Origin of the sequence: Thalassotalea psychrophila, from assembly GCF_031583595.1 — a bacterium.
GTDB classification, from domain to species: domain Bacteria; phylum Pseudomonadota; class Gammaproteobacteria; order Enterobacterales; family Alteromonadaceae; genus Thalassotalea_A; species Thalassotalea_A psychrophila.
Genome location: NZ_CP134145.1, coordinates 2,248,788 through 2,306,458 on the forward strand (window position 1 = coordinate 2,248,788; position 57,671 = coordinate 2,306,458).

The following is a 57,671-nucleotide window of genomic DNA, read 5'->3' on the forward strand; positions in this document are numbered from 1 at the left end:
GCTGTTCACTGTGTCATAAGCTCTTTTTTCCATACTTTCAGCTTGTTCGAAAGCTTTAGTAATAATTGAGTTTGCTTGTTGACGACCTTCAACAATTGAATAAATACCTGATTGCATAACTGAGCGATTACATTCAATGCTTTTTTGTAATACGTTTTGGCTAGAGCTTAATAAAGTATCTACTAAGCCTTTATTGGTTTTTAGTAATTGTTGTGCAATTGCTGATAACTCTTTTGTGTTTAATAAATCTAAAATCATTTTCTACCTCTATGACAGTTAGCGTTTAATAGTTTAAATAACTATTTTTTAATGTTGATATAGAGATGTTATTGGATAAAAATAGAGTAAAGTAACTAGAAATGTGTTTAAGTTAAAATTATGAATGTCATTGTTGAATGTTAATTTAAGCAGTTAGATAAAATGGCGGCTGTACTGCAAACAAGGGAAAGGTTTAAATGCATCAACCGTGACAATATCGTGATGAACTACTAAAGTTAGGACTTAAAGAGTCTAAAGTTAGTTCTTATCTAATGAAAAACAAAGCGGCCAGTTACAGTTTTGAAATACTATTTGTCAGCCTAATCTTTATGATTGTTATTCCTCCTTCTTTGCATTTTTCAAGTGCCTTCTGGGTGAAAATATGCCTCACTTGTATATTGTTAGCCAGCCTTTATATGCTCAAATTTAATATGACTTTACTGGTCATCGGATCCGTAGTTTCTGGCTTGGCGCTAATGCTTAGTTGGGGACAAACATTCGTCGAGTTATCAAATAGCGTTTTTTATTTAAGTGTTGTTTATATAAGCTTTTTTGGTTTTATATGTTTTAACTTAATGCGCTTTCTAATTAGATGTAAACGAGCGGATGAAAATGTTATTTTTGCTGCGATGTGTTTATATATTTTTATTTCTAATTTGTGGATGTTTATCTATACATTAATATATACCATTAACCCTGAAGCGTTCACATTTTCTCAACAGTTAACAATAAACCAACAGGGCAATTTTTTTGACATGTTAGGCGTGTTTTCTTACTACAGTTTTGTCACTCTAACGACTCTGGGCTATGGCGATATTTCACCTGTCGGCGAAGCTGCCCGAGCATGGGTATCGGTTGAATCCATGATAGGACAATTTTACATTGCCATTATATTAGCTAAATTAGTGGCGATCAGTGTCGATACTGATCAAAGCCATTAAACTTAGTGTAGATCTAAAAAGTAAGGGATAATCAACGCATTTGCTAAATCTATAAAGAAAGCACACACCAAGGGAACCACAATAAAGGCTAAATTAGACATGCCATAGCGTTGTGAAACCGCAGACATATTTGCCATAGCCGTAGGTGTTGACCCCAGTGATATACCACCAAAGCCTGAACAAATTACCGCCGCATCATAATTCTTACCCATAACTCTAAATACAACAAATATATTTACGACAACGGCAACAACAAACTGAGCGGCTAAAATAGTAAATATAGGCCCAGCTAAATCTACTAAAGCCCAAAGTTGCATGCTCATTAGCGACATGGCTAAAAATGTACCTAAAGAAATATCTGCAATCAATGAAATTGCCGGTGTTCTCGATGGCCATTTAGTGCCACTTAAGCGAGGGAAGTTTTCTGGTAGGATATTGGTTAAAATTATTCCTGCAAATAAACAAGTAACGAAAATAGGTAATTCGAGACCTGCCTGTGAAAGGGCTTGATTAATTAAAACTCCTAGAAAAACACTAATATGAATCGCTAACACAGCATCTAAAAACTCATAAGCGTTAATTTTTATGTTGTCTGTATCCTCTGCAGTTACGTTGTTTGCAGCAGTACTTTCTTCTGGTTTTAAATCATACTTGGTGATTAAGTATTTGGCGATTGGCCCCCCCATTAAACTTGCTAAAATTAAACCAAAAGTTGCGCAGGCAATACCAATTTCCATCGCGTTGGTAATACCGTAATCTTGAGCAATTTTCGGGGACCAAGCGATAGCGGTACCATGGCCACCAATAAGAGAAACTGAGCCGCCAAGTACGCCAACGGCATTGTCCATGTCAAATAATCTGGCAACTCCTATCCCTGTTAGGTTTTGAATGATCATATAGCCAATAGTTACTACCAGTAAAATAACCAAGGGTAGACCACCTTTTAACAGATCGCTTAAGTTTGCATTAATGCCAATGGTGGTGAAAAAATAAACTAATAATAAATCTCTACCGGCTAAGTCGAACTCTATCGAAATATTGGTTAATAGGTATACAAGCGTGAATAAAATTGAAAAGCAAATGCCACCAGTTACAGGCTCAGGGATACTGTACTCTTTTAAAAAATCAATTTTTTGATTTAAACGTCGTCCAAAGAATAAAACGATAATGCCAAAACTTATTGCGTGAAATCCGTTTAGCCTTAAAACACCATCGATAAGTTCAATGCCAACCATCTATTTTCTCCTGCGCTATCTTTTGTTATTGTAGTTTGATTATTTTTTGCTTACGCAAATATTTATACATTGCGATTGTTCAAACATAGCAATGTATAAATAAACCAATTCAAGGCGGATCTAAAATCCGCCTAAATAATTGGTGAAGTATATTTAGGGTTAATTCGTTTTAACCCTATACATGGTGACATATAAAACTGGAACTAATAGCATAGTAACGGCCGTACCAGCGGTTAAACCAGACATAATTGTCATTGCCATTGATATCCAAAATGCGTCTTGCAACAAGGGTAAAACACCTAAAACTGTTGTTAGTGCGGCAAGAATAACTGGGCGAAGCCTTGATACCGCGGCGAGAATGACCGACTCATAGTCGTCTATGCCTTTTGAGATATTTAAGTTTATTTCATCAAGTAAAACGATTGAGTTTTTGATCATCATCCCAACCAAACTCATCAATCCAAGTAGTGCCATAAAGCCGAACGGAACTTGTGTTGACCAAAATACGGCGGTTATGCCTATGAGTGCAAAGGGCAGGGCTGCAAACATGATAAAGATAGGTCTATAGGCATTAAACAAGGCAACAATTATAATGAGGATAATCACCAGAGTCGGTGCCATTCCCGGGATTAATGACGTCATCGCATCTAGAGTACTTTTTCTTTCACCGTCCCAAGCAAATTCATAGCCCGCTGGTAGGTCAATGGCATCTATGCGTTCAATGACTTCAGCTCGAAGTGCCGGATAGGTTACGCCATCTGGTTGAGCCTGTATCGCAATTTGTCGGCGTCTATTCCAACGAGTAATAATAGGGTCTTCCCAAGCCAATTCAATCCTTTCAGTGACTTCCGAAATTGGTATGGTAGATACCGATAGTGATGGTTTAACCTGTACAACATCAAGCGAGCCAGCGGCCCTTGATCGTTCTTCATGTACATTACGCGCCACTATAGGGTAGGTATCGTTACCTTTTCTGTATACTCCAATAGGTAAGCCGTCGTAAGCTCTTGCGGTAGCAGAAGCAATATTGCCACGAGTGACAGCTACCCATCTTGCTCGTTCTTGTGCATAATCAATCGATATTTTTTGCACCCGTTGGCGCATATCCGTGCGAATTTGCTTAACATTTGGGCTGGTCTGTAAAATGTCAGTTACTTGTTTACCCAAAGATCTAAGCGTCACTAAATCGGCATCTACAGGACCGGTGATGCGTAATTCAAATGGCCATGTATCACCTGGTCCGACTGTATATTTACGCACACGAGTTAAAATATTCGGGTAGTGTTCATTTAACCAGGGTTCAATATCTTTAACTAAAGTATCTACTTCAGCAAACGATGGAGTATTAACGACTATTTGCGCGAAAGACTGATAAGGAAATTCTGGGTCTACCGGCAGGTAAAAACGAGGTCCACCGGAGCCAATAAACGTGCCAACATCGGCAGATCTAGGATCTTCTATAATTTTCTTTTCAATCTGTTTTAAATCTTCTGATACACTTTCAATCGGAGTGCCTTCAGGCGCCCAGTAATCAACCACAAACTGAGCTCGGGTCGAATCAGGGAAAAACTGTTGTGGCACTTTTGTAAAGCCCCAAACTGATATTACCAACAATACACATACCGTAATTAAGGTGAAGCCGCTGTTTCGGGTCATTTTAACTAAAAGACCTTTAAAGCCGATAAAAAATTTACTGCCATAAGGATCAGTATTGTCATCTTGATTTTCTGGAGCTCGTAATATTCGAATACATTGCAAAGGAGTAATGGTGACCGAGATCAGCCAGCTCAACATTAACGAGACACCGACAACAATAAATAGTGTTTGTGCATATTCTCCGGCATCGGCTTTAGCACTAAATACCGGGTAGAATGTCATTGCCGCAATTATGGTTGCACCAAGTAATGGCATTGATGGAATCGCTGCACTTTCTATGGCTGCTTGTTTGGGTTTCATCCCTTGCCCCAGCCTTACTGCCACCCCATCTGCTACAACAATGCTGTTATCTACCATCATACCAAGCGCGACAACTAAAGCGCCAAGCGATACTCTTTGAAGTTCTATGCCCATTATTAGCATAACTATAAAAGTACCTAAAATAGTCAATATTAATCCTGCACCAATAACGACACCCATGCGCCAACCCATCGCAAGAGTAAGTACGACAAGGACAATTAACACGGCTTCGGCTAAATTAATGGCAAAGGCGTCAATTGCTTCTTTTACCAAATCAGATTGCCATTGAAATTTTGTTACTTCAATGCCTGCTGGAAATTCCGCTAATAACTCATCAATTTTTTCATCTAGTTTTTTACCCGTTGCTAAGATATTGCTGTCGGCACTATTGGCAAGGGAAATGGCTAATGCAGGTTCACCGTTAAAACGCATTAAATTGAATGCCGGCTCTAAATAGCCTAATCGAATTGTCGCAATATCCTTTAATCGGATCATGTCGGTATTTTGTTCTTTACTTATATCGACATTGCTTATGTCTCTAATTGACTTTGTGCCAATATCCAAAAGTGAGCGACGAATTAATATGTCACCAATGTCTTCAACGGTGTCGTATTCACCTTTTACTTCAATACGTAATCGTTTTTCAGGTAAGTTCACCGAGCCTGCATTGACAACAAAGTTTTGGCTGGCCAGGGTAGCTAGTATTGTTTCTTCGGTAACACCTAAACCAGCGAGTTGTGAATCAGAAATATCAACATAAACAACTTTTGGTTGTACGCCCCATAATTCTGATCTTGATACACCTCTGAGCAAACCAAGTTCCTTTTTCAGTATGTCAGCATAATCTTCAAGTTCTTCGTAGCTATAACCATCGCCGGTTATCGACAAAACAAAACCGTAAACAAAACTGAAATCATCAATAATTTCTGAAGAACCTGCCCGCAGAGGCAGTTGATATTTTATATCTCGAATTTTTTTGCGCATTTCATCCCAAACTTGCGGCAAGCGGTCGGCCCAATAAGTTTGTTTCATGTCGACTTTTATAATCGAAATTCCTGCGCGGGATAGAGAATATAAATTGTCTAGTTGCGGCATTTCTTGAATGGCTTTTTCTATTTTGTTGGTAACTTCAAATTCAACTTCTTCAGGGCTTGCTCCAGGGTATAGGGTTATAATAACCCCTGTTTTAACGGTGAAGTTGGGATCTTCAAGGCGGCCTAAGTTTTGATAGCTATACAAGCCACCTATAAAAAGCAGGAAAGAGAAAAACATGGTGAGTTTTTTTCGCTCAATAGCGAATTCAGGTAAGTTCATGATCTATTCCTTCCCTGAAGTTGCGTCCAGTATTCTCACTTGTTGGCCTTCAACTAATGAGTGCACTCCAGCGACAATTAACCATTCCCCTTGTTCTAACCCTTCGCTAACTTTAATACCATAATCTGTCGGCCGTAATACTTCTACAGCACGTTTAACTACTTTATTATCGACGACTACCCAAACAAAACTGTTCGTCAGTTCACCGTCAGAAAATAATGCCGATGCAGGTATGTCAAAACCACTGAATTCTTTATTTCCAGGCAATGATGCTTTTAAGTAAGCTTTACCAGCCATACCAGGTAGCACTTTAAATGCCTCAGTATTTTCGATAAATAATGTTACTGGATAGGTGCGAGTACTTTGCGATGCTTCACGGCTAATTTCTTTTATTTTAGCGGGTAAGGAAACATCAGGCTGAATATCTAATATAACAACGGCATCGATCACTTGATTAGCGTAACTGATTAAACTTTCAGGCACATCGAAGGTAAACTCCATTGCGTCGCTATTGATAATTTTTACGATCTTTTGTTTTGCGATAATTGTTTCATGGGCCTCAACGTAGGTTGCAACAACTTCACCTGAAAATGGTGCTTTTATGTGTGAATATGATAAACGGTCTTCTGCTAATTTTAGAGCGGCTTTCGCACTGGCATTGGCTGCGCGAGTTATCGAATCGTGCGCTTGAGCATTATCAATCATCACTTGACTGATAATTTCAGGGTCTGTTTTTTTTATATCAAGTAGGCGTTGATAATTACGAGAGGCATCAAGGTATGCAGCTTCTGTTTCAGCTACCACTCCTTCGGCAATCGCCACTGAATTTTTAAAATCGGTGTCGTCTAAACTCGCTAGCACATCACCCATTTCGATAATATCGCCATTATTGACATTACGAGCAATCATTTGGCCGGAGATTCGAAATGATAAAATCGCTTCCTCTATTGCTTGCGCCTTTCCCGGAAAGGAGCGCTGCTCAATACCGCTTAATTCTCCCACTTTAACGGCTTTCACTTTTTTAATGACCGTTTCTTTTTTAGGCGCTTCAGTACAGGCGATTAATAAAGTTATCAAACATACGACTAGTAGTTGGGCTGAATTAGCCGGTAGGATATTTTTCAAAGGATATGACTCCAATTATTAAGAAATAAAATCAACAAGATTTTAGATTCAATAATTAAGTCTAACTTACTTTTCTGATTGTACAAATTTCATAAAGAATACGTTTTGATACCTTTGAAGTTTTGCTGTATCGCTTAATTGAATCGATAAATTAAATTAATCAAACTAATCTATAAAGAGGAACTTTGTATTGAAGTCAATATCTAGCTTAAATATAAAATCTAAACTAAGCTAAATTAAATCAGTTTGTTACAAAGTATTTGTGCTTCTTTCATTGGCTTTATTGAGTTAATTAATGTCAATGATGTAGTCAGTTAACAACACATTAAATCAATTACAAATTCATATCGATAGGCATTATAAACATGGCAGTTGAACAACTACAAAGCAGCATGATTGCGTGTCACCAATGTGACACCTTGTTTAATAGTCCTAAAATTGTCGATGGCCAAGAAGCAATATGTACCTGTTGTGGTACGACTTTATTTGTTCGAAAAAAAAATCATATTAACCGTACGATAGCCGTGTCATCTGCTGGTTTACTGTTTTTCCCCCCTGCAATGATACTACCCATAATCGGTGTAGGGGTGTCGTCGGCAGGCATATACAACGACGCCTCTTTAATCGATTGCATTACTTTGATGATAAACAGTGGTTATTATATTATTGCGTTTGCGGTATTTATCTTCACTCTAGCAGTACCTTTAGTTCGATTAAGTGCAGCGCTTTATATCTCTATTTGCATAAAATATAATTGGTTGAAACCTTCATTATTCACCTTTTTCCGTTCTTACCATATGTTAGATACTTGGTCGATGATCCATGTGTTTTTTATGGGACTCATTGTTTCAATGTATAAGCTCACTTCATTGGCAGAGCTTTCAGTTGATCAAGGGTTAGTCAGTCTTGTGTTGTTATTACTGTGTTCGACTCTTGTATCAATTACCATGGATCCACACAGCATTTGGGATAAATTGGAGTCTGAATTTGGCTAATAAAGCAATGACTTCAAGCTTAGGTAATTGCCCAAGGTGTCATAAACTTAATGTGATGGACTCAGATAAACAGAAATGCTCGCGTTGTCATTTTCATTTTTATCTGCGCAAACCTAACAGCATACAGTTTACTATGGCTTGGACTATTGCTGCGTTGATCATGTTCATACCTGCGAATACATATCCAATGATGGTTTTTTATTCCTTTGGCAATCCAGATGCTTCAACAATATTGCAAGGTATCGCCATATTTATTCAGCTGGGTATGTTGCCGGTTGCGGTGATCATTTTTATTGCAAGTTTTATCGTACCTTTGGGTAAGATTATTGGCTTGTTTGTGTTGATGTATAACGTGAAAAGAAAAGACAAAGTTAACCTAAAACAGCAAGGTAAACTTTACCATCTGGTTGAATTCCTGGGACCATGGTCAATGCTAGATGTTTTTGTCGTTTCAATTATGGCTGCCGTGGTGAATTTAGGTTTTATTACCAGTATTGAGGCCGATAGCGGCATTACTTATTTTAGCCTTATGGTGATCTTTACCATGTTTGCGGCGGAGAGTTTTGACCCTCGTTTATTATGGGATAATGCAAAAGTGGATAATAACAAATGACAAATGACAAAACTGAAGAAGAATTTGAAGCTAAAGTAAGGGATCGGAAGGGGATTTCTGCAGTTTGGCTAGTCCCTGTTATTGCCTTGCTATTTGGCCTTTGGCTAATTATTAGTGCGGTAGCTGACCGCGGGGTATTCGTCACTGTCGAATTTGATAATGCCAGCGGTATTGTTGTCGGAAAAACCGAAGTCAGATACAAGGGGTTAACCGCCGGTATTGTTAAAAACATCGAAGTATCCCCAAATCTGAATAGTGTCATAGCGACAATAGAAATGGTCTCAAGTACACAAGATATGCTTACCGAGCAAGCATTGTTTTGGTACGTAACTGCTGATGTTTCATTTCAGGGGGTGACTGGCTTAGATACCTTGCTATCTGGAAGTTATATTAACTTTCAGCCAGATTTTGACCAAAAAGGTGCTACTCAGAGTCACTTTATCGGCTTAAGCGAGGAGCCTCCATTAGATAAAACCACGCCAGGCTTGCATCTTACCTTGGAAACTCGGTCACTTGGCTCTATTGCTAAAAATTCGCCAGTCACGTTCAAACAGATCAAAGTTGGTTACGTAACCGCGTTTAAATATGATGAAGACTCTGAACTTGTTAAAATTAATGTTTTCATTGAACCGGAATATAAGCACTTAGTGAAAGAAAACTCTCGGTTTTGGAACGCAAGCGGCTTAAATATTTCCGGTTCTTTAACATCAGGTGTAAAAATTAAAACGGAATCACTTGCTTCTATTATTGCTGGAGGAATAGCGTTTGACAACGTAAGTTATGAACAGGAGGAGGCCCCAGCGAAAAATGACAAAAAATACATATTATATGCCGATTATCAAACTGCAGACATGGGCCATGAAATAACACTGTTATTGAATTGGGATTCTGGCATAGACAGTTCAGCAAAAATTATGTACCACGGCTTCACTTTAGGAGGTATTGACAAATTCCTTAGGATTGATGGAGAGTCGAGAACCATAATTGCCACCGCTAAAGTTGATCCAAGAGTGATCCCTTATTTAAATGATGAAACCCAGCTATATGTCGTATCTCCGCGAGTTGAATTAGGTGGAAGTACAAGTATGAGCAATATTATCAGTGGTTCATATATAAGTATTAGAGCATCGAAATCAGGAAATCCACAATCAACCTTTAACGTATTAGCCGAAAAACCGGCTTACAAATATGATGAACCAGGTTTACATTTAGTTTTACAAACAGATGATGTTACTTCGATTAAAAGTGGTACGACTATTTTCCACAAAGAACAAAGTGTTGGTAGTGTACAGGCTATAGAAAATAGCGGACCGGGTAAATTTTTGGTTCATATTCATATTAAACCTGAATTTCAAAATTATGTTTCAAAAGACAGTCGCTTCTGGAATTCAAGCGGCTTTCGAATCAGTGGTGGCTTACAAAGTTTTGAAGTACAGGCTGAATCTGTACAATCTATATTAGCAGGGGGGATTGCCTTTGATACTGGAATTAGCGAAGCGTATGAATCGCCTGAAAACGGTAATAAATTTAGGCTTTATCGCAACATAGATGTAGCACAACAGCGTCAGCAATTTAAGCTGTTTACCGCGTACGTTAATGGGGTGAGTAATAAAACTAAAGTTATTTTTAGAGGAGAAACTATCGGTTCAGTACATCAAGTTACAAAAGACAAAAATGGCGCGATTTTAACCGTTGGAATCTTTCCCGAGCATAATTACATTTTAAAGGAACATTCTAAGTTTTGGCTGGTTAAACCCGAATTAAGTTTGTCTGGGTTTACTGATATTCAAGCGTTATTTGGCGGTCCGTACATCAGTCTTATTGTTGGTGATGGCAACCCCGAGGATCAATTTGTTTTATCAACTCAATCTCCTGCAAAGCATCATAGCTCATCTGGATTGCAGTTAACTCTTACCACTAAGGAAAACGCCGTAGTAATACCTGGTAGCGCGATTAGTTATCGTGGTATTAATGTCGGACAAGTGGATAACGTAACACTCAATAAAAAGCACCTAAATAAAGATGTTAATATTACCATTGCTGAAGAATACAGTTCTTTAATCAGTAATTTTACTCGTTTTTATAATGTTAGTGGTGTGACGGCAAGTGGTGGTATTGGTAACTTTAGTATAAAAACAGAATCGGTTGATACTATCCTTCGTGGTGGAATTAGTTTTTATAATTCTGAACAGCACACTGAAAGTGTACGGGCAAATGAAGGACAGATATTTACCTTATTTAACCACATAGATCATGCCAAATCAGCAGGTTTAGCCATATCAATTTATTTTGATGATATTGACGGAGTTCACGATAATTTAAAAATAAAATACAAAAGCCAAGATGTAGGCATTGTTGAACATCTCATATTTGATGAAGATAAAGAAGGCGTAACGGTTGTTGCCTATTTAAATGATTTAGGTAAAAGGTTTGCTGTTACCGATACCCAGTTTTGGTTGGCCAGAAGTGAATTTGGTTTAGTTGGTAATAAAGATATAAGCACACTCGTAACCGGTGGTTTTATTGGGATATTACCAAGTGAAAGCGAGCAAGTTCAAAGTGAATTTGTTGCCAACCATATCGCCCCTGCTACAGAGCAACTTTCTTACGGTTTAAACATTAAATTAACGGCGAATCGTTTAGGCTCAGTTCGTGTTGGCAACCCCATTTTATATCGCCAAATTCAAGTAGGGAAAGTTATTGGTGTTGATTTGGCACCTCTTGCTAATAAAGTAAACATATTTATCAATATTGCCCCTCGATACGCCCCTTTGATAACAACGCAAAGTAAATTTTGGAATACAAGTGGAATAAACATAGATGCGGGTATGTTTTCTGGCGTGACCATTGAATCAGAGTCAATTGAAACCTTGGTTGCTGGCGGTATCGCATTTGCTACTCCTGAAATACCTGAAAATGAGAGTCTTCCAGCAGATTTTGTCTTTGCATTACATGACCGATTGGAAGAAAACTGGTTGGATTGGCAGCCTGAGATAAACTTAAATAATTAATATAGTTCATTATTTTATTGTCTTTGTTTCATTGTTATTTACGATATTTTTACTATATTTTTATAGGTGCAACACAATAATTAACACATTCAAATAAAAAGACTAAAAATATTTATGAAGAACCTATGTTTGTTAACCTTGTTTACCGGTGTTTTATCATCAACGGTACATGCCAGTAGTTTGTATCTAACTGAATTAAATACAACAGACGTTTCCTTAGCTGGAGCAGGAATATCTGCTCGTGCTGCGGATGCTTCTACCGCTTTTACCAATCCCGCAGGTATGACTCGGCTAACTGAAGATCAGTACGAGGCGATGCTAATGCCGATCTATGTCTCTCTTGATTTTGATTTAAATGAAGATGCAACATCCCAAGGCCATACAAATAATTCAGAAGCAGTGCTTCCCAGTGGTGGTGCTTACTACGCTAACAAAGTAAACGATGATTTTTCATGGGGGCTGGCTCTGGTCGGTTATTTTGGTCTAGGCCTTGAATATGGAATTGAGTGGGCCGGACGATATTATATTGATGAATCAATATTACAAACCTTGGGTCTGCAGCCATCGGTGGCATACAAGGTAAACGATAAATGGTCTGTAGGTGCTGGGGTGGTGGTTGGGTATTCCACCTTAAGGCAAACCTTAGCGGTTAATAACCTAGACCCGCAACTTGGTGATGGAAAGATTACCCTTGAGGACAGTGAAGTATCTTATCAATTTAATTTTGGGGTTTTGTACGAGCTAAGTCAATCAACCCGTTTTGGCATGCAATATTTAACCGAAACAGATTTAGACTTTGATGATGTAGCTTCGGTAAAAAATATTGGCCCGTTTTACCAAGGAATATTCAACCGCAGTGGCTTAACGGGCAGTTCTGTTGATATCACCATGACTCTTCCGCAATCGATAAACCTTAGTGCATTTCATCAAATAAATAGCCATTGGAATATGCTTGCCAGTGCATCTTGGCAGGAGTGGTCTAAATTTGGCACATTAAATATCTATATTGATGCCAATGAAGGGATTCAATCAACGTTAGAAAAAAACTTTGATGATGTTGTTGCAGCTTCAATTGGTGGCCAATATCAATGGAGTGACACCTTACAGCTCAGCTTTGGAACAACCTATCAAAGCTCTATGGTTGAAGACAAATATCGCACACCAGATTTACCTTTATCTGACAGTGTCCGTTTAGGTTTTGGTACTAAGCTTGACCTTGACGAACAGTCATCATTAAAAATTGGTTATGAATTATTATGGTTAGGTGATATTAAGCTAGACCAAGAGCGAGGCCCTCTTACTGGACGGTTAGCGGGTGAATACAAAGATTCAGCCATGCATTTTTTCAGCATAGGGTACAGTTCTAATTTTTAACAACCAACATTTTATGTAAATTTACTAGAAGTAAATACTTATATTTGAGGAAATAAAATGAATATCATTCGAAGTCGCAATACTTTACCGCTTGTCATTATTTGTTTTTTTACAATGCAAGTCTTCGCGCAGGATATAGAAGACATATCGTCATTTCAGTTCAAACATGATGAAATTGTTCCTTCTGTTTTTAATTCACCTTCCTATAACTTTAGTGAACTTAAAAACAATCAGTTTTATTTATACGCCAGTGATAGTGACAGCTCAGGTAATGGCCTAACACCTGAACAACAAGCGAAGCGTTTAGAGATTATCGCAAAAATGACGGCGAATCCTATTGGTAACGCTTGGATGATTTGGCTACAAAATGACTGGTCTCATTTAGAGGGTGATTTTCTTGATGATAATGACCTGGGTGGTCAAATGGTCAATTCAACAAAGTTCCAACCGGTAATGCCATTTCCATTTAAAATAGGTGATGATGATTGGAATTTTCTTGTTCGTCCGGTATTACAATATCAATCGGTCCCTTTAAGTGAACAAGGGGGATTAACACCTAGTGATAGAACATCCAGTATGGGTGATACGGCACTTTTAACATTAGTCGGTCCAAGTAAACTTGATGGCTTTGTTTGGGCGGTTGGTGCTACGCAAATATTCGATACTGCTGAAGAAGATGTTACTGGCCAAGGTAAATATCAAGTAGGACCAGCGGTTCTCGTCGCTTCTTTAGCAAAAAATGCTGGTGGTTGGAATCGCGGTGCTCTTTTTCAGCATTGGTGGTCACAATCAGGCGATGAAGACCGTGCAGACACCAGCCTTACGGATATTCAATATTTTGTTAATTATCGGTTGAGTACAACTGAGCTTGTCGGTATGAGCCCTAATATCAAATACGATTGGAAAGCCGCGGGTGGACAACGACTAACTTTACCTGTGGGGTTAGGTTATTCAAATGTATATCAACTAGGTCCTTTACCGGTAAGAGTCGCTGTCGAATTACAATATAACGTTGTACGACCTGACGATTTAGGCGTAGATTGGAATTTACGATTTATGTTTATCCCTGTCTTGCCAAATCCATTTGTTGAATTTTAACGGTCGGCATTAGTCGTAGAAGCCTTCATGTCGCCAATATTAATTGTTAATCCGTTTAAAAAAAAGGGATCTAATAGATCCCTTTGTTAATGAATGCGTTATTAGAGCTTATTCTAATGAACCTTCCGCTTCAATATCGGCCAGTGGGCGGTATTTGATTCTATACATAAGCATATAAAATACTGGTACTGCAAATAATATTAAGAACGTAGCAACCGCTAAACCAACCATCATAGATGCTGCCATTGCTTTAAAGAAGGCATCTTGTAATAGTGGGATCATACCTAATATTGCCGCTATCGCTGTTAATGATACTGGACGAACCCTTGATACAGCGCCATCAAAAATAGCTTTGTAATCTTCAGCCCCTTTGCCTTGATAAATACTTATTTGGTCGATCAATACAATACCATTACGACACATCATACCGGTCAAACTTAACGCACCAAGCAAGGCCATAAACGTAAATGGCATATCAAACAATAGTAAACCACCAACAACACCTATGATTGATAACGGCACAACAAACCAAATGACCAAACCTTTTTTAAGCGAGTTAAATAATAAAACAGTTAGGAGAAACATAGCTAGGTAGCCTGCAGGGATTGTTGCTAACACATTCTTTTTAGCATCACTGCTTTTCTCATGCTTTCCACCCCAAGCCATTGAATAACCAACAGGTAATTCTGTTTCAAATTGCTCGAAATCAGCAAGCATGGCATTTCGTACTGTTGCCGCGGTAATATTTTTAGTGACATCATAATCGGCCATTGCAGTAATGGTACGCATCCTATCGCGACGTAAAATATAGGCATCTTCAAAGGTGATATCAAAGCCGTCAACAACTTGTGAAATTTGCACATAGTCTTGTTTAGCAGCGCTGAAAATGTTCAATTGTCCCAGATTTTCTAATGATAAACGTTCATTTTCAGGTGGTCTGCTTACCACTGGCATCATCTTAGTGCCTTCTTTATAAAGTCCTATTGTTCTGCCAGAGAAGTTTTGACGAATCGCTTCATCAAGTTGTTTTTTGCTAATACCTAAACGTCGGCCATTTATTTCATTGTAAAGAGGGCGTATGACTTTCGAGCGAGCCATCCAGTCGTCTCTTACCGCTTCAGTACCAGGCGTAGCACGCATAATAGTTTTAGCTTTTTCTGAAAGTTGACGTAGTACTAGTGGGTCGGCACCAGTAAGACGTACTTCGACTGCACCTTTAGGCTGCGGCCCGACAGAGAAACGTTTCAAGTTAAGCGTTAATTCAGGAAATTTATCAACAGCTTCCTGCTTGATTTTTGCAATTGTTGGTACCACATCATCTGGTGTTTCAACCATAACTAGAATGTTTGCATAGTTATCAAAATGTTTCTCTGGAGCGTAAGACAACATAAAACGTACGTGTCCACCGCCAACGGCTGACGTGGCTTGCGTAACCTTTTCTATTTCTAGTAGGTAGTTTTCAATCGCTTTAACTTTATCTTCCATAGTGCGAATGTCAGTGCCATAACCATCCCATACATCAATTTGAAATTGCTTAACTGTGGATGCTGGAAAGAATTCTGGTTTAACCAATTTAAAACTTTTACCAGCTATAACCAGGGCAAGTATCATTACAATGGTAAAGATCCATGGAAAACGCATGCATACATTCAACATTGACTTAAATGACCTAAATACTATGCCTCCGTATGGGTCATGCTCTTGCTCGCCATGACCATCAAATTCGCCATCTTTGTACAACAAATCACAAAAGAATGGCGTTATTGTTACTGCCGTTACCCAACTTAAGAATAATGAAAAGTTTAATACCCAGAATAATGAACCGACAATCTCACCGGTTGAGTCTGGAGATAAACCAATAGGTGCAAAGGCAAGTACTGCAATAACCGTGGCAATCAATAATGGGTATTGCGTTTGTTTTACAATGGCAATCATCGAGTCCCATTTAGAGTTGCCTTTTTCCATGCCAATAATAAGGCCTTCGACAATAACGATGGCATTATCAATCAACATACCTAAAGCAATAATTAATGCGCCTAGTGAGATCCGTTGCAGCTGAATACCTTTCATTTCCATTAAAATAAACGTACCAGATATTGTAACAACTAAAATAAAGCTAATTAACAACCCAGCTTTTCGGCCCATTGTAAATAACAATACAAAGAAGATAATGACACAGGCTTCAAGTAAGTTTCCTAAAAAGCCTTTAACTGATTTATCCACTTGCGCTGGCTGATTGTAAACAAATTCATAGTCGATACCAATAGGGCGCATTTCTTCAAGTTCTGTTAATCGTTCTTGAACACGCTTGCCAATGGTAACTACATTTACTCCAGGGGCAAATGAAATACCAAAACTTATCGCTTGTTGTCCATTTAAAGAGATAACTTTTGTCGGCTTATCTTTAAATCCTTTGTAAACATTAGCAACATCAGATAAATAAACTAAATTAGACGATCCTATCGGGCTTAACACGGTATTTTTTAAATCGTCAATAGTTTGATATTCACCTGTTGGGCTAAAACGAACTACTTCTTCGCCCATATGAATGTCACCAGCATTAGACACCACATTTTGGTTTGCAAGAGCAAGCGAAATGGTATTAGTTGTTATGCCTTGATTTGCGACCTTAGCGCGGTCAATTTCGATAAATATCTGTTCTTGCGCATCGCCACTTATTGCAACTTTACCTACACCGTCGACAATAAGAATTTCACGTTTTAAATAATCTGCATATTCTTTAACTTTAGCTAAGTTATGACCATCACCTTTGATTTGCAGCATCATACCGTAAACATCACCAAAATCATCGTTGATCATTGGAGTTGAAGCACCTTTAGGTAACAGGTGTTGTACGTCAGAAATCTTTCTGCGCATATCATCCCATACTTGTTGGACGTTTTCAGGCGTTACAGTTTTAGGGATTCTAAAATCAATTTGAGACAAGCCATTACTTGACCATGAGGCAATATAATCTACCTGTTTCATATTCTGCAACGCACTTTCTAACACATGCGTAACTTCTTCTTCTACTTGTTGTGCAGAAGCGCCAGGATATAAGGTAACAATTACTGAATTTTTAATGGTAAAGTTAGGATCTTCTAACTGACCTAATTCAAAGAAATGTAGTATTCCGCCAAACAAAAGAATGATGGTAATCATCCAGCTTACAAGGGAATTCTTCATTGAGAAGCCGGCTATTCCGCCACCTGTCTTGGTTTGTTGTAAATTAGTGGTAGTCATGGCTTAAATACCTCGCTCTTTAATCCATGCTCTTACTTTAGTGTCATCTACTAAAGAGTTTACACCTGCAGCAACAATAACATCACCTGGTTTTAGGCCGGTTGTAACTTGCATGCCTTTACTGCTTAAACCATTTACTGTTATTAATTGTTTGCTTACTCGCATTGTTTCTTGATTCACTTTCCAAACCGCAAATTGTTTATCTTCTGGATTGGTTTCTGCCGGAGAGAATACTGCTTCAATAGGTACTAAAGAGTATTTATCAATGTTTGAAATAACATGATCCAATTCAATTTTTACATTGGCGGTCATGCCTGGAGCCAAGTAAACGCCTTCAGGTTTATCCATATGCAAAACAACAGTGTATGAACGTGAACGAGGGTCTGGTTGGTTATCAATTTCTTTAAAGGTTGCTCTAAACTCTTTGTCTTGCAGTATTTCTGATGATGTAAAAATTACTGCTGGCCTATATGACTTCGACCCTTGCGATATCCGGCTAAGAATCGACTCTGGTAGTTGAAAACTAACATCGATGCCATCTTCATCATGTAATACAAAGGCAGTATTATTCGCTTTTACTGCTTCATGATTTTGCACGTTTTTACTCGAGATTTTGCCATCATATGGAGCACGAAGAATAGTATAGGCTAAGTTGTTTTCAGCATTTTCTAAATTAACTTTTGCTAAAATCTTTTGCGCTTCAGCTTCATCAAATTGTGCTTGCGAGGTCAATTCTAATGACAGCATGCGTTTAAACCGAAGGAATGTTTTTTCGGCTAAATTAAATTGTGCTTTTGCAGTTGCAACGTTAACTTTAAAATCAGTTGGGTCCATTTTAGCAATAACATCACCTTTTTTAACTAATGAACCTGCTACAACATTAACTTCAATTAATTCACCACCAACACGAAATGCTAATTCCGTTTCATTTGATGCTTTAATTAACGCTGGAAAATTCTGATCAAAACTACTTGTATGATCATTCACAGTATAAAGTGTTGCTGGACGAACTACGTCTTTAACTTCTTCAATTACAGGTTTAGAACAACCGACAAGAAGCACGATTGGTAATAGAATGGCTTTATTTAAATAAGCTTTTCTGTTTAATGTTTTCATTTGTATATCCAATAAATTTAATCAAAAAATAAATTCAGTAACAAATTGATCATTGAATTCCCAGAACTTAAGTATAGCTGCGAATTGTTAATCAATATTAAATGCATTGGACAATCACTCTTTGCCCACCTGCATCGCAAAAATTAAAAGTTAAAAATCAGGCCTATGCTAGGTCCATGGGTGACGGTGTCATATTGAAAGTATCCAGGTTGACCTTTCGAACCTTCGTCAAAATCTACCCACGTCGCTTTATAATTTAAATCTAGGGTCATAAGATCATTTATGTTATATAAAACACCTGTTTTCACAGTAGAGGTAAAATCAGCACCGATACCGAAACCGCCAACATCTAGGTGAGCCTGAAACGTCCAGTTTTCAGCAAATTTTTGTTGTACGCGAAGACCTATAACGGGGTCCATCCAGTCAGCTTTCTCTTCTATGGAAATGCTACCAGAGGTGAAACCAGGGTTAAATGATGCTTCAAGATCATTATCCCACCAACGAAAACCAGCAATAATATCAACGTGACCATTGGCAATTTCGGTTCTATTAACTGCTAATCCTTCAAAAACACCTTGGCGAACGTCAGCCTTGATTCGGCTTCCATTGTCATTTTTCTTAGTACCGCCTAAATCCATATAACCATAATCAAATACCATGCCCCAACCGGAGGTGTGATGTGCTTCAAAATGAAGCATTGCACCGCTTTCCAGGTTGTTCAATATCGTGTCAAAGTTAACGCTAAGTTCAGTATTAGGAGCTCGGTTTACGGTGGCATCACCATCGATGGTTGTTGCCATAATATAAGGCTCTATTTGAAAGTCCCAATCGTCGGCTTGTACCGTAGTAGATATGCTTGTCAGTGCTGCTAAACTTAATGCTTTTGTATTTAATTTCATGCTAATTTTCCAAGTGATTTAAGCAATATTGTGAATATTTATGTGCGCATTTTAGTCATTTAGAAAATAGTTAGAACCAAATTAAATATATAGTCCTATAAATAAAAGTAATAGTGCATATATATCAGCAAGTTAATTAAGAATGTCTCTGAATAATGTTGTATCTCATGTTGCCTGAGAGTTGATGGCTTGTAGTGTACTGGTTATGAGGTGGTAAGTGAGATGTAAATATTGCTTTGGCTGTAGTTTTTATTTCGAATAGATAAATAACAACTTGAACCTTTCTTTTAAGAACGAGTCTTGTGTGTATTTAGAGTACAATAATGGTTTATTTTAAGGTTGAATTTTCATTACATTAAATTTGTACTGGCTAATCTTAACAGAGTATAAGCGCTGAAGATAACTATGTACCAAATAGGGTTGCAGTGTAAAGTTTTGCTAATTATGTTCAAGGTCCTATCCTCTGTATAAATTTCAAAAATATCGTAAAAATAAAATTGATTAATAAAGTAGGGCGTTACAGTATTAATCATTCCGCTACATTTGGTTGCATTTTAGATACAAAATAAGCAAAAAAGAAATTAATTATGTTTTTAGCGCTATAATTACAGCTTATAGTAGGTTAATTGTTGTTCCTTTATACTTGTCTACTATTCTTCAATATTATGTTTTAATTAAGGAAAAAATTTGTCACGAAATATGAGAAATATTGATCTAAATTTATTGCCGGTATTTTCAGCGTTAATGCGAGACAAAAATTTAAGTCACACAGCCGAAAACTTAGGAATGACCCAACCTGCTGTTTCACAAGCGTTGAAGAGACTACGCTCCCTTTATAATGATCCCCTGTTTGAACGTAAAGGGGGAAAAATGGAACCTACTTTAAAAGCAGAGTCGATTTATCCAGGGGTTGAAGTTATTTTGAACAATGTGTTACACACTTTACCTGAACAAGATAAGTTTGACCCAAAAACATCGAATAAACATTTTCACGTCAATATTTTAGGCGTAGCACATAAATTATTCATGACCAATGTCATTAAAAAGCTTGCTCAAATTGCACCTAATATCTCTGTCACTGTAACTTCTGATCTTGTTGAAGATATTGAAAAGTCATTGCGCGACAGAGTATACGATTTGCATATCGATTATTTGAAAGGTGAGCAAACAAGTTGCCATCAAGAAGCTATCTTTAGCGACGATCTATACATCATGGCAAGAAAGAATCATCCTAGGTTACAGGGTCTTAAAGAAATAACGGTAGAACAATATATGGCAGAGTTTCATGCCGCTATAACACCAAGATCAGATAATATTTATCCACTGCTTAAAGCAATTAAAGATTTACCAATAGTTAGGGAAATTCGCTACACCAACAGTAGTATCAGAAATATTATTGAGATTGTTGGAGTGACGGATTATCTTTGTATCATGCCCCTTGGAATGCTAGCTTCAATGATAAACTACCAAGACTATATTTGGTTCAAACCGCCATTTTATACCAAAAATATGGATGCTTATATGAGTTGGCATTGGGCAATGGAACATTTTCAGTCACACAAATGGCTTCGAAGTGTCATTATTGAAAGCTGCAAAGAACTAAAACGACTTGATTAAAATAATATCGACAGGTTTATTTATTCAATTTAATTAAATCTTTATAATTTAAATTTTTGGTTTTATTGTTTTTTCTATTGCCAAGTAGTAATTTTTTACCTTGCAAAACCGTAATGGCAAGCTTATTACCTTCACCGGTTCTATAGGCTGTTTGTAATAATTGAGCAATCAATATTTGTTTTTCCTCACTATGCTCAAAGTACTGCTTTAACGTTTCAATATCATCTATGTCAGCATCAATAATCAGGTAAAGGATGGCACAAGCTTGTTGATAATCCTTATTGCTAAGTGCCATTAAAAATAGCTTTTTTTGTTGACGATACTGTTGCCGGGTTATTTTTTTGTAGAAACGTACTAAGGCAACTCTATTGCGGATAGTGGCGACGATAGTTGTTACCAATAAGGTTAAAGTGAGTAACGTTATAAACGTCATCATTAAGGTTTTCAGGCTAAACAGTTTTCCTGAAAAGTCGATGTATTGAGTTAACTTAAAAGAGCTGTCACCAACAACAGACCAAGTCACTTCAGGTAGAATCACTGTTTCTAATTGCTGTTCGACAGTGTTCCACCAATAAAAATGTTGCTCGGCTAAGGTATAATCTCCAACTTGTTCAAAGTAGTAGGTAAACGATTCTATGCGCTTACCTATAAGAACCCCTCGATTGCTTTGATCAGTCAAATTTGCAGGCTTTTGGTAAATACTTACGCCTTCTAATTCTGGTTTAGTCAGTTGTGGCAACATCATTGCAGGTACATTTTCCGCAGAGAATGTTATTGTTCGGGTAATCGCATTACCTATCTCGACTTCCTGTGGTGACTCTGTTCCATTTTCAACATTAATGCTTAAATTTGAAGTGACCACGTAATCTGCATATGGCTCGAGCTCTGGCGGTAGATGGGCATTAAAGCTTAACTTTTCAGTATATAATTTTCCCGAGGCATTTGGACCTGATGCCTGGTTTACTGAGATGTTTACCTCGATACTTGGTAATGTATACGTACCGGCTTTCATTGGGTACAAGGTTATTTCCCTAAGCTGGGTGGCCCATGTTTCACCGTCTATTCGCTTGCTGCCATTAATAACCACTTCATTGTTGGCAAGCATAACTACTTCTTCTATTGCAAAAGGTACAACTGATATTCCTCCAGCAAACCAGCGGTTGGTCGCGATGTGTATCTCTATTACTACCGGTTGTTTGGCAATAATATTGTCATCATTTTTAATTTTTGCTGAAATTGTTAATTGATCGCTGTTCACTAACTGTTGTAGGTCATTTGCATAAACGGAATTTGAAAAACTAAACAAAAAAGTAAATAAAACAACTAATTTTGCAATTGAACGTATCACTTTTTTGGCCATCAGCAAACACTTAACGGTAATTGTAAAAGTGCTTTTATTGATCATTTTCAGCCCCTTTAGCGTTTAATTCGCTTTCCTGCCTTTGCAATTGCATGTGGAACTTTTGTCCCAAGAATTGGGCCGGATTCTTTTGAACTTGACGCAGCCACATATCATTAAGATTGGCATCAAGTAACAATTGCTCAGCGGAAAGTTGTTCTATTTCTTGAGTTTGCGCTTCTTTTTTGTCTGCACCTTCTCCCGTTTGTGGTTCATCACCGAGCTCTTTAGGGCTATCTCCTTCCTCAGCTTTTTGGCTTTCAGACATTCGATTGACTTCATCGATTATCGCTTGAACAATCGCTAAGTTTTGTAATGCGGCGCTATTCTCTGGGTAGTCATTTAAGATTGCTTGATACACAGCTCGTGCTTTAACATAACGCCTAGCGTGGGCTAAAGCATTACCTTTGGCTAACCTGTCACCGACATGATCGTATTGACTATACAGTAATGAAGCTTGTTCAAATTGCTCTGCTCCGTATAAGCTAAATGCTTGCCATCGTGTATTGGTAAACACTTTGGCGGCAAGGTCATACTTTTCAAGTTTGAATAATATTTGTCCTTGTTGGTCTTTGGTCAACCAAATATTGGCAAATTGTTGAGGTTTAACGTAAACAAAACCTGCAAGTAAAATGAGCATTACACAAATGAAATATATTTTGTATTTGTTATATATAGTTTTCACCTTGCTTATAACAGGGTGATTTAACTTAAATCGAATTATAATTTGTTGGTGGAGAGAATTTACCATTGCAGAGTCCAGCCTCGACGAAACCAAAATAAAAACATTAACGCAAGGACGAATACCAGCGGGTAACCGGCATCAAGCCACGGGCGACCAGCGTCTTCTACGATCACTAGATTATTTTCAATAAAACGGTTTACTCGTTCAACATCTTGGTTATCGTGTGTAAGCTCAACGATTCGACCACCACTTTCATCGGCTAAATTTTGTAGTTGGGCCAGTTGTATAGGGATGATGTTTTTATCTGTATCCAGTGTTTGTTCTGTGTTTCCTATGGCCCAGACAACCAATTGATGTGGTTGAACATTAAAAAAATCAGAAAATTTTGCCACTGTTTCTGCGGTAGCACCATCGCCAATCAATAATAACGAACCAGGAACTTTAGTAGGGGACAACATAGATTCCGTAATAGGTAATACTTTTTCGGGTAGCTTGCCTTGCATTGGCATTAAATTGCTATCCAAGGCATCTAAAAAGTGGCTGATCATCTCTGTGTCTTTAGTAATTGGCATTACCGTATGGGCACTACCTGAATAGGCTATTAGGGCAGTGTTACTGTCACCTCGCAATTCAAGTAGTTCTATGATTTTATGTTTAGCTCGTGCTAAACGAGATGGCTGCACATCACTCTGCTGCATCGTTTTTGACACGTCTAACGCTATCACTAAGGCTGAATTGTCTTCAGTTAGAGGCGACGGTTGTTGCTGCCAAGTTGGGCCTGATAAAATTAAACACAGTAAAAACAAGCAGTATTGACCTAACCTTCTAGGTGATAACCAATGATTGGTATTTCCTTCTACGTTGAGGTGGTCAATCATTTCTGTTGACATAATAGGGCGCCAAGTTGCTAAAGTATCACTGCGTTTAATAAACGCATTGATTAACCAATACCCAACGATAAGCGCCAATAACCAAAAGGGTCGTAAAAAATGAAAGTGTTGAAACTGCATTAACTCGTTCATAATACGTCCTTGCCTGATGCAATGTTTGATTCATTTAGTCGTTTTACTTTACGATTGTTATAAGCAAAAACTAAATTTACAATAGTAAACGCCAGTAAATAGAGTACTAACATCACCATAAGTGGGTAATGATGAGCGCTCGTTCTTGGTCGAAATGACTTACTGTCAAACAATTGTGGTTCAAGCTTGTCGATTTGTTGATAAACTTGCTGCAACTCTTCTCTGTTAAGTGCTTCGAAAGCCGCACCGCCGGTTACGTTTGCAATTTCATCAAGTACAGCTAAATCTACTTTCTTTTCACCTACAGCTTCAGGATCACCTACTGCAATGGTATATATTTTAATGTTGTATGCAGCGGCAACTTTTGCCGCATCTATTGGCGGTACTTTTGAACCAGTGTCATTACCATCGGTGAGTACAATTAACACCCGGTGCTCTGTTTGCTCATTTTCAAAGACACTAATGGCTAATCCTATGGCATCACCAAAAGCCGTACTTTGACCGGCCATACCTATATCTGATTCTTTTAATAAATCAAGCCAGGTATCTATATCGGCTGTAAACGGCGCCTGCAAATAAGGAGCATTACCAAATAAAATAAGCCCTAAACGATCACTCTCTCTGCCTTTAGTAAAATCAAAAAGTACATTTTTTACCGCATCTAAACGGTTTATGGTTTGACCTTGCTGGTTGGTAAAGTCCTGCTCTGCCATTGAACCAGATAAATCTACGGCGACCATAAGATCTCTGGCAGATTTTTGCTGAGTGATAGGTTGACCAACTATTTCAGGCTTTGCCATCGCAATAACAATACACAGCCATGAAATTAGCACAATCACGCCTTGCAGAAGCTTTCGATTTAAAATTACAGCGCCATGTTGCGGGGTTTCACCGGTTACATCGACTAATCGCTCAAAATAAGGCACCTGCAGCGACTGTTTTCGTTCTTTATAAACAGGAGCTAACCAAAAGATTAGAATTGGGAACGGTATCAATACAAAAAACCAAGGATAAACAAATTCAATCATTTAACCTCCTATGGAATTTTAACCACAGACTAATTTCATTGATCACACTGTTCAGCTGCTCTGGGCTGATTTCAAAGCCAGGATTGTAGGATAGTTGGTGTAAAATGCCTGAACAATTCTTTTTAAAATTACTTTGCTCACATTGTTGATCAAGCCATTCCTCCCAGTCTTTACCACTAAGCTGGGTAATGTCATTTCGACCAAACGCATGTAAAGCACTGGCACGAAGCAGGGCGGGGAGTTGATTATGAGTTAAATAAGAGTGTTGGCTCCTTGAATGTTTAATTTCAAAAAGGCACTTTAATGCATCACGTCGATAAGCATCTTCTTGATAATGTTTAATGGCAAAATAAATTCGTTTGAACGCTAGTAATAAAATAATAATGAACAGCAATTGCCAACCTATGGTAGTCGGCCACCAACTAATCGCATCCGGTTGACTGGTTTCAATGATATCTAAAACTAAGTAATTGCCCCATGGCTCAGGAAAAAGTCTCATTAGCCTACCTTACCTAACTCTTTACGGAGCTGTTTCTCTATAGGCTCTAAGGTATTTAAAAAAAGCAAAGGGATGCGGTTTTTTCTTGTCGCAGATTCAAATCGGTTTTCTTGTTGTTCTATACTGGCCCGGTATTTATCTTGCGTGTTACGGTTTAAAGAAGAAAACTGAATTTGTTTTTCGCCATCACTAACCACCATATTACTCATTTCTGGAAGTTGCTGTTCGAGTGGATCATATATTTGGCAGGCGATAACGTCATTATGCTGACGAATGTTTTTTATTAACTGTGTACTTTTAGTATCCCAACCGTGACCATCACCTACAATTATGATCAAAGCATTATGACCACAAATGTGGCTGAGTTTAATCAAGGCTTCATTGATTGAATTAGCATTAGACTCCCGGCCTTTACCTACTTTCAACTGGTGGTTCATTTTAACCACCTCGGTTAAAACGTTAACAACATGTTGTTTGCCTCGTTTGGCCGGCACAACTTTTACCTTGGTATCATTAAAAATGATTGCACCTATGCGATCACCGCTGTCAGTAACTTTCCACGCCATTAACGCCGAGATTTCAGCAGCAATGACCGATTTCATTTTATTTGTGCTACCAAAAAACATTGAACTTGATTGATTAACCACTAAATACACATTGCGCTCACGCTCTTCTGTATACACTTTAATATGAGGCTTACCAGTGCGACGGGTAACCTTCCAGTCCATACTTCGAATATCATCGCCGGGACGATAATGACGTAGTTCTTCAAAGTTCAGGCCTCTACCACGTAATTTTGAGACGTTTTTACCACTTAGAGCACTGTTAACCGGTTGTTTTGTTAAAAATGAAAAGCCTTTTGCCTGATGCTGTAAGCGACGCAAATCGTTAATATCAACGTAAACGTTTTTGCTCTTGTTAACTGCTGCGCCAGTACTGTCATCTGGAGTATCGCTTGCATTTGACCTATCTTTTTTCATTAAAGAATTTCACTCTTATAGCGTGCGTTAAGTCTAAAGTTGCGTATTAAATGGTTAAGTTACGCGGTTGCCACTTGCCGTAAAATTTCATCAATTGCCTGATCGGCCGTAATGCCATCAGCTAACGCATCGTAACTGAGCATTAACCTGTGGCGGAGGACCGCATGGACGATAGACCGAACATCATCAGGATCAACAAAGTCCTTACCGTTTAACCAGGCTTGGGCTCTTGCGCATTTATCCAGGGCAATACTAGCTCTAGGGCTAGAGCCAACACTGATCCAATGTTGCAATGGCGAGTCAGGGTAACGTTCAGGTTTTCTGGTTGCCATGACTATAGCCACTAAATAGTCAACAATGGTGTCACTCATTTGCACCGCATGAATTTCTTCGCGCGCATTAAAAATATGTTGAGGATCAATTTTCTCAATCTGCATGGTGTTTGTCATTTCTTCAGAGCGTACCAGTTTTATGATTTGCGCTTCGGCATCATCATCTGGATATTCGAGGTTTATTTTCATAATAAACCTGTCCATCTGAGCCTCTGGCAGAGGGTAGGTACCTTCTTGCTCCACTGGATTTTGCGTCGCTAAGACCATAAACAAATCAGGCAGTTTATAGGTTTTGCCGGCAACTGTTATTTGCCTTTCTTCCATTGCTTCTAGCAATGCCGCTTGAACTTTAGCCGGTGAGCGATTGATCTCATCAGCCAACAACAAATTATTAAATATCGGCCCTTGTTGAAAGGTAAGCACGGGTTTGCCATCAACTTCTTGATAAACCTCTGTGCCTGTAACATCTGAAGGTAATAGATCAGGGGTGAATTGTACCCTACCCAAGTCAACACTTAAGGTACTGGCAAGGCTTTTAATCGAACGGGTTTTTGCTGTGCCTGGTAACCCTTCCAATAGCACATTACCGTTAGTTAATAAGGCAAGCAGTAATGACTCAATAACGTGGGATTGTCCAATAACCGAGGTTTGAATTTGAGCTTTTAATTGTTGTAGGGCTTCAAAGCTTTTGCTCATAATCTGATCCTATATTTGTAAATTAAACACTAATATCACTTTCGTGGCGTGTATGTTGTTCATATAACTACAGTGTAAACGATACATAATGTCATTAAAGTTAATTATTTAACTAGTACTATTAGTATTGTTTATAGTAGCTTCATGTCTCGTTTGTTCAGTAAAAGCTACTTATTGTTATCAAGTTTTTGTTGCAACTGATCAACCACGTTTTTTGGCGCTACAGTTGCTAACTCACTTAAGCAATGTTTAGCTTGAAAAGCCTTGTGTCTGATCAGCATGTCACACAGACCATAGAGGTATTGTGGGTTGCCGCCTATCTCATAAGCTTTCTGCAATGCTTGTTGCGCTTTGGCTTTTGACGTTGATTCAACACTTAAACCATAAACATAATGAAAATTCTCATTTTCTGGTTCTATTTCAATAGCTTGTTTAAAGCGTTCAATTGCTTGAGGTGTCTGTTTTTTACGAATATGAGCCAGACCAATACTATAAGCAAAATTGCCATTATCTGGTATTGCTCGCATACCTTGTTCTAAAACGGAAATAGCTTTACCGTCCTGATTTTGGCGTCGAAATAAATCGGCTAAATTTATATAGGCATTAGCAAAAATAGGTTCTATTCGTATGCCTTCTTTGTAAGCCGATTCGGCTTTATTATATAGTGCTTGATGGGTATAAACATTGCCCTTATTAGTATGGGCATAACCTCTATCACTATTAAAGTTTTGGACATCAATATATTCGTTTAATGCAGGAGTTAAGTGTTCTTTATTAGCGGCAGAAAGTTCACTCCATAAAGGGATCAATGCCAGAGCCGCTTCGGTACGAACGCTTAGCACTTTATCTGCCAATAAAGGAGCAACAACTCTCCAACGTTCTGCGCCTCGTATGCCTATTGCGCCTCTAATTGCACCTACACGTATAGTACTATCAGGGCTTTTTGCACCTCGTGCAATGGCAATCAAAGTATTTGTATCAGCAAAGGGTTGCATCCGTGCTAACGCAGAAGCTCTTACTATGTCTGAGTAATGAGTGTTTTGAGCAATTTGTGAAAGGGGAGTCGCCATACTGGCCATATTTCTATCTGCACCGGCAAATACTGGAGCAAAATGACGTTCACTGGTTATTGTAGAATCGGGGTACCATTTTTCAGTGTTGCCTTTACTCCATTGGCTAGTTTTATCAGTATGACAACTTAAACATGTATCAGGCGTACCAAGTGCTTCCGCTATATCAGGGCGAGGTATGTGCCATGCATGGTCAGCTCTATCGTCCACTTGCATGTAGGTCGTCTCAGGCATATGACAACTTACACATTGTGCACCGGCCGAGTCGTCTTTGTGGTGGTGATGTTGCTCGGAGGCATAGGTTTTTGGTAAGTGACATTGCAGACACACGGATTCTTTAGCTATGGTTAACTTTGCGCTATGAGGATCATGGCAATTACTGCACACCACACCATTCTTACTCATTTTGCTTTGTAAGAATGAGCCATAAACAAAATCTTCATCATAAATTTGGCCATCCGGGTAATACAAGTTTGGCTCTAATAGGCTTAAAAGGTACCTGTCACCAAATTCTTTGCTTTTGACATGATCTTTATCACTTATTTGTACATGCCGAGAATGACATTGCGCACAAACTAGGGTTTGCTCACTATGTTCTATTTTCTCTGGAGTTAATGTGGTTTTGCCTTGTTCTAATACCCAGTTACTTACTGATTTTGTTATGTTGCGCTTAAAGCCAGAAAATTTTACCTTTTTGTCTGCACTGTCGGTCCAGGTTAAATGCTCACTCGCGGGACCATGACACGCCTCACAGCCCACGTTTATTTCTTTAAAACTGGTTTTGTAAGTATTGGTTTTTACATCGAAATTCTTTTTAACATCGGTAGAATGACAATCAGCACACATGTAATTCCAGTTTTGGCCATTGTTGGTCCAAAAATATTCTTGATGATTCTGAGTAAATTGTGGGTATAAATCAAACCAGCGCTGACCACCATTATCCTTCGTACGGGAATCCCAGGCAAAAGGGATCAGCTGTACTCGACCATCGCTAAATTCCACCATGTATTGCTGCAGGGGTTCATAGGCGAAGGTGTATTTAATTTGGTAATCATGAAACTTTCCATCAGGGCCTTCTATATTTACCCAGTACTGGTCTTGCTTCATGTAAAAGCGATTGGTTTTTCCTCTAAATTCAAGACTAACATTATTAAAGTCGCCTAGTACTGAGTCTGGCTTGGCATGGCGCATAGCCATATCATGGTGAGATCCTTGCCATGCTTTAGCTTGTTCATTGTGGCAATCAGTACATTGCTCTGTGCCCACGTATTCTGCGGCAATAACTTTGCAGCTTAATATTAGTAATACTAAATTTATTATAATTAATGTTAAAAGCTGATAAGTTGATCTCATATTATTTCTTACTCAAAGCTAAACGAAAGCCAATGTCGGGCATGCGAACGTTGTTGGTAGCGCCATCACGACGATATACTTCTGATTCATCAGGGTCAAACTCATAGCCAGAGCCACGAATAACCTTCATGGTTTTTTGTTTAGGATCTGTTGAACGCACGAAAAGTGGGTTGGTCCTTGGCTTTTTACTGTAGGTATTTCGATCCATATCGTCTTGGCAAAACTCCCATAAGTTCCCCGTCATATCGTATAAACCTAACTCATTTGGTTGCTTTAAAGCGACCGGTTGGCTTCTATTTTTTGAGTTCGCTTGATACCAGGCAACATCGGCGATATCGTTTGAACCACTGTAAATAAAGCCTTTCGACTTCTGCCCACCTCTTGCGGCATATTCCCATTCCGCTTCTGTAGGTAAACGAAACTCCATTCCTGTTGCTTTGTTCAAACGTTCAATGAAAATCTGCACATTAAACCAACTAATGTTATTCATAGGGCAGGTAGCACAGGTAAAGTAAGCTGTATTCCATCCCATAATCTCTTCCCACAGTAAAGCTTGAACTTCAGTTTTGCCAATGTAAAAGCCATCAAGGCTAACTGTATGTACGGTATTTTCTCTGTTTCTTGCCGTAGGTGCGTCAGAGCCCATTAAAAAACTTCCACCTTCAACCCAAATCATATCGTTTAATAGAGCGTTTTTAGCTGTGCTAGAAAGAGTATGTGCAACTACTGCTTTACCATCTGTTGTACCATTTTCTATGTCGTCACTGGCATTTGCATTGTGACCTAAGACTATAAAAAATATAGTAAAACATGTTAGTTTAAGATTAACCTTACTTAAAAATTTCTTCAAGGATTTTTCCTTCTGATGCTGATGGTGGTTTAATATTTAGTAGTGCAGATAATGTTGGTGCTACATCAACAGTCTCCACTCTTCGATAGATATGTTTTGCTGTTATACCTGGACCTGCAAAGATAACTGGCACAAATGTATCGTACGTCCAAGGAGCGCCGTGAACCGAAGTTACTTTTAGGCCATCAAGGTCATTGATAAATTCTTGCGGTTTATAAACGATGTATATATCACCAGAACGACCAGGGTAATAATTGTTTATTACGGCCGTGTTGAGTTTGGTATTACTTAATGAGCCACGTTCAATATTGTTACTGGCAATCGCTCTGTACACGTCTTTATCTAAAAGTATAGCTCTGGCAATTCGATTCTGTACGTCAGCCAGAGGTAAGTTGTGTTTGTCTATCACGTTATGGTTAAGGTAGATGTATGGGTGATGGTAGCCTTCAATTAAGTCTTCTTTGATGCCTAGTGTCTTTTTAACATTAACGATAGGTGCAAAATCTTCCCACTTGTTTTGATTTACGTTTTTACCTTGCAGTTGCTGCTCTTGTAAATAACCAGGAGCATCGGGACCACCATGGTCTGCTGATAACACGATAATGGTATTATCTAAACCAACCTGCTTATCAATAAAGCTTAATAAATCAGCTAATGTTTTGTCTAACCTTAATAAATTATCTTCACTTTCAAGGCTAGAAGGCCCGAAAAAATGACCAATATAATCAGTTGCAGATAAACTGATCGACAAATAATCAGTAACATTATCCTTACCCAACTTTTCATTGATAATGAGTTGTTTGGCAAAATCTACGGTTAGCTCATCACCAACAGGACTTATGGTAAGTAGGGTACTAAAGTACTTGGAATCGCCAAAGGAGTGTGGAAATGTTCTGCCATATTTGGCTAAATCCATTTCCCATTTGTTATCATCTTTATCGGCAAATAAATAACTTTTTTTATCGTGTAACAATTCCCACTTCTTATTCAAATACGTTGCTGGAAGTTTTTTTGCGTTCCAATCAGTTACCCAACTTGGGTATTCTTCATAGTAATAACTACTCGACACAAACTCTTGTTTTGCCTTTGAAAACCAAAGCGCTTTACCACCGTGGCCAGCCATAGATACAGCGCCTCTATCTTTTATTGAAACGCCAAATACTTTCGATTTTCCAGCACTGGCAATAAGAATTTCGTCAGAAAATGTAGAGCTACTGATTGTATTTGGTGAGCGGCCATCGACATTGGCGGCTTTTTGGGTTGGATCAATTTCCGTTTTTTTATCAACGTCTGCATTTTTCGACAGCAAATGATATTTTGGATCTTCTATATTATAAACCGTGGTACCTGCTTTACGGTCATACCAAATATTACCGATTAAACCGTGGCTGGATGGATAAGCGCCGGTCGCTAAAGTAACGTGACCAACAACCGTTTCATTGTTTGCATGGTTATGGTGAGCATCTCTATATACAGTCCCTTGTTTTAGAAGATAGTTAAAGCCATTGTCAACAAATCTATCTTGATGTTGAAAGGGCATATCACCACGCAACTGATCAACGGTTATTTGTAAGATTAATTTCGGTTTAGCATTTTGCGCAGCCAAAGATACATCCATCATTGGAAAAAAGAAAACTGCACATGCTAAAGAGAAGTAAATCAAAGCTTGTCGCATATTGCATTTAACGAAATGAAAAGTTTTCATAGATAACCCTGTTGATATATTGTGTTTGGATAGAAATTTATGTTGGTTTGTAAATTTGGATAAAAAGACCATCATTGTTACCAATGATGGTCTTAACGTTCTTTCAATGTTTTTATTTATGGTACAAAGCTTCCTGGTTTTTGACGTTGCGGGAAGTCTTTAAAGGTTTGTTTAAACTTGGCCACCTTATACATCGATGGTGCCATCAAGAACATATGTTCCATATACCATTGACCGTAATTACTCGCTTCATGGTCCATACGTTCGTAAGGGTCCATTCTCAAGTTATACATTTTTGGAGCACGCAACACTTTCCAAGGGCATATCCAAGTTTCCAATCCATGACAAGCCTGTGCTCTGAACACCATTTTATAATCACCATCACGAATAGCGACTACTTCTCCGGTATCTGATGAGTAGATAAACTCTTTACGCGGTCCTTCTTTAGACGTATCTAAGAAGTGCGGCAAGAAATTAAAACCGTCTAAATGTACTTTATATTTAGTTCCTGCAACGGTTTTACCTTTTTTAAGATCTGCTTTAATGTTGGTATCACCTACAGCAGCCAAAATAGTTGGCATCCAGTCTTGTAAAGAGATAATTTCATTAGACACTTGATTGGGCTTAATTTTACCTGGCCAACTCACCATCATAGGGACGCGGTAACCACCTTCCCAGTTAGAATTCTTTTCTCCCCTGAATGGCGTGTAACCACCATCGGGCCATGCTAACAATTCAGCTCCATTGTCAGTGGTATACATAACAATGGTATTATCAGCTATTTTAAGAGCATCAAGTTTGTCAAGTAATTGGCCAACATGGCCATCATGCTCTACCATACCATCAGCATAGATTCCTTGACCGGTTACGCCTTGAGATTCAGGCTTTAATCGGGTCCAAATATGCATGCGAGTGGTATTAAACCAGACAAAGAAAGGCTTTTTGGCGGCATGGGCTTTATCGATAAACTTTAATGTTTTAGCCAATACTTCTTCATCAATGGTTTCCATACGTTTTTTAGTTAATGCCCCTGTATCTTCTACTTTACCATCAGCAAACGAGTTAATAACGCCACGCGGACCAAAGCGTTTTTTAAACTCTGGGTCTTTCGGGTAATCAGGATGTTCTGGTTCATCTTCAGCATTTAAGTGATATAGGTTACCAAAAAACTCATCAAAGCCATGATTACTTGGTAAATGTTCATCTTGATCGCCTAAATGGTTTTTACCAAATTGGCCAGTCATGTAACCATGAGGTTTTAATAGCTCTGCAATAGTTGGATCTTTTTTACTTATGCCTTCTTTTGCACCTGGTAAGCCAACTTTTGTCAAACCGGTACGAATAGGGTGCTGGCCAGTAATAAAACCTGCACGACCTGCGGTACAGCTTTGATCGCCATAAGAATCTGTGAACAAAATACCACCATTGGCAATGCGATCGATATTTGGAGTTCTGTAGCCCATAATGCCGCGATTATATGCGCTAATATTAAATGGTCCAATATCATCGCCCCAAATTGAAAGAATATTGGGTTTGGAGGTGTCTGTGGTTGCGAACGCAGAAGTTGATAGAATCAACATGCTCATCCCTAAAAAAAATTTCTTACTTCTTTTCATAAGTACCCTTAATTTATCTATGGTTAAATGTTTGTTTTATTCAAATTAACTATAGTCTAAGGATGTAAAGTTATCGATTTATGGGCAAATAAAATACAAAAATAGCCCTGCAAGTTCAAAAACTTATCAGGGCTATATTTAATTAGGATGTACTCATATTATTTGTCAGCAAGTTCAGTTTGAACTTTGTTTACAAACGCTTTCATTTGTAATGTTGTGTAGTCAATATCTGCAGCACCAAAACTCTGACCAGCTTGCATTGGGTATCCTTCTAGTGACCCCAGGAACTCTTGAACCTTGCCGCTTACTGGTACAAATGCCCACATGTTATCAACCATCCAACGAATATACATTGAAGACTCTGTAGGACCTTTTTCAAACGGGTCAGCACGCAAGTTTACTAATTGCGGCCATGCTGGTACTTCACGTATGCCACGAGCCATGTCGCCTTTTACCAATGCGAAGCTTGCTTTCCAGTCATTCCAACGAATCGCGTTTAATTGACCTGTTTGACTAAAGTACATAATAGTATCGCGAGGTGCTTCATCTATTTTACCTTCGAAGAATGGTTTGAAGTTGAAACCGTCTAAATGAACACGCCAATTTTTGTCATTGATCTCATCGCCTTTTTTCAGGTCTGCAACTAAGGTGTCATTACCCATTGCTGCGGCCAAAGTAGGCATCCAGTCAAGATGAGACATCATCGCGTTAACCTTTGAACCAGGTTTAATTGTGCCAGGCCATCTTACAAGTTGTGGAACACGCATGCCGCCTTCATAAGTAGTACCTTTTTCGCCATGGAATGGGGTGTTACCACCGTCTGGCCAAGTGAATGTTTCTGCGCCGTTATCAGTTGTGTAAATAACAATGGTGTTATCAGCAATATCTAAATCGTCAAGTTTGTCTAGCAAGATTCCAACTTGTTCATCATGCTCCAACATGCCATCTGCATAAATGCTAATGCCAGATTTACCTTGCCATTTTTCTTGTAAATGCGTCCAAACATGCATACGAGTACTGTTGTACCAAATAAAGAATGGTTTTTCGGCTTTATGTGCTTTGTCGATGAATTTTAATGTTTCACCTAAAAACTCTTCATCAGCTGTTTCCATACGTTTTTTGGTTAATGGACCTGTATCTTCCATACGACCGTCGGCATAAGTGTGTAGTACACCACGTGGGCCATATTTTTTCTTGAACTCTGGATCTTTCGGGTAATAGTACGTTTCCGGCTCTTCTTCAGCATTTAAGTGGTAAAGGTTACCAAAAAACTCATCAAAACCATGTTTGGTTGGTAAATGCTTGTCTTGATCGCCCAAATGGTTTTTACCAAATTGGCCAGTCATATAGCCGTTATCTTTAGCAACATCAGCCATTGTTGGTGCCCAGTCAGGAATACCATGGGTTGAACCTGGCATGCCGATGGTCATTAAACCGGTTCTGAAAGGTTCTTGACCTAAAATAAAAGAAGAACGACCTGCGGTACAGCTTTGTTGAGCATATTGATCGGTAAACAAAGCACCTTCATCGGCAATTCTATCGATGTTTGGTGTTTGATAACCCATCATGCCGTGGTTATACGCACTAATATTATAAATGCCGATATCATCACCCCAAATGGCAAGAATGTTTGGCTTTGATGTATCTGTAGTCGCCATGCTAGCAGCTGATGTAACCAGCAACCCTAGGCCTATGGCACATTTTGTTAATTTGCTATTTAAAGTCATAATTAAACCCTTAGTAAGTTGGATGTCAGCAGCGTTAACTGATAACTGATTTCGAAAAGAACTTTAACTAAATTGAGAAAATTTTTGAAATTAAACGAAACGCACCTAGTATAAATATATCTTATAGTACCTGTGGGGCTCATTTCTCAATTTGTTTTTTGTAAATGAAATTGTCATGTATTACAGTGGGTTGGGTTTGTTGTTTTTGTTAGGTATCATTTTAAAAGAATATCAAAATAAGTCTTGCTTATTTAGTTGGTTTGTAGATAGTTCAAATTTAGAGGCGTTATTTATAATTCAACATGGACAATGAATTTTAAAAAAGCATGCATTAATACTTAATATGTATGTTTGTCAAATAATGTAGGAGTTATAATAGATGGATCAATGTCGTTGGCGAGGATGTACGGTTTATGATGATTGACATTCCATCTTTTTGAAGTTCAGAACTTAAGCCATCCCTTAAGTAAAAAAAAGTGCTCAAAAGAGCACTTAAATGTGTTAAAAAATAATTTTATTGGCAAGTGTTAATTGTTTTAATAGCCAAAGTGTTTCAGTAAAATTCTGCGAAATTTCGGCTCCTTATAATCGATTAAACATTGCTATACAGCGGTTATGGTTGTTAAAAAATAATTCTGATGGTAGTTAGCTAGAATTGATAATTAAATTCTATTCTATGATCACCATTGTCAAAAGACACATTTTCGTTCCAGTTGGCAAAATACCTAAGGTTAAATCTAGGTGTGAACTGATAACCTACTGAAGCTTCGTGGGTTAAGATTGAACTTTCATCTTGACCATATGCATTATTTTGATAAACATCTGAGCCCGATAGTGTTTCCAGATAAAATGGATTGTAGTTTACCCATAATTTATCAGTAATTGCGTATTTTGAATACATACCAACAAGGTAATAAGTTCCTTGAACTGAGTAGCCACTATCAACCGTGCCATCATCTTCAAGAGCATTGTTTGCAATACCTGCACCAACACCTGCTAATGGGAAGAGGCTTAACTTACCAAACTTTGGTAATGCTTGAATGAATGAATATGACACTGAACCAGATTCGTCGGCTAATGCATTTGCATCTAGACCTAAAGATATATCTAGTTGAGAACCTCTACCATTAGTCATGTCTACTTGAAAGTTTCGAAAACGAAATGAGTCAACAGAGTTATCTTTAACTGCGTTGTTATCCCAACCTAAGTCTTCACCTCCAAGGCCTTTTAATTCAAGTACATTCATTCCAAACGTATTTGGGTTACCAGTATCGTAACTTTGTCCATATTTTAGGTTTAAGCCTTTATTGGTAACACCAGCACCGAATTGCGAATAAACGGCAAGTGGATCCGACATATCCTGAACTTCTTCTTCAGCCAATACCGTTGTTGAATGGGCTGTTAAAATGGCCATCAGGCCAATAGATAATTTTGCTATAGTTTTCATAAAAAACTCCTGTGTACATCAATCTAATTGCCCTGATTGTATTGCCTAAAATCATATTGTTGAAATAATTAAAATGAGTAGTAGTATAAATTTTTTATATAGTGAGGGAGGGTAGAGCATAAGTTTGCAGATGTGGTTTAGAGTGATGAGTATCAATCTTTATATAAAGCAAGGGATCTTAGATCCCTTTGTTATTAGTATAGAAACTATTTTAACCGTGAAACAGTTTAACTTTCGCTGTCAGTTTCTCGATAAGCTCTTGGGGTAACACCAGTCCACCCTTTAAAAGCACGAATAAATGCACCAGGTTCGCTAAAGCCTATTTTAATGGCTATTTCGCTTATTGACCATTTATGCTGGGTTAGATGATAAATAGCGATGTCTCGGCGAATAATATCTTTAATTTTTTGGTAGGTCACGCCTTCGCTTTTGAGTTTTTTTCGCAATGTTTTTGGAGTCATAAAAAACTTTTCAGCAATAAGTTCGAAGGTTGGAAAGCTATTATTTTCACAAGCTTCAATCTCCAGCCGTATTTTTGTACTGTAACTGTCATCTTCTACAGGATTAAGCAATACATTCTCAGGTGATTTTCGGATGTAATCCATTACAGTTACTGAGTTTTGGGTAATTGGCATAAACATATAATCAGTACTAAAACTTAAACTTAAACAACTTTGATTATAGTTTCTCGGGCATGGAAATAAATAGCGATATTCGCTTTCATGATCCGGGGCAGAGAAATCAAAATTTACTTCTTTTAAAATGATATTTTTACTGATTAACCAACAAGCAGTTCTGTGCCAAGCACAAAGAACAAATTCTGCAAATAGATGATCCGGGTCGAACTCTGGTTTTGCTATTTTTACTTCTAAACGAACAATATCACCTTCTTCGATCATGTTAAGTTCATAGGCATCACTTATGTGTTGGTAATATCCAATGCCCAACTCTAGTGCTCGTTTTAAATTTGGCGCACCAATAAATAGATGGCCGGCATAGAAAAATGAACCAAGAGGTACAGCAGGATCTACTAAGCCCATATATTCATCTTGCATTGTTACCACGCTTTTACGTATGAGCTTGATAAAATTACGATAAGGAATTCGGGCATTGGCATCTTCGGCCACTTCTAAAGGGATACCAGCATAGTGCAATAGTGGTATAGGGTCATGACCATTTCTTTCTAGACTGGCCATTAATGCCTTAACGTAATGACACAATATAGTCGTTTTTTCCATGCTTTCACCCGTAAATTTATCGAAGCCAACAGAAACAAACCTTCCAATATAAGTAGCCATTCTAATATAACAAAAATATTACCGTTAAATTAGAGCAACTCGATTACAAGGTATTATGTTGGCGCATACTATAACGACAACATCAGATAATGCAATAAGCTGTTTATATTATTAATGATTATCGTCAATTGTCACATTTTTGCTAATTTTAAAGTACTTTTCTGTCATTGTTGAATTACTGCAAACTGTTCAATATTTACCGCATCTATGAAACGTTTAATTTTAAAAACAACAATTATACAAGGTGATTCTTTATGAGCGACATTAAATTTTTTGACAAGGTAGTTATTGTTACTGGTGCAGGTGGCGGTTTAGGCAGAGCGTATGCTATTGAATTTGCAAAGCGTGGTGCACGAGTTGTAGTAAATGATCTAGGTGGTAGTGGTGCTGGTGAAGGAGCAAGTAGCTCTGCAGCAGATGTAGTAGTAGCTGAAATTAAAGCCTTTGGTGGTGATGCAGTAGCAAACTATGATTCAGTTGAGTTTGGTGAAAAGATTGTACAAACCGCAATTGATAACTTTGGTCGTGTTGATATTTTAGTAAACAACGCCGGTATCTTACGTGATTCTAGTTTCACTAAAATGTCAGACACTGATTGGGAACTTATCTATAAAGTTCACGTAGACGGTGCTTATAAACTTACTAAGGCAGCATGGCCTTACATGGTTAACCAAGGCTTTGGTCGAGTTATTTTTACCACTTCTGCAGCTGGTATTTACGGAAACTTTGGTCAAGCAAACTACAGTTCTGCAAAATCTGCATTATTGGGCTTAGGTAAAACGTTGGCCATTGAAGGCGCTCGCAAAAATGTTCACGTAAATGTTATTGCACCTATTGCTGGCTCTCGATTAACAGAAACGATTTGGGGCGAAGATATCTTAAAAGCAACCTCTCCAGATTACGTGGTACCACTAGTAGTAAAACTATGTAGTGAAGATAACAAAGACACAGGTGGAGTTTATGAAGTAGGCGCCAGCTGGTTCGCAAAAGTTCGAGTAGAACGTAGTGAAGGTTATGCCTTTGGTGTTGATAAAGATGTTAGCGCTGAAGATGTTGCGTCTAAATGGGATGCCATTTGTGACTTTAGTAACTCTGCACCAGCGGAAAGTATCGTAAGTACATTTAACGCTGTTGGTAAAATGGTTGGTATTGACTTACTCGCAGCTAAAAAATAAATATAAAAGTTAATTAGGAAAAAATTATGAATAATGCAAGAGTTGCCGGTGTTGGCATGACCAAGTTTTGTAAACCAGGTCAACAACAACCTTATCGAGTAATGGCAAGTTCAGCTATTAAAGACGCAGTTAAAGATGCTGGTATCGAATTTAAGCAAGTTCAACAAGCATATGCCAGTTATGTTTACGGTGACAGTTGTTGTGGTCAACATGCTTTATACGATGTTGGTATGACAGGTATCCCATTAATAAACGTAAACAATAACTGTTCATCAGGTTCAACGGCACTGTTTCTAGCTCGTCAAGCGGTAGCCTCAGGTGCAGTTGATTGTGCTTTAGCCTTTGGTTTTGAAGAAATGCAGCCAGGCGCTCTTGGATCTCATTGGGACGATCGTGAATCTCCATTTGATAATGTATTAAAAAAATTAGATGAAGTAGCTGATTGTCATCAAGGACCACTTGCTCTTAAAATGTTTGGACAAGCCGGTACTGCCTATATTGACAAGTACGGTGCCAATCCAGACATCTTCGGTAAGGTATCGGTTAAAACTCGCTCTCATGCAGTGAACAACCCGTACTCATTATTTGCCAATGAAATGACTCTTGATGAAGTAATGTCAGCACCAACAATTTACCCACCGTACTTAACGCGCTTTATGGCGTGTCCACCAACTTGTGGTGCAGCAGCGGTAGTTGTTTGTTCAGCAGAGTTTGCTAAAAAACACAATATCAAAGCGAACGTTGAGATCATTGGTCAATCTATGATCACCGATATTGCTGATACATGGACCGATCCAATGAGAATTATTGGTAGTGACATGACTAAAGAAGCCGCTCGTCAAGTATATGAGCAAGCAGGTGTTGGGCCAGAAGAGGTTGATGTTGTTGAACTGCATGACTGTTTTACACCAAATGAAGTTATTACCTACGAAGGGTTAGACTTATGTGGTGAAGGTCAAGCTGAAAAGTTCATTAATGATAAGCAGAATACCTATGGCGGCCAAGTAGTGGTTAATCCATCAGGTGGATTAATGTCAAAAGGTCATCCTTTAGGTGCAACCGGTTTAGCTCAGTGTACTGAATTGGTATGGCATTTACGCGGTACAGCGGGTAAACGTCAAGTTGAAGGTGCAAATATTGCCCTACAACATAACCTAGGTTTAGGTGGCGCTGCAGTCGTTACTATGTACCGCGCTTTATAGTGATACCAATTGGTATCAATGAATTACTTATAGCGCGATTAAATCGCGCTAGTTTTAGGAAACATGATGTTAGATAAAACAAAAATAGGCCATCAATTTGATAGCTTTAAGGTTGATGTTGAAAAAGGTCGATTAAAATTTTTCGCCAAATCAATTGGTGAAACTAATCCAATTTATATCGATGAAGAAGCGGCTATTGCTGCTGGTTACAAAGCTTTGCCAGCTCCGCCTACATTCCCGTTCTCATTAGATATGGAAGGTCCAGAGCTGTTACCTGTAATAGGTTTACTAAATCTTGATATCGGTCGTGTATTACACGGCACGCAAGAGTTCAATTATTTTGGCCAAATTCATGCCGGTGATACGATTACTGTCAGCTCAAAGTTAAAAAATATTTTTGACAAAAAAGGCGGCGCTCTTGAGTTTGTAGTTATGGAGAATAGCTACACAAATCAAGACGGTGAGTTAATGGCGCAAGCAAGTGTAACACTTGTATACCGTAACGTTTAAGCAGGGGATTATCATGACGAATATTACTGTAGGTACTAAGTTACCTGAACTAACTTTACCACCAATTAGCCGTTTTACTCTTGCTTTATATGCAGGTGCTTCGGGCGATCATAACCCAATTCATATCGATAGCGATTTTGCCAAAAAAGCAGGTATGCCAGATGTATTTGCCCACGGTATGTTATCAATGGCGTATTTAGGTCGTTTATTGACTAACTGGCAACCACAATCGCAACTGCGTAAGTTTAGTAACAAATTTGCTGCCATCACTCAATTAAAAGATGTTATCACCTGCTCTGGTGAGGTGGTTGAACTAATCACTCATAATGATGAGCAATGTGCTCGTGTAGCAATTCAAGCGTGCAAGCAAGATGGCACACAATCTTTAATTGGCGAAGCGATAGTTGCTTTATAAATACTTAATACCATTCTGCATAAAGAATGACTATATCTTTATGCAGATTGGTATCATGCTGGTTTTACGTTCTCAGTTAATGCCAGCATTATCATTTTTCAGATTTAAATATAGGATTAACAATGAAACGTTATAATTTTGATGAAGATCACAATATGTTTAGGGACTCTTTTCGAGCATTTCTTCAACAAGAGGTTGTTCCTCATAGAGAAGAATGGCGCGAAGCCGGTATTGTCCCGCGCGAAGTCTACTTAAAAGCTGGCGAAATGGGCTTTTTGATCCCGCAAGCGCCAGAATCATTAGGTGGATTAGCCATTGACGATTTTCGTTTTCAGCAAATTATTTCCGAAGAAATAGGCCTTTGTGGTGAAACCGGATTTATGCCGCAGTTACACAGCACTATCATTGCTCCATATATTATGAATCACGGCAGTGATTATCTAAAGGAAAAATACATTCCTAAAGCAATCACCGGTGAGTATATATTAGGCGTAGCGATGACCGAGCCTGATGCAGGATCTGATTTAGCTGGTATGCGCGCAACAGCTGTTGATAACGGTGACCATTATGTTCTTAATGGTAACAAAACCTACATTTCAAATGGTATTTGTGGCGATATTTTTGTTGTTGCAGCTCGTACAGAACCTACTGTTCCACATGCAATAAGCTTGTTTGTAGTTGAAGCGAACTGGGAAGGCTTTAAACGTGGTGCACACCTTAAAAAGATGGGAATGAAGTCACAAGATACGGCAGAATTGTTTTTTGATAACGTAAAAGTACCAAAAGAAAACCTTATTGGGGTTGAAGGCCAGGGCTTTAAGTACTTGATGGGCGGTTTAGCTGAAGAACGCCTAATTTGTGCGGTATGGAACGTTGGTACTGCTGAATACGCGTTTAAGCTAACCAAAGATTTTGTTCAAGACAGAAAAGTATTTGGTAAGCCATTATCGGCTATGCAAAATACGCAATTTAAAATGGCAGAGTTACGTGCTCGTATTGATATGGCAATCGCCTATACCGATACCCTGGTAGCAAATATCAATCGTGGTGATCATGACAGTGTTGGTGCGTCGCAGGCGAAATTGTTAACCAGTGAACTGTTATGTGATGTTGCCGATGAAGGGGTGCAATTACATGGCGGTGCGGGCTATATGGATGAGTACCCAATTTCACAAGTTTTTGCCGATGCTCGTATTACACGAATTTTTGCTGGAACCTCTGAAATTATGAAATTGATCATTGCCAGAGCAATTTTTAGCGAATAAAAAAATTGTTCGAAACTAAAGTCCCGCCAACCAATAACGTAGTAGGCAAGGATTAACCTCGCAGCCCAGTTGACTCGGTTGGCGAGGTTTTAAACTCGCAGCTTTAAAATTAGAGAGAAAAACATGCCATCTACCGTTCTTAAACAACTGTTGAAGCAACGCCATTCTGTGCGTGGTTTTCTGAACAAAGAAGTTACGCCAGAGCTCTTAGAAGAAATTTTTACCCTTGCCCAGCACGCTGTATCTAATTGTAATACTCAACCATGGAAAACGTTCGTTGCTTCAGCAAATGTTAAAGACAATTTAAAACGAAACTTAGTCAATACAGTGATGACTAATACAAAACCAGAAAGTGATTTTCAGTATTATTCAGACTTTAAAGGCGAGCATCAAGTCAGGCAAATAGAGTGTGCTAAAGCACTTTATCATGCCATGGGGGTTGAACGTGGGAATAAAGCCGAACGTAAACAAGCATTACTGAGAAATTATGAGTTTTTTGGCGCGCCACATGTTGCGATTATTTGTATGCCAACATCATTTGAAATTAACAACGCTTTAGATATTGGCATCTATCTACAGTCACTCATGTTAATCATGGAATCCTTCGGTATTGGTAGTTGTGCTCAGGGAGCACTAAGTTTTTATCCTCAAATAATTAAAGATACGTTAAACATCCCTGAATCTATGGGTGTTTTGGTCGGCCTGTCGTTTGGTTATGAAGATAAAAGCCAACTTGCTAACAATGCTCGAACAAGTAGGGCGATGCTATCAGACAGCGTTACGTTCTTATCTTGATAGAGTGAATTTGTTGATTTTTAAGTGTCTTATTGTCATTGCTGAACGCCCTTTAACGCTGCAAAATTAACACTTTATTAAATAGTCTGACAAAGCGGTTAGTCGATTGTAGGGCTTTCAACTTAAGGTTATTGCATTGAGTGTTCAAAATTTTTTATTAAAAAAGTATTTAAAAGTCATGTATAAACCTCGGTTTAATGGCGATTTAAAGCTAGAACAGGCAAGAAAAGAGCTTGATAGCGTAATCAATACCTTTATGCCATCTCCGTGTCGTTCTCTTGTACTTGAGCAACAAGTCATAAATGGCGTGCCTTGTGAAGTCATATATCCAGAGCAAAGTAAGCCAAAGGGCATTCTTCTTTATATTCATGGTGGTTGTTTTTCATTGGGCTCGCCATTAAGTCACCGCGGTGTAACGTGTGAGTTGGCTAAAATATTATCATTGACCGTTGTAGTACCTGATTTTCGCCTTGCCCCTGAACACCCATATCCGGCAGCTCAAAATGACGTGCAATCAGTATATGAATATTTACTGACAACAGTAGAAGCAGATAATGGCCTTTATATTGCCGGCGATCAATCTGGAGCAGGGATGGCAATACAGCTTGCTATTACTTTGCGAGATCAAAACAAAGCCCAGCCACAGGCAGTTATTGGTTTGTCAGGTTTATACGATCTTACCCTTTCATCAAATTCTATGTTTACCTTAAAAGACATAGACTGTTGTAATACATCGGCGGTATTCGAACGCGGTATTGGATACTACTTACCTGAAAGTATCGAAGCATCTTCACCAGAAGTATCACCGCTGTTAGCAGATTTATCCTCATTACCACCTGTGCTACTGCAAGTGTCTGACAGCGAAATGCTACTCGATGACTCGATCAGGCTGAGTGAGTCGATAGCTGAAGCGGGCGGAATGGCTACATTGGATGTTTGGCAAGACGTACCAAGTTGTTGGCATATTGCCGCGGTTGGTTTGCCCGAAGGGCGGACCGCAATTAAACGCATTGGCCAATTTATAAAAGCAATAAACGTTTAAGAACATCGACACAATTCATTATAAAACCGCCAGAAAAATCTGCTAGACGTTTAAACATAGCAAATTAGCGGCTTAACATTAGAGGGAAATGGACTAATGGAAAAAGTAATTGAGGATTATCCTTTGTCATCACAGGTTTATGTGAACGATGAGGTGAGTTGGCAGGCGCGACGAACCAATGATTTAATGCGTTGCTTTGTTAAGCGACACATGAATAAACCATTTAATATCGATCAATTTAGACAATTTGCCAGCAAAGTAGACTTTGTAAGTGGCAGAAGCGTTACTGATATGCAAATAGCTGAGGTTGATGCTAATGGCGTTTCCGCTCAGTGGTTAACTACAACAACAAAACTACAACCACAAAGGGTAATTCTATATTTTCATGGCGGTGGCTTTTGTATACATATGCCAAAAACTTATAACGCTTTAGTTGCCCAATTATGTCGTAAACTCAATGCTAATGCTTTAGTTCCTGATTACCGCCTTGCTCCAGAACATCCATTTCCAGCTGGCGTGAATGATTGTTATCAAAGTTACTGCTGGTTATTACAACAAGGCTACAAGGCAGAAAATATTATTATTGCCGGTGACTCAGCCGGTGGTTGTTTAACCTTGACTACACTACAAAAAATTCGAGATGCCGGGAAAAGGAAACCTGCAGCGGCTGTGTTGTTATCTCCTGGTACCAATTGCTCTATTGAAGATCTCATGGCGCTGGAGCCGAACTTAGAGTCAGTCGATCCTATGTTGAACAAGCAATCTCTGGCAGCCATGATTAATTTATATTTACCAAATGAGATTAATCAGAAAGATCCTTTGATCTCGCCACTATATGCCGACTATAACGGATTTCCACCACTACAATGCCATGTGGGAAGTAACGAGTTGATTTTTAACCATTCAGCAAGTGCGATGAAAAAAGCAGTGGATGCAGGTGTTGAAGCACGATTACATATTTGGAAAGACATGCCTCATGTGCATCCATTATTTTCTTGGTTGCCCGAAAGCAAGCAAGCGATAGATATGATGGTTGAATTTATGGCTAAACATTTGCCTGATAATAACGATGAAATCGCCAACCAATAATAAAGTCACACAAAAATTATCAACATATTATTGACACTTATCAAGTTGAAATTGAACAAGTACTGCTATAATCAAACTAGCTAAATGGATAGCAATAAAATTAATTTTAAGTTGTTGAATGATGAAAATAAATAATGTTTAATTATAGAATAAAAGGTTCACTATTGTTCACTATTTTATGGGATTTTAAATGTTAACAAGCAATACAATTCCACCAAAACTTGGTGCTGACACAATAGTTCGAAAACGAATTCTTGATCGGATCAATAATCTACCTTCTCATTGTAAAGTTGTCGTTCTGCAAGCGCCTGCAGGGTATGGTAAAACCACTGTTATGCGGCAATACTTTCAGCAACTTAAAGATCAGCAAGAAAATATTGCCTGGCTTACTCTTAGTGAAACTGACAACGATTTAACGCCTTATTTGCGTAGCCTTTCTCGGTTAGTTAGCCGAGGCCTTGATGACACTTTTGAAGTACCTGAACATTGTGAATCACCATTTCACTGGTTACAGGACGTCATAGCAAAAGTGCCGAAGCCATTTTATGTTTTTCTCGATGAATTTGAAGTGCTTAATGAACCGGGAGTGATTGAATTTATCAATCGCGGCTTTAAATTAGTCCCCGCTGATTGTAAAACAATTATCAGTTGTAGGGGCATGCCTGACTTTTCTTTGAGTAGAATGCTGCTCAGTGGCGAAGCTGTAGTATTTAAACAAGAGGATTTATGCTTTCAAGAAGATGAAGCACAGTGTTTTGTCGACAATAGACTTACGGATGATACCCAACAAGACGTTAAAACGGCCTTTATTTCAGCCACTCAACGATGGCCCGCAGCCATGCAGCTGGGCTTCCTTGCGTTTGGTGACTCAAATGTAAATGCCGATAATATCCCTAAACTGCTATTAAACGACCCTTTGGTATCTGATTATGTTGTGCAAAATGTTCTTTCAACATTACCTGTCGAGCATTCTGACTTTTTACTTACCAGCTGTTGTCTAAATAAATTTGACGTGAGAATGTGTAATGCTGTAATTGGCATTGAAAACAGTCAGGAAATACTTCAAGAAATTCTCGCCAAAGGCGTGTTTTTACAACCTATAGATTATCAGCGACAGTGGTATTCATATCACAAACTATTTGCTGAATTACTACGCCGTGAACTGCAATTAAGCCGTCCAGGATATTATCAGCAAGTTTGTAAAAAAGCGGCAGAATGGTGTGCGGATAATAGTTATGATGAAGAAGCCATCGAATATGCGTTTGCTGCAGATGAAATTGATTTTGCCTGTTTGATATTGGAAAAGCATTTAGCCAGCTTGTTGTTTGATGCTCGTATCAATGCAATTACCCGTTGGATCCATAAACTAGAAAATGTCGATCTAATGCGTCATCCCAATATAATTTTTGTTGGCTGTTGGGCAAATATATTGAATGCTGATATCAGTAATGCCGAACAAAAATTGGCTTTACTCGATGAAATGCCTTCGGAGCAACGCGCAGAGTTACCGTTAATTGATGCATACGACATAACCAAACTCTCGTTTTATTTAATGAAAGATGACATACCGGCGTTCAATCAAGCGATTGATAAAGTAGTCAACAATAAGCGCTCAGATCATCCGTTTTCGTTATTAGGTTTTGCTAATCTGAATACTTTTAAATTTTTATTAAACGGGAAAGTTGCAAAAGCCGATAAATGGATTAAATCACAATTTATGTTGCGTAAAAACAAATCAAACCTGATCAGTGAAGTGTATTTTGATTTCATGTTAAGTTTGATTTATGTGTCTCAAGGTCAGCTAGAGTTAGCATTAAAAGAGTTGAATAGTACTGAGGCAACATTTATTGACGATATAGCCCGGCTTGGTTTTCATAAAGCGTTGGTGGCACCAATAAGAGCTATGGTGTTGTATGAACAAAACGATATCGATAATGCCCTAAGCATTCTTGAGGGCCAAATCACTCATTTAAGGCAATACAAAACCTTAGATTTGGTTGCGTTGACCTATATAACTTTATCACGTTGTTATGCAACGAAAAAAGATTTTAAAAGAGCAGTGTCTTTACTTGAGGAAGCCGAACGCTGTGGTTATAACGAAGGTTGGTCGCGCTTAGTTGTTATTGCTCTTTGGGAACAGGTTCGTTTAGCTACCTTAAGCAATAACCTTGTTCATGCTGAGCAGCTACTATTTTCTTTAATGCAGGATGAGTCGTTAAACAGTATTAATTTAGTTAATTTGATCCCTGCTGATCTTGAACATGCAGATATTACCAAATATCGTCTTAACATTGCACTTAACCAATCTGAACCAAGTGCGGCACAACTGCTAGCCGATATTGACTTAGCTATTTTGGATTCACGGCATTATCGGGTGCTTAAACTGAAAGTTTTATTAGTTTCAAAGTTGCATTCTGAAAATAGCCAAGTTAAAGCCGAAGGCTTGTTAAAAGACCTTTTGCAACAATTTGTACCATTGGGTTTTATGCGTAGTTTTATAGATGAAGGGCCAGTAATCTTTAGTTATATCCAAAATATAGCTAAACAAGGTGGCGAATGTGCCATTATGGCAAAGCAAGTATTAGCATCAGTTGGAGATCAATTTCTTTTACCATCGGCTACTACAGTTATTGATATTAATAAGGAAGCCAAAACCTCGGTCATTCCATTAATAGAACCGCTAACACAAAGAGAGCTTGAAATTATTTCTTTACTGGTAAATGGTGAATCAAACCGAAGCATTGCTGACAATCTATTCGTATCAGAAGGTACGATAAAATGGCATTTAGGTAATATTTACGGCAAGTTAGGCGTTAAAAAACGCACTCAGGCAATGGTGCGGGTAAACGAACTTAAACTGATCTAAATACAAAAAGGCTGGTTGCTTAGCTGCGTTTTAACCGGCCTTAGGTTATGTTTATTTGAACATATTCTAAGAAAGATATCCTGTCCTATCCATCGTCCTTTAAGCTCAAATGGTGCTATAGCATATTAAATTAGTAACTTTGATTTATTTAATAAAAAGCCCTCACCTTATGCAAGGGCTGGGTTGTTATTTAAGCTGAACTTAAGTTATTTCGCTTTCTGGATGCTATCGATCACCCACATTTTAGCGAAAAACTCAGGCGTTGGTCCATAGGTACGGAAGTATACGAAATAATCAACGCCTTCAGCTGTTGGCACCCAATTGGCTTCGTTTACACCAGCAGGCAAGTTCGGGCTAAAGGTTAAAGTCACAGAACCATCTTTATTAACGACAATGCCACTATCAGTGCTTGCCACACCCACTTTAGGTAAACCATCCATCCACGTTGCATCATTCATGTCATAAGTAATAGCAGACCAGAAGTGTTTGATAGGTGCGTCTTTTGGCACGGTTAGCGTGTAAGTTTGAGACCCATTTAACTGGTCGTTATCAGCGTCACGATTAGACCCCAGATAAAACGTAGCTGCATCATGGAAGTTCCAATTTTTAGCACTTGAGTACAAAGCATAAAAAGTAGCTGCACGAGAGTCGATATCGATATGCGTATTGAAATCATAAGTAAAGTCAGACTCTACCGTTTCCGCAGTAGCGATGAACTGCCATTGGTTAGATGGATCAGGGTAGAAGCTCGCAGTAATACCGCTGTTGAAGTAAAGCTCTTTCAAGTACTCATGCGCTTCATTTGCAGCCAGTTCAAAAATTTGCTGTTGACGAGCAGTTGGTTTGAACTCAGCACCTTTTTTAATACCGATTTCGTTCAACAGACCGTACATCGATTTATCTTCTGGCTGGATAACTTCACGTTGAACAACATCATTGAGTTCAGAGAAGAAACGAGCATCAAAGTGTGGTATGCCATCGACATGTTTGTTAAACATATCAACATGTGAACCAACCTGCTCAGGCTTGTCTAACGGGTAAATTTTAATGTTCTGTGCCACTTCAGCAGCAGCGGCTAAGTTTTCAGGTGTTTCGCCGCGAATAATAGGACGAATTAAGGCGTAACCTACATTAGATTTCTGCACTAGTACACGGTAACCACGCGGGATAGCGCCTTGGTAGCTTTCAGAAATGATAAGGTATTTAGCACCATGTCCACGGTCATAACCTTTTGCACCCACATCTTCCAGTGGTTTGTGCTGCATGTCCATTAACGTACCGAATAGGTTTACAGTACCACCCGATTTAGGAACTTCAACAACCACTGGCGACTCTTCAACATTCCAGAATGCCATAACATACGGAGTCGTGTTGTTTGTAGTGGTAGTTTGCAATTTCCAATCTTGTATCTGGCTGTTAAAGAATACCGTGTTGTAATTGGCATTATCAAGAGCAAACAAACCAGAGCGCATCGCTTCGATATTCATCATGTTCATTGACCAAACAACTGCTTCTGTGGCACGACGATACTGAGCTTTTTCAAGTATAGATAGGTTTTCAAACTTAGCAGCTTGCACTTGCACTGTAGGCGCTCTTAACTTTTCAGCAATCAGTACTTCTTCAGCTTGAGTACCAGCGAAAGAAGATGCAGAAAGAAGGGAAGCAGTTAAAGCCGCGATGATAGATTTAGTAAAAGTTTTCATTAATAATGACCTCAAATGTTATCAGCTAAGACGTAATTTTTTCAAACTCGTTTTGAATGAGGCCATTATAAGTACTGAACTTTGAATTTACAGGAATAGGAGGTATTGCCAAAGGTAATAGTCTGTTTACGGCATCACCGATTAAAGCTAATATATAATCACAAACCATATGATTGGAAGTGTTATGCCAAATAGATTATTAGGCCAATTTAATTTGAATCTATTGAAGGCTTTTTACTTTGTCTACCAATATCGTAATATCACCAAGGCAGCAAAACATCTAAACATGACACAAGGGGCCGTTAGTAAAGCATTAAATAAACTACGTTTAGAAATGGATGATCCGCTTTTTGTGATAACTGGTAAAACATTGGCACCAACGTCTAGAGCTGAACGTTTAGGTGAACAAATAGAGCCATTATTAAATAGCTTAGAAGAATACTGTTTTCCATCTGAATTATTTGATCCGTTATTGTTTACCGATACGATTAAAATTGCCTTGTCGGGTGGGCTTATAGATAGTATTAGCCCAAGCTTAGTGTCTAAATTACATCGTTTGTTGCCTAAAGCACAAATTAAAATTCACCATTGGTCGCAAGCAACCTTAGCAGAATTGGAAAACGGGAATATTGATATCGGTATTAACCATTATCCTCTGCCCATTAGTAAAGGTATTCGCCAACTGATGGTAACTCAAGACCCTGCTTGCTTTTTAATGCGTCAAGGGCACCCAATTCTTGAGCAAGAGATCACACTTGAGGAGGTCAGTCACTATCAAATGGCGGGAATAATCATTCCTGAATTAACAGAGTATCAAGCGATTGTTCAGACCGAATTAAAATCATTAGGACTTAAGTTTGCGTTACGTTCAGAGCATATAGCCAGCTTATTTAAAACCGTGGCTGAAAGTGACCTTCTGTTGATTTCAACTGGGTTAGCTGCCAGTACGCAAACTGAAAACTTACATAAAGAGATCCCAGAATGGGCGAAAGGACGTTTTTCTGTTTCAGTTGCCATTTACCTGCAACAAATTAAAAGCCAAAACCCTATGCATCAATGGCTAGTTAAGCATATAAAACAAGTGATTTTAACTTGTGTTAAGCAAGCGAATATCTAAAACAATGTTTTTTAATCCTCATGCCTATTTTCAAAGTCGGTAAAAAGATATATTAAAATTTTTTAGTGCCCTAGTCGTTGCTGCCTTCAGTTGTATATAACTCCATTTAATACCAATTTTTATTATTCAGTGATAATTCTGTTGCAAAAATAGCGATGCAATTGGGCTATAGTGAATCAGCGGTGTTTATTCGCTGTTTTCAAAAGTGGACAACGATGACGCCATTGCAGTGGCGTAAGCTGCATCAATAAAATTAGCTAATAAACGAACAAAAAAATCAATATTGCACAGACACCAAAGCACCAAACTTCAAACATCAGCCGTAAAATAAATGATGCCGTTTTTATTTCCATAAAATGCAGAATCACCAGACGGATCTTTAAAAAACTTAATAGCAAAATCATCGATGTGATCACATCTGCCGTTAGCCCTTGCGTTGTATGCCCTAACCACCAAGATGATAAGGTAAAGACAACAAGCAAACTCCAGATAAGTACATCACGGAACATTGTTTTTATCTGATTTTGAACGAAAAATTTATTCATATTATTTAACCAGGTACAGTAACGGAAACAGGGCAATCCATAACAGGTCGACCATATGCCAAATCAAGCCACCACTTTCCAAGTTACGGAGATCGGACAGGCTGTAAAAAGGTTTGCGCGATCGTATCCACAGAAAACTTAATACACCTATACCTACCGTTACATGCAGTAAATGAATACCGGTAAGCATATAGTAATACATAAAAAAATCATCAGAAATGAGAGTATGACCTTGGCTGAACTTTGCACGGTATTCGATCATTTTATTAATCCAGAAAGCCAGGCCAGTGGCTATCGCTGCCGCTAATAGAACGGAGACAACAGGGGCGGCACCTCGCCTTGCGCGATGCAAAGCTAACACCACAAACAGCGAACCCGATAACAACAGTAAGGTATTGATGACACCAAAACTTTGGCTGAGCGCGGCCTGGCCCGTTAAAAAAAGGTCTTTGTTGTGGCGAAAATCCCAAGCGTAAGAAACAAACAGCAATCCAAATAACAACATGTCGCCCAAGACAAACATCCAGATACCCAGCTCGGCCGTATCCTCTGGCTTTAACTTGTCTTCATTGATTGCAGGCTTGAGTATGGTGACAGGGGCAGTAAGCTTACCCTGTCTGTTAATCTTTGAAGATGTGTTTAGCGGTTGATTCATAAACTAAGCCAGAACACCTTGTGGAGCGTTGGAGATTGCACCGAGTTGTTTTCTCTCTGCAATCAACTCACGACTCACCGACTGTATCTGTAGCACTGAAACCATCACAAACCAGGCAAAGAAAACACTCAGGTTAACCCAGAAGGCAAACAGCCCATTAAGAGCAAAGGGGCCAGATTTAAAGAATACGATGAAGCAGCCGGTTAATGCCAATAGTGCAGACCAAAAACTGTAGAAAGCAAACCAACGTGGGAATATTTTGATCTCACGACTATCTCCCAATACCGCCAACCCTAAAGCCATATACATCACCGGCATTAAAGTTCCAGGCCATAACAGGAATAGAAACGTATAATCGTGAAACGCCCTGGTAATTTCCGCAGGGCCATCAACACGGTAACTTGCAGCACCAAACGGGACAAGAATGACATAAAGCCCTACGGTCAAGGCCGCAGCGACAAAGGCAAAGGTAATAATTAGGACCGGATTTTTGTTGCCCATACGGCTCATCAAAACCGTGGTTACCGCTGCAAAAGGAGCATAAAACGCTGCTCCAAATACCATAATAATTAACCCCGCTCGGATGGACATACTATTTTCTTGGTACAACTGCGCGACGGTTTCTGCGCTGGCTAATGGGTTAATGGGAGCCAGCGATACCGAGCTGGTCAGCAGATAACCGACGACCATCAGTAGGCAGAAAATAGGGCCGGCCCAGGCGCAAAGTTTTAAATTGTTGGTATTCATAGGTTTTGCCTCTTGATGCTAAATTCGCATTTCGCGATGTTATAGTTAAATTAGAAAACCAAAGAGTCATACCCAATTGAAGCCAGACACTTTGGCGTAAATAAACAAGTAAGTCGTTAATCCAGTTTCAGTGGACTACGCGCTACACCGGTTGGCGCCGGATTATAAACATGACGCCAATTTTTGGTCACTGAGTGTTTAAGGATTTTTGCCACCATGGCAGGTGCAAACAGCGAGGAGTAGTGTTTATTATGGTGATACACATGCATAAAGTTCTCAAATGCTACGGGATCATAGTGAGTGGCATCCATCACCTGATCTACGTACCAGTTAATCACCGGCGTAAATATTGGGCGTTTGCCTTCTACATGCGGAAAACGATAGTTTTGCTCCCCCAAAACAAACCAAATACTATCAACAAGCTTACTCGCCTGCTTATAGTGATATGCCGGCAGACCGGTTAGCGAAGATTTAGATTTAACCAGAGCTTCACCCAATAATTCAACTTCTTTCGCTGCCTTGGTCATGCCCGCGCCGGAAACAGGATCGGCACTGGCAAAAGCATCACCGACACATACAAAGCCCTCTGGCACACTGTTCATCTCTTCGTAGTGATTACGAACCATGGTGGGATAATTAAAACTCTCCGGTTCGGTGATGGGCTCACAAGCATTAACCAGCTCATATATATGAGGCTGCGCTAAGCCCTTAGTCACTGCCTTAAAAGCCGCATGGTCTCGCGGGACCTGATCACAGAATAACTGAATAGTCGTTACCAGCAGGGTAGAGCCGTCACCATAGAAGCCGGCATAGCCCATATCGGTTTCCTGCGGGCGATGATTGGCGATTGCCATAACAGTGAAGTCGCTGTTACGCAGATGCTCGGGAACACGATAGAGGACAGTGGTATAGAGGCAATTGAGCTCCATATGACTTTCTCTAGGAAGGCTGTAACCGTGGCTGTTCAACAGCGCGGGAAGTGGCGTATTTTTACCGCTGGCATCAACTACTAGATCTGCTTCTAAGGTATAGTTTTCAACTTTAGGGTTAAGTCCTTCCTTGAGAACGACGCCGGTGATGCGATTGCTCGGCTGATCAATAAGCACATCTTCTACCTTGGCGTTATAACGATAATCAATAGACGGCGTTTTTTCTAACTGTTGACGCATTACGCCTTCTAGCAGGCTGCGGCGACCGGCGCACACGCTAATGCCACTGTCATAAACAACCTTCCAGCCGTCATTGGTATACATGCGATAGTCACGCGAGGCATCAACCACATTGCCGCCGGCCTTGGCGAAGTCATCGGTATAATCGGGAAACAAGTCATTGACCACGCGCTGTCCACCTTGCAGCAGGTGATGGGCGTGATGCGCCTGACTGGTACTGGGACGGTATATCTCTGTTTCCATTGGGTGATGGCTGTCGCGCTCAAGTACCGTCACCTTGTCAAAAAATTTAGATAACGTTTTAGCAGCCATCATACCGGCCATACTGCCACCGATAACCACCGCGTGGCGATGAAACTTAGTGCCACTTTTTTTCGGAATTTCAGCACGGTATTTAGGCTTGACCGGTGGAACAGCAATGCGACCATCACGACCGCTGGCGGCGAATTTTTCATGATAAAGCTTAAATCCGGTAAAAGTTTTATCAGTAATTTCCTTGTCAGCAAACCACTTTTGCACGCCATCAATCATCAAAGGTGGACCACACAGATAAACATCACAATTGCCGTCATGCAAATCAACATCGACTAACAAATCAGTGACAAATCCTGTTTTTCCCTGCCATTCACTATTACCCTCTGCAACAGCACAAAGTAAGCGGAAGTGGGGTAATTGGCGTCCAAGAGACTCAATTTCATCAAGCAGACACAAATCTTCTGGTTTAGCTGCACCATAAAGCAAATTAACTGGATGTTGACATTTTTCATCTACCAACTGACGTAGCTGTGAGACGATAGCTGACAGACCAGTACCTCCCGCCACTAATACAACGGGGCGCTTGACATCTCGTAGATAAAAAGCACCACCACCACGGCGCAACAACAGGCGGTCACCCAATTCCACTCTATCTCGTAAATAACTACTCATTATGCCATTCGCTGACTTTGGTAAAATGCGCAGCAGCAAGTCAATGTTGTTTGCTGCATTTGGTAAATTTACAAAAGAATAGCTGCGCCAGCTCTCGGTACCCGGTACTTTAATATCTATGTACTGTCCTGCTTGAAAATCCAACTGTTGTAACAGTTCTACCTGCAGACTCAGCAGTACCGCGCCATCAGCAACTGGCGTCAGTTTGGCAACCGATGCCATAAATGGTGTATCATCGCTGGGTTGGCAAATCCTGGCAGAAAAATCAAAGCTAAACTCGGCATCCCCCTGAAGAGTCAATTGACAAGGGAGGATCCTGCCACGTTCTTTATCACTGGTGGTCAAAGCTATAGCCTGACCTGACAGCGTTACCTTACCGCTCTTGCAGTTACCCAGACAACTGCCACAAGTACCTTCTCGGCAACTATTGGGTAGATTAATATCTTGTCTTTGTGCAGCTTCAAGTAGAGTTTCATCGTGCTTTACCGTTATTTCTGCTTGGCTATGGTCACTGAAATTCAATGTGGCTTTACAACTTGCCATCGTATATTTACTCCCTGGTTTTAATTTATAACCAAGCGAGATAAATATGTGTTGCTTGGTCTACAACCACTATAGGGGGTAAAAATTCGACATTCTTTTATATAAAACAGTCGTTTTTTATATATTTTAACGGTAGTAATACCGAATCAGATATCAAAAAATAATTGTTATCAAGGCTTTCGCTTACGAATGCTGGCGGGGGACATGTCGTAATAACGACGAAAGCTGCTGGTCATATGGCTTTGACTGCTAAAGCCGGAATTTTCGGCGATTTCTACAATACTAACTGCAGTATTTAGTAACAAATCCCTGGCGTGTTCCAGCCTTAACTGCAATACATAACTGTGTAATGTTGTTTGCGTAACATCCCGAAAAATTTGCCGAAAATGCGATTGGTGTAACCCTACATGGGCGGCAACATCGGCAGACTTTAACTGCTTATCTAAGTTAGCCTGAATAAATTTAATGGCTTGCTGCACATAGTTAAATTGGCCTCTGGCTGAATTAAAGGACATAGATTGTGTCGATGCCGTTAACTCAACCCGTAATAGAGAAATTAACGCCCGGCTAAGCGCAGCAATATGTTCCATGTCGGTGGCTATATCTTCCGATAACTTTGTCAACAATTCTTTGACTAACGCTCCATACAATGAACTGTTTAGGCTTAGTGGTTCAGTAACGCCAGCAAGAGAGTTTTGCAATAATTGCAAAACGTCATCGGTTAAATAGACTAAGGCGAAATCGAGCGCCCCCTCTATTTGCCAATTGGTTTCTATACCCGTCGGAATTAATGTGGCGGCGCTAGGGAATGACGTTAAATTCTCTGTGGTATCTAGAGAGGTTACTTTTTTACCGCCAAAATGGATAATCAATATCGGACAATTTATCGGGGGGAGACATTTTGCCTTAATATTACAAATATAGCGCTCTATGCGAAATCGACTTACACGATTAGAATCCGAATACTCAATGTCGTGGCACCATAAGGGTTTGGCAGCAATAATCTTTTGTAATATAGCACTGGTATTGACTACTGCTTGATTAAGCACCGTGTTTTACTCCATTTAAAAAGTCGATGACAGCACCACTATTATCGACTTTGAGTTAAAAATTTTAAGATCTAAGAAAGCTATCCAATGTAGTTAGCTAGTCTGTTTGGCTTTGAACAGCGGTAACCAATAAACAAAGCCAAACAATAACGTTTGTACGAAGTGCTTAGCTTGGCTCCCTGGAAGTTTTGCCAATTTTGATTGAAAGAATAAAAATTCACCAATATGAGCAACTGTTAGAGCTAATACAATATAGCTAAGCATTGTTTGATATTGAATTAAAGCAGGAATATATAGCGTAACGACAGGGGAAATATACAACGCTAACACAAGCAGTTTAATAATCCCTATTATT

45 protein-coding genes and 1 pseudogene (2 of these 46 cut by a window edge) are annotated in these 57,671 nt (G+C 39.0%); 18 read left to right on the forward strand and 28 right to left on the reverse strand.

Annotation, left to right across the window (positions count from 1 at the left end; translation table 11 throughout):
* A protein-coding gene (locus tag RGQ13_RS09135; RefSeq protein ID WP_348393241.1) for a hypothetical protein crosses the window boundary here: on the reverse strand, window positions 1–258 show its start. It extends 564 nt beyond the left edge of the window; only the first 258 of its 822 coding nucleotides appear in the window; its start codon is at window positions 256–258; its stop codon lies beyond the left edge, outside the window.
* 416 nt (window positions 259–674) lie between these two features.
* Here RGQ13_RS09135 and RGQ13_RS09140 point away from each other — a divergent pair, with 416 nt between their 5' ends.
* On the forward strand, window positions 675–1,199 hold the full coding sequence (locus tag RGQ13_RS09140) for a potassium channel family protein (RefSeq protein ID WP_348393242.1): 525 nt from the start codon (window positions 675–677) through the stop codon (window positions 1,197–1,199).
* 2 nt (window positions 1,200–1,201) lie between these two features.
* Here RGQ13_RS09140 and gltS read toward each other — a convergent pair whose 3' ends face one another.
* The 3 genes from gltS to RGQ13_RS09155 form a co-directional block, all read right to left on the reverse strand.
* Complete coding sequence (gene gltS / locus RGQ13_RS09145; RefSeq protein ID WP_348393243.1) at window positions 1,202–2,434, reverse strand: sodium/glutamate symporter; 1,233 nt, start codon at window positions 2,432–2,434, stop codon at window positions 1,202–1,204.
* A gap of 159 nt (window positions 2,435–2,593) precedes the next feature.
* Entirely contained in the window at window positions 2,594–5,704 is a 3,111-nt protein-coding gene (locus RGQ13_RS09150) for an efflux RND transporter permease subunit (protein ID WP_348393244.1), read from the reverse strand.
* A 3-nt stretch (window positions 5,705–5,707) separates the two neighbouring features.
* The gene (locus RGQ13_RS09155; RefSeq protein WP_348393245.1) at window positions 5,708–6,829 is read right to left on the reverse strand and encodes an efflux RND transporter periplasmic adaptor subunit; all 1,122 of its coding nucleotides are present in this window, start codon (window positions 6,827–6,829) and stop codon (window positions 5,708–5,710) included.
* Between the two features lie 365 nt (window positions 6,830–7,194).
* On the opposite strand from RGQ13_RS09155, the gene RGQ13_RS09160 reads away from it, so the two are divergent.
* The 5 genes from RGQ13_RS09160 to RGQ13_RS09180 all read left to right on the forward strand — a co-directional run bounded on the left by RGQ13_RS09160 (window position 7,195) and on the right by RGQ13_RS09180 (window position 13,920).
* Window positions 7,195–7,824 carry a paraquat-inducible protein A gene (locus RGQ13_RS09160; RefSeq protein ID WP_348393246.1) on the forward strand — a complete coding sequence of 210 codons (630 nt, stop codon included), beginning with the start codon at window positions 7,195–7,197 and terminating at the stop codon, window positions 7,822–7,824.
* Window positions 7,817–8,437: a paraquat-inducible protein A gene (locus tag RGQ13_RS09165; RefSeq protein ID WP_348393247.1), complete on the forward strand. Its 621-nt coding sequence runs from the start codon at window positions 7,817–7,819 to the stop codon at window positions 8,435–8,437. Before RGQ13_RS09160 ends, RGQ13_RS09165 begins: the two co-directional genes overlap by 8 nt.
* Complete coding sequence (locus tag RGQ13_RS09170) at window positions 8,434–11,448, forward strand: MlaD family protein (protein ID WP_348393248.1); 3,015 nt, start codon at window positions 8,434–8,436, stop codon at window positions 11,446–11,448. The genes RGQ13_RS09165 and RGQ13_RS09170 overlap by 4 nt, the downstream gene beginning before the upstream one ends.
* Window positions 11,449–11,562: 114 nt before the next feature.
* Window positions 11,563–12,822: an OmpP1/FadL family transporter gene (locus RGQ13_RS09175; protein WP_348393249.1), complete on the forward strand. Its 1,260-nt coding sequence runs from the start codon at window positions 11,563–11,565 to the stop codon at window positions 12,820–12,822.
* Between the two features lie 57 nt (window positions 12,823–12,879).
* Window positions 12,880–13,920, forward strand: a complete 1,041-nt coding sequence (locus RGQ13_RS09180) for a hypothetical protein (RefSeq protein WP_348393250.1) — start codon at window positions 12,880–12,882, stop codon at window positions 13,918–13,920.
* 108 nt (window positions 13,921–14,028) lie between these two features.
* Here the strand turns inward: RGQ13_RS09180 and RGQ13_RS09185 are convergent, their stop codons facing one another.
* The 3 genes from RGQ13_RS09185 to RGQ13_RS09195 all read right to left on the reverse strand — a co-directional run bounded on the left by RGQ13_RS09185 (window position 14,029) and on the right by RGQ13_RS09195 (window position 19,178).
* Window positions 14,029–17,163, reverse strand: coding sequence for an efflux RND transporter permease subunit (locus RGQ13_RS09185; protein ID WP_348393251.1), 3,135 nt, complete (start codon window positions 17,161–17,163; stop codon window positions 14,029–14,031).
* Between the two features lie 3 nt (window positions 17,164–17,166).
* Complete coding sequence (locus tag RGQ13_RS09190) at window positions 17,167–18,279, reverse strand: efflux RND transporter periplasmic adaptor subunit (protein ID WP_348393252.1); 1,113 nt, start codon at window positions 18,277–18,279, stop codon at window positions 17,167–17,169.
* A 143-nt stretch (window positions 18,280–18,422) separates the two neighbouring features.
* Window positions 18,423–19,178 (reverse strand): hypothetical protein, encoded by a 756-nt coding sequence (locus RGQ13_RS09195; protein ID WP_348393253.1) that lies wholly within the window; start codon window positions 19,176–19,178, stop codon window positions 18,423–18,425.
* Between the two features lie 687 nt (window positions 19,179–19,865).
* On the opposite strand from RGQ13_RS09195, the gene RGQ13_RS09200 reads away from it, so the two are divergent.
* The gene (locus RGQ13_RS09200; protein ID WP_348393254.1) at window positions 19,866–20,795 is read left to right on the forward strand and encodes a LysR family transcriptional regulator; all 930 of its coding nucleotides are present in this window, start codon (window positions 19,866–19,868) and stop codon (window positions 20,793–20,795) included.
* A gap of 16 nt (window positions 20,796–20,811) precedes the next feature.
* Here the strand turns inward: RGQ13_RS09200 and RGQ13_RS09205 are convergent, their stop codons facing one another.
* From RGQ13_RS09205 to RGQ13_RS09270, 14 genes are all read right to left on the reverse strand, one after another.
* Window positions 20,812–22,200 carry a hypothetical protein gene (locus RGQ13_RS09205; protein WP_348393255.1) on the reverse strand — a complete coding sequence of 463 codons (1,389 nt, stop codon included), beginning with the start codon at window positions 22,198–22,200 and terminating at the stop codon, window positions 20,812–20,814.
* Complete coding sequence (locus tag RGQ13_RS09210; protein WP_348393256.1) at window positions 22,190–22,834, reverse strand: hypothetical protein; 645 nt, start codon at window positions 22,832–22,834, stop codon at window positions 22,190–22,192. The genes RGQ13_RS09205 and RGQ13_RS09210 overlap by 11 nt, the downstream gene beginning before the upstream one ends.
* Before the next feature lie 104 nt (window positions 22,835–22,938).
* The gene (locus tag RGQ13_RS09215; protein WP_348393257.1) at window positions 22,939–23,901 is read right to left on the reverse strand and encodes a VWA domain-containing protein; all 963 of its coding nucleotides are present in this window, start codon (window positions 23,899–23,901) and stop codon (window positions 22,939–22,941) included.
* Window positions 23,898–24,929: a vWA domain-containing protein gene (locus RGQ13_RS09220; RefSeq protein ID WP_348393258.1), complete on the reverse strand. Its 1,032-nt coding sequence runs from the start codon at window positions 24,927–24,929 to the stop codon at window positions 23,898–23,900. The genes RGQ13_RS09215 and RGQ13_RS09220 overlap by 4 nt, the downstream gene beginning before the upstream one ends.
* Complete coding sequence (locus RGQ13_RS09225) at window positions 24,922–25,428, reverse strand: DUF4381 domain-containing protein (RefSeq protein WP_348393259.1); 507 nt, start codon at window positions 25,426–25,428, stop codon at window positions 24,922–24,924. The genes RGQ13_RS09220 and RGQ13_RS09225 overlap by 8 nt, the downstream gene beginning before the upstream one ends.
* Window positions 25,428–26,408: a DUF58 domain-containing protein gene (locus RGQ13_RS09230; RefSeq protein ID WP_348393260.1), complete on the reverse strand. Its 981-nt coding sequence runs from the start codon at window positions 26,406–26,408 to the stop codon at window positions 25,428–25,430. Before RGQ13_RS09230 ends, RGQ13_RS09225 begins: the two co-directional genes overlap by 1 nt.
* A 59-nt stretch (window positions 26,409–26,467) precedes the next feature.
* Window positions 26,468–27,436 carry an AAA family ATPase gene (locus RGQ13_RS09235; protein ID WP_348393261.1) on the reverse strand — a complete coding sequence of 323 codons (969 nt, stop codon included), beginning with the start codon at window positions 27,434–27,436 and terminating at the stop codon, window positions 26,468–26,470.
* A 167-nt stretch (window positions 27,437–27,603) separates the two neighbouring features.
* Window positions 27,604–29,859 (reverse strand): multiheme c-type cytochrome, encoded by a 2,256-nt coding sequence (locus tag RGQ13_RS09240; RefSeq protein ID WP_348393262.1) that lies wholly within the window; start codon window positions 29,857–29,859, stop codon window positions 27,604–27,606.
* Window position 29,860: 1 nt separating this feature from the next.
* Complete coding sequence (locus tag RGQ13_RS09245; RefSeq protein ID WP_348393263.1) at window positions 29,861–30,709, reverse strand: formylglycine-generating enzyme family protein; 849 nt, start codon at window positions 30,707–30,709, stop codon at window positions 29,861–29,863.
* Entirely contained in the window at window positions 30,690–32,414 is a 1,725-nt protein-coding gene (locus RGQ13_RS09250) for an alkaline phosphatase family protein (protein WP_348393264.1), read from the reverse strand. The genes RGQ13_RS09245 and RGQ13_RS09250 overlap by 20 nt, the downstream gene beginning before the upstream one ends.
* Before the next feature lie 116 nt (window positions 32,415–32,530).
* A complete protein-coding gene (locus RGQ13_RS09255; protein ID WP_405054184.1) occupies window positions 32,531–34,030 on the reverse strand; it encodes an arylsulfatase in 1,500 nt (499 codons plus the stop codon).
* Between the two features lie 158 nt (window positions 34,031–34,188).
* Window positions 34,189–35,757 carry an arylsulfatase gene (locus RGQ13_RS09260; protein ID WP_348393266.1) on the reverse strand — a complete coding sequence of 523 codons (1,569 nt, stop codon included), beginning with the start codon at window positions 35,755–35,757 and terminating at the stop codon, window positions 34,189–34,191.
* 649 nt (window positions 35,758–36,406) lie between these two features.
* A complete protein-coding gene (locus RGQ13_RS09265; RefSeq protein WP_348393267.1) occupies window positions 36,407–37,204 on the reverse strand; it encodes a hypothetical protein in 798 nt (265 codons plus the stop codon).
* Window positions 37,205–37,431: 227 nt separating this feature from the next.
* The gene (locus tag RGQ13_RS09270) at window positions 37,432–38,442 is read right to left on the reverse strand and encodes an AraC family transcriptional regulator (protein ID WP_348393268.1); all 1,011 of its coding nucleotides are present in this window, start codon (window positions 38,440–38,442) and stop codon (window positions 37,432–37,434) included.
* Window positions 38,443–38,756: 314 nt separating this feature from the next.
* Between RGQ13_RS09270 and RGQ13_RS09275 the strand changes: the two genes are divergently transcribed.
* The 9 genes from RGQ13_RS09275 (at window position 38,757) to RGQ13_RS09315 (ending at window position 48,861) form a co-directional block, all read left to right on the forward strand.
* The gene (locus RGQ13_RS09275; protein WP_348393269.1) at window positions 38,757–39,677 is read left to right on the forward strand and encodes an SDR family oxidoreductase; all 921 of its coding nucleotides are present in this window, start codon (window positions 38,757–38,759) and stop codon (window positions 39,675–39,677) included.
* A 26-nt stretch (window positions 39,678–39,703) separates the two neighbouring features.
* Window positions 39,704–40,879, forward strand: a complete 1,176-nt coding sequence (locus RGQ13_RS09280; RefSeq protein ID WP_348393270.1) for a lipid-transfer protein — start codon at window positions 39,704–39,706, stop codon at window positions 40,877–40,879.
* A 66-nt stretch (window positions 40,880–40,945) separates the two neighbouring features.
* Window positions 40,946–41,389 (forward strand): MaoC family dehydratase N-terminal domain-containing protein, encoded by a 444-nt coding sequence (locus RGQ13_RS09285; RefSeq protein WP_348393271.1) that lies wholly within the window; start codon window positions 40,946–40,948, stop codon window positions 41,387–41,389.
* Window positions 41,390–41,402: 13 nt separating this feature from the next.
* Window positions 41,403–41,804 (forward strand): MaoC family dehydratase, encoded by a 402-nt coding sequence (locus tag RGQ13_RS09290; RefSeq protein WP_348393272.1) that lies wholly within the window; start codon window positions 41,403–41,405, stop codon window positions 41,802–41,804.
* A 122-nt stretch (window positions 41,805–41,926) separates the two neighbouring features.
* The gene (locus RGQ13_RS09295) at window positions 41,927–43,069 is read left to right on the forward strand and encodes an acyl-CoA dehydrogenase family protein (RefSeq protein ID WP_348393273.1); all 1,143 of its coding nucleotides are present in this window, start codon (window positions 41,927–41,929) and stop codon (window positions 43,067–43,069) included.
* Window positions 43,070–43,192: 123 nt separating this feature from the next.
* Window positions 43,193–43,864: a nitroreductase gene (locus tag RGQ13_RS09300; RefSeq protein ID WP_348393274.1), complete on the forward strand. Its 672-nt coding sequence runs from the start codon at window positions 43,193–43,195 to the stop codon at window positions 43,862–43,864.
* Between the two features lie 136 nt (window positions 43,865–44,000).
* Window positions 44,001–44,906, forward strand: coding sequence for an alpha/beta hydrolase (locus RGQ13_RS09305; protein WP_348393275.1), 906 nt, complete (start codon window positions 44,001–44,003; stop codon window positions 44,904–44,906).
* A gap of 96 nt (window positions 44,907–45,002) precedes the next feature.
* Complete coding sequence (locus tag RGQ13_RS09310) at window positions 45,003–45,995, forward strand: alpha/beta hydrolase (protein ID WP_348393276.1); 993 nt, start codon at window positions 45,003–45,005, stop codon at window positions 45,993–45,995.
* 190 nt (window positions 45,996–46,185) lie between these two features.
* Window positions 46,186–48,861 (forward strand): LuxR C-terminal-related transcriptional regulator, encoded by a 2,676-nt coding sequence (locus tag RGQ13_RS09315; protein WP_348393277.1) that lies wholly within the window; start codon window positions 46,186–46,188, stop codon window positions 48,859–48,861.
* 206 nt (window positions 48,862–49,067) lie between these two features.
* Here the strand turns inward: RGQ13_RS09315 and RGQ13_RS09320 are convergent, their stop codons facing one another.
* Window positions 49,068–50,564 (reverse strand): DUF1214 domain-containing protein, encoded by a 1,497-nt coding sequence (locus RGQ13_RS09320; protein WP_348393278.1) that lies wholly within the window; start codon window positions 50,562–50,564, stop codon window positions 49,068–49,070.
* Between the two features lie 184 nt (window positions 50,565–50,748).
* On the opposite strand from RGQ13_RS09320, the gene RGQ13_RS09325 reads away from it, so the two are divergent.
* Together RGQ13_RS09325 and RGQ13_RS20155 are read left to right on the forward strand one after the other, a co-directional pair.
* Complete coding sequence (locus RGQ13_RS09325) at window positions 50,749–51,681, forward strand: LysR family transcriptional regulator (protein ID WP_348393279.1); 933 nt, start codon at window positions 50,749–50,751, stop codon at window positions 51,679–51,681.
* 131 nt (window positions 51,682–51,812) lie between these two features.
* Window positions 51,813–51,932 (forward strand): annotated as a pseudogene (locus tag RGQ13_RS20155) (helix-turn-helix domain-containing protein); the annotation flags it as partial.
* A 6-nt stretch (window positions 51,933–51,938) separates the two neighbouring features.
* Here RGQ13_RS20155 and RGQ13_RS09330 read toward each other — a convergent pair.
* The 6 genes from RGQ13_RS09330 to RGQ13_RS09355 all read right to left on the reverse strand — a co-directional run.
* A complete protein-coding gene (locus RGQ13_RS09330) occupies window positions 51,939–52,226 on the reverse strand; it encodes a cytochrome C oxidase subunit IV family protein (protein WP_348393280.1) in 288 nt (95 codons plus the stop codon).
* A gap of 1 nt (window position 52,227) precedes the next feature.
* Window positions 52,228–52,881, reverse strand: coding sequence for a cytochrome c oxidase subunit 3 (locus RGQ13_RS09335; RefSeq protein WP_348393281.1), 654 nt, complete (start codon window positions 52,879–52,881; stop codon window positions 52,228–52,230).
* Window positions 52,882–52,884: 3 nt separating this feature from the next.
* Entirely contained in the window at window positions 52,885–53,628 is a 744-nt protein-coding gene (locus tag RGQ13_RS09340; protein ID WP_348393282.1) for a hypothetical protein, read from the reverse strand.
* 116 nt (window positions 53,629–53,744) lie between these two features.
* On the reverse strand, window positions 53,745–56,267 hold the full coding sequence (locus RGQ13_RS09345; protein WP_348393283.1) for a 2Fe-2S iron-sulfur cluster-binding protein: 2,523 nt from the start codon (window positions 56,265–56,267) through the stop codon (window positions 53,745–53,747).
* A 170-nt stretch (window positions 56,268–56,437) separates the two neighbouring features.
* Window positions 56,438–57,316 carry a helix-turn-helix transcriptional regulator gene (locus RGQ13_RS09350; protein WP_348393284.1) on the reverse strand — a complete coding sequence of 293 codons (879 nt, stop codon included), beginning with the start codon at window positions 57,314–57,316 and terminating at the stop codon, window positions 56,438–56,440.
* 93 nt (window positions 57,317–57,409) lie between these two features.
* Window positions 57,410–57,671, reverse strand: partial view of a hypothetical protein gene (locus tag RGQ13_RS09355; RefSeq protein ID WP_348393285.1) — the 3' portion only. 11 nt of this gene lie beyond the right edge of the window; only the last 262 of its 273 coding nucleotides appear in the window; its start codon lies beyond the right edge, outside the window; the stop codon is at window positions 57,410–57,412.

Coding starts and splice junctions, on each gene's coding strand:
- RGQ13_RS09235 (WP_348393261.1), bottom strand. CDS start 27,436: ATGAGCAAAAGCTTTGAAGCCCTACAACAATTAAAAGCTCAAATTCAA.
- RGQ13_RS09240 (WP_348393262.1), bottom strand. CDS start 29,859: ATGAGATCAACTTATCAGCTTTTAACATTAATTATAATAAATTTAGTA.
- RGQ13_RS09340 (WP_348393282.1), bottom strand. CDS start 53,628: ATGAATACCAACAATTTAAAACTTTGCGCCTGGGCCGGCCCTATTTTC.
- gltS (WP_348393243.1), bottom strand. CDS start 2,434: ATGGTTGGCATTGAACTTATCGATGGTGTTTTAAGGCTAAACGGATTT.
- RGQ13_RS09270 (WP_348393268.1), bottom strand. CDS start 38,442: ATGGAAAAAACGACTATATTGTGTCATTACGTTAAGGCATTAATGGCC.
- RGQ13_RS09325 (WP_348393279.1), top strand. CDS start 50,749: ATGCCAAATAGATTATTAGGCCAATTTAATTTGAATCTATTGAAGGCT.
- RGQ13_RS09230 (WP_348393260.1), bottom strand. CDS start 26,408: ATGAAAAAAGATAGGTCAAATGCAAGCGATACTCCAGATGACAGTACT.
- RGQ13_RS09320 (WP_348393278.1), bottom strand. CDS start 50,564: ATGAAAACTTTTACTAAATCTATCATCGCGGCTTTAACTGCTTCCCTT.
- RGQ13_RS09185 (WP_348393251.1), bottom strand. CDS start 17,163: ATGACTACCACTAATTTACAACAAACCAAGACAGGTGGCGGAATAGCC.
- RGQ13_RS09290 (WP_348393272.1), top strand. CDS start 41,403: ATGACGAATATTACTGTAGGTACTAAGTTACCTGAACTAACTTTACCA.
- RGQ13_RS09220 (WP_348393258.1), bottom strand. CDS start 24,929: ATGATTGAATTTGTTTATCCTTGGTTTTTTGTATTGATACCGTTCCCA.
- RGQ13_RS09190 (WP_348393252.1), bottom strand. CDS start 18,279: ATGAAAACATTAAACAGAAAAGCTTATTTAAATAAAGCCATTCTATTA.
- RGQ13_RS09260 (WP_348393266.1), bottom strand. CDS start 35,757: ATGACTTTAAATAGCAAATTAACAAAATGTGCCATAGGCCTAGGGTTG.
- RGQ13_RS09300 (WP_348393274.1), top strand. CDS start 43,193: ATGCCATCTACCGTTCTTAAACAACTGTTGAAGCAACGCCATTCTGTG.
- RGQ13_RS09280 (WP_348393270.1), top strand. CDS start 39,704: ATGAATAATGCAAGAGTTGCCGGTGTTGGCATGACCAAGTTTTGTAAA.
- RGQ13_RS09205 (WP_348393255.1), bottom strand. CDS start 22,200: ATGATCAATAAAAGCACTTTTACAATTACCGTTAAGTGTTTGCTGATG.
- RGQ13_RS09175 (WP_348393249.1), top strand. CDS start 11,563: ATGAAGAACCTATGTTTGTTAACCTTGTTTACCGGTGTTTTATCATCA.
- RGQ13_RS09310 (WP_348393276.1), top strand. CDS start 45,003: ATGGAAAAAGTAATTGAGGATTATCCTTTGTCATCACAGGTTTATGTG.
- RGQ13_RS09210 (WP_348393256.1), bottom strand. CDS start 22,834: ATGCTCATTTTACTTGCAGGTTTTGTTTACGTTAAACCTCAACAATTT.
- RGQ13_RS09315 (WP_348393277.1), top strand. CDS start 46,186: ATGTTAACAAGCAATACAATTCCACCAAAACTTGGTGCTGACACAATA.
- RGQ13_RS09250 (WP_348393264.1), bottom strand. CDS start 32,414: ATGAAAACTTTTCATTTCGTTAAATGCAATATGCGACAAGCTTTGATT.
- RGQ13_RS09170 (WP_348393248.1), top strand. CDS start 8,434: ATGACAAATGACAAAACTGAAGAAGAATTTGAAGCTAAAGTAAGGGAT.
- RGQ13_RS09295 (WP_348393273.1), top strand. CDS start 41,927: ATGAAACGTTATAATTTTGATGAAGATCACAATATGTTTAGGGACTCT.
- RGQ13_RS09150 (WP_348393244.1), bottom strand. CDS start 5,704: ATGAACTTACCTGAATTCGCTATTGAGCGAAAAAAACTCACCATGTTT.
- RGQ13_RS09195 (WP_348393253.1), bottom strand. CDS start 19,178: ATGAAATTAAATACAAAAGCATTAAGTTTAGCAGCACTGACAAGCATA.
- RGQ13_RS09345 (WP_348393283.1), bottom strand. CDS start 56,267: ATGGCAAGTTGTAAAGCCACATTGAATTTCAGTGACCATAGCCAAGCA.
- RGQ13_RS09330 (WP_348393280.1), bottom strand. CDS start 52,226: ATGAATAAATTTTTCGTTCAAAATCAGATAAAAACAATGTTCCGTGAT.
- RGQ13_RS09140 (WP_348393242.1), top strand. CDS start 675: ATGCTCAAATTTAATATGACTTTACTGGTCATCGGATCCGTAGTTTCT.
- RGQ13_RS09160 (WP_348393246.1), top strand. CDS start 7,195: ATGGCAGTTGAACAACTACAAAGCAGCATGATTGCGTGTCACCAATGT.
- RGQ13_RS09255 (WP_405054184.1), bottom strand. CDS start 34,030: ATGAAAAGAAGTAAGAAATTTTTTTTAGGGATGAGCATGTTGATTCTA.
- RGQ13_RS09180 (WP_348393250.1), top strand. CDS start 12,880: ATGAATATCATTCGAAGTCGCAATACTTTACCGCTTGTCATTATTTGT.
- RGQ13_RS09225 (WP_348393259.1), bottom strand. CDS start 25,428: ATGAGACTTTTTCCTGAGCCATGGGGCAATTACTTAGTTTTAGATATC.
- RGQ13_RS09335 (WP_348393281.1), bottom strand. CDS start 52,881: ATGAATCAACCGCTAAACACATCTTCAAAGATTAACAGACAGGGTAAG.
- RGQ13_RS09215 (WP_348393257.1), bottom strand. CDS start 23,901: ATGAACGAGTTAATGCAGTTTCAACACTTTCATTTTTTACGACCCTTT.
- RGQ13_RS09265 (WP_348393267.1), bottom strand. CDS start 37,204: ATGAAAACTATAGCAAAATTATCTATTGGCCTGATGGCCATTTTAACA.
- RGQ13_RS09285 (WP_348393271.1), top strand. CDS start 40,946: ATGTTAGATAAAACAAAAATAGGCCATCAATTTGATAGCTTTAAGGTT.
- RGQ13_RS09275 (WP_348393269.1), top strand. CDS start 38,757: ATGAGCGACATTAAATTTTTTGACAAGGTAGTTATTGTTACTGGTGCA.